Origin of the sequence: Pseudoduganella sp. R-34 (assembly GCF_049904655.1) — a bacterium.
Classification (GTDB): Bacteria; Pseudomonadota; Gammaproteobacteria; order Burkholderiales; family Burkholderiaceae_D; genus Rugamonas.
Window position 1 is genome coordinate 1632268 of record NZ_CP184572.1, and the last position, 56901, is coordinate 1689168.

The 56901-nt window shown below is 62.9% G+C and carries 50 protein-coding genes (2 of these 50 cut by a window edge); 29 read left to right on the plus strand and 21 right to left on the minus strand.

Annotated elements, in window-relative coordinates; all coding sequences use genetic code 11:
- Nucleotides 1-396 carry the 5' end (the start) of a response regulator gene (locus tag ACN9MW_RS07650; protein ID WP_426169356.1) on the minus strand. It extends 540 nt beyond the left edge of the window, so only the first 396 of its 936 coding nucleotides appear in the window; its start codon is at nt 394-396; its stop codon lies off the left edge, out of view.
- Nucleotides 380-3727: a hybrid sensor histidine kinase/response regulator gene (locus ACN9MW_RS07655; protein WP_426169359.1), complete on the minus strand. Its 3348-nt coding sequence runs from the start codon at nt 3725-3727 to the stop codon at nt 380-382. The genes ACN9MW_RS07650 and ACN9MW_RS07655 overlap by 17 nt, the downstream gene beginning before the upstream one ends.
- 97 nt (nt 3728-3824) lie before the next feature.
- Between ACN9MW_RS07655 and ACN9MW_RS07660 the strand changes: the two genes are divergently transcribed.
- The 8 genes from ACN9MW_RS07660 to ureG are packed head-to-tail and all read left to right on the plus strand — an operon-like array spanning nt 3825 to nt 9636.
- A complete protein-coding gene (locus ACN9MW_RS07660; RefSeq protein WP_426169361.1) occupies nt 3825-4658 on the plus strand; it encodes a nickel transporter in 834 nt (277 codons plus the stop codon).
- 11 nt (nt 4659-4669) lie between these two features.
- Complete coding sequence (locus ACN9MW_RS07665) at nt 4670-5512, plus strand: urease accessory protein UreD (protein WP_426169363.1); 843 nt, start codon at nt 4670-4672, stop codon at nt 5510-5512.
- A 1-nt stretch (nt 5513) separates the two neighbouring features.
- The gene (locus ACN9MW_RS07670) at nt 5514-5816 is read left to right on the plus strand and encodes an urease subunit gamma (protein ID WP_426169365.1); all 303 of its coding nucleotides are present in this window, start codon (nt 5514-5516) and stop codon (nt 5814-5816) included.
- Between the two features lie 7 nt (nt 5817-5823).
- A complete protein-coding gene (locus ACN9MW_RS07675) occupies nt 5824-6141 on the plus strand; it encodes an urease subunit beta (protein WP_426169368.1) in 318 nt (105 codons plus the stop codon).
- Entirely contained in the window at nt 6141-7841 is a 1701-nt protein-coding gene (ureC, locus tag ACN9MW_RS07680; protein WP_426169371.1) for an urease subunit alpha, read from the plus strand. Before ACN9MW_RS07675 ends, ureC begins: the two co-directional genes overlap by 1 nt.
- A gap of 13 nt (nt 7842-7854) precedes the next feature.
- Complete coding sequence (ureE, locus tag ACN9MW_RS07685) at nt 7855-8346, plus strand: urease accessory protein UreE (protein ID WP_426169373.1); 492 nt, start codon at nt 7855-7857, stop codon at nt 8344-8346.
- Nucleotides 8347-8348: 2 nt separating this feature from the next.
- Nucleotides 8349-9008 (plus strand): urease accessory protein UreF, encoded by a 660-nt coding sequence (locus ACN9MW_RS07690; RefSeq protein ID WP_426172149.1) that lies wholly within the window; start codon nt 8349-8351, stop codon nt 9006-9008.
- Nucleotides 9009-9018: 10 nt separating this feature from the next.
- On the plus strand, nt 9019-9636 hold the full coding sequence (ureG, locus tag ACN9MW_RS07695) for an urease accessory protein UreG (RefSeq protein WP_426169375.1): 618 nt from the start codon (nt 9019-9021) through the stop codon (nt 9634-9636).
- Here the strand turns inward: ureG and ACN9MW_RS07700 are convergent.
- From ACN9MW_RS07700 to ACN9MW_RS07710, 3 genes are all read right to left on the minus strand, one after another.
- Nucleotides 9633-11609 carry an ATP-binding protein gene (locus ACN9MW_RS07700; RefSeq protein ID WP_426169378.1) on the minus strand — a complete coding sequence of 659 codons (1977 nt, stop codon included), beginning with the start codon at nt 11607-11609 and terminating at the stop codon, nt 9633-9635. The genes ureG and ACN9MW_RS07700 overlap by 4 nt on opposite strands.
- Before the next feature lie 145 nt (nt 11610-11754).
- Nucleotides 11755-12162 (minus strand): hypothetical protein, encoded by a 408-nt coding sequence (locus tag ACN9MW_RS07705; protein ID WP_426169381.1) that lies wholly within the window; start codon nt 12160-12162, stop codon nt 11755-11757.
- Between the two features lie 12 nt (nt 12163-12174).
- Nucleotides 12175-13407 (minus strand): porin, encoded by a 1233-nt coding sequence (locus ACN9MW_RS07710; RefSeq protein ID WP_426169383.1) that lies wholly within the window; start codon nt 13405-13407, stop codon nt 12175-12177.
- 248 nt (nt 13408-13655) lie between these two features.
- Here ACN9MW_RS07710 and argJ point away from each other — a divergent pair, with 248 nt between their 5' ends.
- Genes argJ through mutT form a run of 3 tightly spaced genes read left to right on the plus strand, consistent with a single transcriptional unit; the run spans nt 13656 to nt 16157 of the window.
- Nucleotides 13656-14894 (plus strand): bifunctional glutamate N-acetyltransferase/amino-acid acetyltransferase ArgJ, encoded by a 1239-nt coding sequence (gene argJ, locus ACN9MW_RS07715; protein WP_426169385.1) that lies wholly within the window; start codon nt 13656-13658, stop codon nt 14892-14894.
- Between the two features lie 4 nt (nt 14895-14898).
- Nucleotides 14899-15765 (plus strand): ATP-binding protein, encoded by an 867-nt coding sequence (locus ACN9MW_RS07720; protein ID WP_426169388.1) that lies wholly within the window; start codon nt 14899-14901, stop codon nt 15763-15765.
- Nucleotides 15762-16157 carry an 8-oxo-dGTP diphosphatase MutT gene (gene mutT, locus ACN9MW_RS07725; RefSeq protein ID WP_426169391.1) on the plus strand — a complete coding sequence of 132 codons (396 nt, stop codon included), beginning with the start codon at nt 15762-15764 and terminating at the stop codon, nt 16155-16157. Before ACN9MW_RS07720 ends, mutT begins: the two co-directional genes overlap by 4 nt.
- A gap of 61 nt (nt 16158-16218) precedes the next feature.
- On the opposite strand, the gene yacG is transcribed toward mutT, so the two are convergent.
- The 7 genes from yacG to ACN9MW_RS07760 all read right to left on the minus strand — a co-directional run bounded on the left by yacG (nt 16219) and on the right by ACN9MW_RS07760 (nt 23023).
- A complete protein-coding gene (gene yacG / locus ACN9MW_RS07730) occupies nt 16219-16398 on the minus strand; it encodes a DNA gyrase inhibitor YacG (protein WP_426169393.1) in 180 nt (59 codons plus the stop codon).
- A 5-nt stretch (nt 16399-16403) separates the two neighbouring features.
- Nucleotides 16404-17159 (minus strand): cell division protein ZapD, encoded by a 756-nt coding sequence (gene zapD / locus ACN9MW_RS07735; RefSeq protein WP_426169396.1) that lies wholly within the window; start codon nt 17157-17159, stop codon nt 16404-16406.
- 61 nt (nt 17160-17220) lie between these two features.
- The gene (coaE, locus tag ACN9MW_RS07740; protein ID WP_426169399.1) at nt 17221-17823 is read right to left on the minus strand and encodes a dephospho-CoA kinase; all 603 of its coding nucleotides are present in this window, start codon (nt 17821-17823) and stop codon (nt 17221-17223) included.
- On the minus strand, nt 17820-18692 hold the full coding sequence (locus tag ACN9MW_RS07745) for a prepilin peptidase (RefSeq protein ID WP_426169402.1): 873 nt from the start codon (nt 18690-18692) through the stop codon (nt 17820-17822). The genes coaE and ACN9MW_RS07745 overlap by 4 nt, the downstream gene beginning before the upstream one ends.
- A 5-nt stretch (nt 18693-18697) precedes the next feature.
- Nucleotides 18698-19909, minus strand: a complete 1212-nt coding sequence (locus tag ACN9MW_RS07750; protein ID WP_426169404.1) for a type II secretion system F family protein — start codon at nt 19907-19909, stop codon at nt 18698-18700.
- Between the two features lie 10 nt (nt 19910-19919).
- Nucleotides 19920-21611 (minus strand): type IV-A pilus assembly ATPase PilB, encoded by a 1692-nt coding sequence (pilB, locus tag ACN9MW_RS07755; protein WP_426169406.1) that lies wholly within the window; start codon nt 21609-21611, stop codon nt 19920-19922.
- Nucleotides 21612-21733: 122 nt separating this feature from the next.
- Nucleotides 21734-23023, minus strand: coding sequence for an HlyC/CorC family transporter (locus ACN9MW_RS07760; protein ID WP_426169409.1), 1290 nt, complete (start codon nt 23021-23023; stop codon nt 21734-21736).
- Between the two features lie 99 nt (nt 23024-23122).
- Here ACN9MW_RS07760 and ACN9MW_RS07765 point away from each other — a divergent pair, with 99 nt between their 5' ends.
- The gene (locus ACN9MW_RS07765; protein WP_426169411.1) at nt 23123-24010 is read left to right on the plus strand and encodes a helix-turn-helix domain-containing protein; all 888 of its coding nucleotides are present in this window, start codon (nt 23123-23125) and stop codon (nt 24008-24010) included.
- 81 nt (nt 24011-24091) lie between these two features.
- Nucleotides 24092-24580: a NuoB/complex I 20 kDa subunit family protein gene (locus ACN9MW_RS07770; protein ID WP_426169413.1), complete on the plus strand. Its 489-nt coding sequence runs from the start codon at nt 24092-24094 to the stop codon at nt 24578-24580.
- Between the two features lie 4 nt (nt 24581-24584).
- Here the strand turns inward: ACN9MW_RS07770 and uraH are convergent, their stop codons facing one another.
- Entirely contained in the window at nt 24585-24938 is a 354-nt protein-coding gene (gene uraH, locus ACN9MW_RS07775; RefSeq protein ID WP_426169416.1) for a hydroxyisourate hydrolase, read from the minus strand.
- A 94-nt stretch (nt 24939-25032) separates the two neighbouring features.
- On the opposite strand from uraH, the gene puuE reads away from it, so the two are divergent.
- The 11 genes from puuE to ACN9MW_RS07830 all read left to right on the plus strand — a co-directional run bounded on the left by puuE (nt 25033) and on the right by ACN9MW_RS07830 (nt 42733).
- Nucleotides 25033-25983: an allantoinase PuuE gene (gene puuE / locus ACN9MW_RS07780; protein ID WP_426169419.1), complete on the plus strand. Its 951-nt coding sequence runs from the start codon at nt 25033-25035 to the stop codon at nt 25981-25983.
- A gap of 78 nt (nt 25984-26061) precedes the next feature.
- A complete protein-coding gene (xdhA, locus tag ACN9MW_RS07785; protein WP_426169421.1) occupies nt 26062-27528 on the plus strand; it encodes a xanthine dehydrogenase small subunit in 1467 nt (488 codons plus the stop codon).
- Between the two features lie 24 nt (nt 27529-27552).
- Nucleotides 27553-29895, plus strand: a complete 2343-nt coding sequence (xdhB, locus tag ACN9MW_RS07790; RefSeq protein WP_426169424.1) for a xanthine dehydrogenase molybdopterin binding subunit — start codon at nt 27553-27555, stop codon at nt 29893-29895.
- A gap of 1 nt (nt 29896) precedes the next feature.
- Nucleotides 29897-30829 carry a xanthine dehydrogenase accessory protein XdhC gene (xdhC, locus tag ACN9MW_RS07795; RefSeq protein WP_426169427.1) on the plus strand — a complete coding sequence of 311 codons (933 nt, stop codon included), beginning with the start codon at nt 29897-29899 and terminating at the stop codon, nt 30827-30829.
- Nucleotides 30830-30831: 2 nt separating this feature from the next.
- Nucleotides 30832-32145, plus strand: a complete 1314-nt coding sequence (gene guaD / locus ACN9MW_RS07800; protein WP_426169429.1) for a guanine deaminase — start codon at nt 30832-30834, stop codon at nt 32143-32145.
- Between the two features lie 27 nt (nt 32146-32172).
- Nucleotides 32173-33591 (plus strand): adenosine deaminase family protein, encoded by a 1419-nt coding sequence (locus ACN9MW_RS07805; RefSeq protein WP_426169432.1) that lies wholly within the window; start codon nt 32173-32175, stop codon nt 33589-33591.
- A 424-nt stretch (nt 33592-34015) separates the two neighbouring features.
- On the plus strand, nt 34016-37450 hold the full coding sequence (locus tag ACN9MW_RS07810) for a TonB-dependent receptor domain-containing protein (RefSeq protein ID WP_426169434.1): 3435 nt from the start codon (nt 34016-34018) through the stop codon (nt 37448-37450).
- Nucleotides 37451-37574: 124 nt separating this feature from the next.
- On the plus strand, nt 37575-39233 hold the full coding sequence (locus ACN9MW_RS07815) for a bifunctional metallophosphatase/5'-nucleotidase (RefSeq protein WP_426169436.1): 1659 nt from the start codon (nt 37575-37577) through the stop codon (nt 39231-39233).
- 13 nt (nt 39234-39246) lie between these two features.
- The gene (locus ACN9MW_RS07820; protein WP_426169438.1) at nt 39247-40503 is read left to right on the plus strand and encodes a phospholipase D-like domain-containing protein; all 1257 of its coding nucleotides are present in this window, start codon (nt 39247-39249) and stop codon (nt 40501-40503) included.
- Nucleotides 40500-41525: a S1/P1 nuclease gene (locus tag ACN9MW_RS07825; protein WP_426169440.1), complete on the plus strand. Its 1026-nt coding sequence runs from the start codon at nt 40500-40502 to the stop codon at nt 41523-41525. The genes ACN9MW_RS07820 and ACN9MW_RS07825 overlap by 4 nt, the downstream gene beginning before the upstream one ends.
- An 11-nt stretch (nt 41526-41536) precedes the next feature.
- Nucleotides 41537-42733, plus strand: coding sequence for an MFS transporter (locus ACN9MW_RS07830; RefSeq protein WP_426169443.1), 1197 nt, complete (start codon nt 41537-41539; stop codon nt 42731-42733).
- Here ACN9MW_RS07830 and ACN9MW_RS07835 read toward each other — a convergent pair.
- Complete coding sequence (locus tag ACN9MW_RS07835) at nt 42723-43619, minus strand: hypothetical protein (RefSeq protein ID WP_426169446.1); 897 nt, start codon at nt 43617-43619, stop codon at nt 42723-42725. The two genes, ACN9MW_RS07830 and ACN9MW_RS07835, sit on opposite strands and share 11 nt — an antisense overlap.
- 144 nt (nt 43620-43763) lie before the next feature.
- Here ACN9MW_RS07835 and ACN9MW_RS07840 point away from each other — a divergent pair, with 144 nt between their 5' ends.
- Nucleotides 43764-44324: a hypothetical protein gene (locus ACN9MW_RS07840; RefSeq protein ID WP_426169448.1), complete on the plus strand. Its 561-nt coding sequence runs from the start codon at nt 43764-43766 to the stop codon at nt 44322-44324.
- Here the strand turns inward: ACN9MW_RS07840 and ACN9MW_RS07845 are convergent.
- The 4 genes from ACN9MW_RS07845 to ACN9MW_RS07860 form a co-directional block, all read right to left on the minus strand.
- The gene (locus ACN9MW_RS07845) at nt 44311-45282 is read right to left on the minus strand and encodes an ABC transporter permease (RefSeq protein ID WP_426169451.1); all 972 of its coding nucleotides are present in this window, start codon (nt 45280-45282) and stop codon (nt 44311-44313) included. The two genes, ACN9MW_RS07840 and ACN9MW_RS07845, sit on opposite strands and share 14 nt — an antisense overlap.
- A 4-nt stretch (nt 45283-45286) precedes the next feature.
- Nucleotides 45287-46369: an ABC transporter permease gene (locus ACN9MW_RS07850; RefSeq protein ID WP_426169454.1), complete on the minus strand. Its 1083-nt coding sequence runs from the start codon at nt 46367-46369 to the stop codon at nt 45287-45289.
- Nucleotides 46370-46371: 2 nt separating this feature from the next.
- The gene (locus tag ACN9MW_RS07855) at nt 46372-47901 is read right to left on the minus strand and encodes an ABC transporter ATP-binding protein (RefSeq protein WP_426169457.1); all 1530 of its coding nucleotides are present in this window, start codon (nt 47899-47901) and stop codon (nt 46372-46374) included.
- 81 nt (nt 47902-47982) lie between these two features.
- Nucleotides 47983-48981 carry a BMP family lipoprotein gene (locus tag ACN9MW_RS07860; RefSeq protein WP_426169459.1) on the minus strand — a complete coding sequence of 333 codons (999 nt, stop codon included), beginning with the start codon at nt 48979-48981 and terminating at the stop codon, nt 47983-47985.
- A 392-nt stretch (nt 48982-49373) separates the two neighbouring features.
- Between ACN9MW_RS07860 and ACN9MW_RS07865 the strand changes: the two genes are divergently transcribed.
- The 3 genes from ACN9MW_RS07865 (at nt 49374) to ACN9MW_RS07875 (ending at nt 53383) form a co-directional block, all read left to right on the plus strand.
- Nucleotides 49374-51647: a TonB-dependent receptor gene (locus ACN9MW_RS07865; RefSeq protein ID WP_426169462.1), complete on the plus strand. Its 2274-nt coding sequence runs from the start codon at nt 49374-49376 to the stop codon at nt 51645-51647.
- A 93-nt stretch (nt 51648-51740) separates the two neighbouring features.
- On the plus strand, nt 51741-52436 hold the full coding sequence (locus ACN9MW_RS07870; RefSeq protein ID WP_426169465.1) for a DUF969 domain-containing protein: 696 nt from the start codon (nt 51741-51743) through the stop codon (nt 52434-52436).
- Nucleotides 52433-53383, plus strand: coding sequence for a DUF979 domain-containing protein (locus ACN9MW_RS07875; protein ID WP_426169467.1), 951 nt, complete (start codon nt 52433-52435; stop codon nt 53381-53383). Before ACN9MW_RS07870 ends, ACN9MW_RS07875 begins: the two co-directional genes overlap by 4 nt.
- Before the next feature lie 11 nt (nt 53384-53394).
- Here ACN9MW_RS07875 and ACN9MW_RS07880 read toward each other — a convergent pair whose 3' ends face one another.
- Entirely contained in the window at nt 53395-54480 is a 1086-nt protein-coding gene (locus ACN9MW_RS07880) for an RNA-guided endonuclease InsQ/TnpB family protein (protein ID WP_426169470.1), read from the minus strand.
- A 107-nt stretch (nt 54481-54587) separates the two neighbouring features.
- Between ACN9MW_RS07880 and pcp the strand changes: the two genes are divergently transcribed.
- A complete protein-coding gene (pcp, locus tag ACN9MW_RS07885) occupies nt 54588-55232 on the plus strand; it encodes a pyroglutamyl-peptidase I (protein WP_426169472.1) in 645 nt (214 codons plus the stop codon).
- 73 nt (nt 55233-55305) lie between these two features.
- Here pcp and ACN9MW_RS07890 read toward each other — a convergent pair whose 3' ends face one another.
- Nucleotides 55306-56217 (minus strand): LysR family transcriptional regulator, encoded by a 912-nt coding sequence (locus ACN9MW_RS07890; RefSeq protein ID WP_426169475.1) that lies wholly within the window; start codon nt 56215-56217, stop codon nt 55306-55308.
- A protein-coding gene (locus ACN9MW_RS07895; protein WP_426169478.1) for a pseudouridine-5'-phosphate glycosidase crosses the window boundary here: on the minus strand, nt 56202-56901 show its 3' portion. 227 nt of this gene lie beyond the right edge of the window; 700 of the gene's 927 nt are visible here — the last part of the coding sequence; the start codon falls outside the window, past its right edge; its stop codon occupies nt 56202-56204. Before ACN9MW_RS07895 ends, ACN9MW_RS07890 begins: the two co-directional genes overlap by 16 nt.

Consider the following 56901-nt stretch of genomic DNA (forward strand, 5'->3'; position numbering starts at 1 on the left):
GCGTGCATTCTGCGTGTGGGCGCGGATGCGCGCCAGCATCTCGTTCTGTCGCACCGGCTTGGTGACATAGTCGCTGCCGCCGGCCTGGAATGCCGCCACCACATGTTCGCTCTCCGTCAGCCCCGTCATGAAGATCACCGGGATGGCGCGGGTCTGCAGGTCCGCTTTCAGGCGGCGGCAGACTTCGAAGCCGTCCATGCCGGGCATGACCGCATCCAGCAGCACGACGTCGGGCACCAAGGCATTGGCCTGTTCCAGTGCGGTGGCGCCATTGTTGGCGACTACGACGGAATACCCCGATTCATCCAGCGCGTCGTGCAGCACGGCCAGGTTTTCGGGCATATCGTCAACTACCAGCACCAGTTGGCCTGGTGGGCGCTCAATCGTTTGTGGCATGGGATGCTCCCCGTTCGAGCAAGCGCGCCATCGCTTCCAGTTCGAAGCGCTGCGCGTGGTCTCGCATGATGTCGACAAAATGCCGGTACGGTTCGCCGAGCGCGGCGATGACGTCCAGCTGCTGCTTGATGCCGCGCATGTAGCCGGCCTTGACCTGGGCGCGCAAGGGAGCAAGCTGGGCGGGCGAGGGCAACTGCGGTCGGCCGGACGGCGAGGCGCTGGCGGCTGCCGTTTCCGGCGCCAGCCAGTCCAGCTGCAAGCGGCGCCCGATCCAGTCCAGCAGTTCGGCCAGTTGCACCGGCTTGGTGAAAAAATCGTCGGCGCCAATGCCGGCCGGGTTGGGCAAGCCCTTGTCGTAGGCATTGGCCGAGACGATGCCGATCGGCACCGTACAAGCGTGTTCGGTGCGCAGCAGGTGGCTGGCCTCCCAACCGTCCATGCCAGGCATGGCCAGGTCCATCAGGATCAGGTCGGGAGCGAAGCCGGCGTAACTTTGCAGGCACTCCTGGCCAGAGGCGGCCTGACCGACGATGAAGCCGAGCGGCGTCAATATGTCCGCCAGCAGCTCGCGGTCATTGCGGTCATTGTCGACCACCAGGATGCGGCGGCGAGCTCCGGCGTACCCGTTGCGCTGGAGCGGGGCGGTATCGGGCTCCGGCGCCTCGGCGTGCAAGCGTGGCAGCAGCAGGCGCACGCTGAAGACACTGCCTGTGTCCGGCGCGCTGCGTACTGTCAGTTCGCCGCCCATCAGCTCCGTCAGCAGTTTACTGATCGGCAGGCCGAGACCGGTGCCGCCGCAGTTGGCGGCATCGCCGGCGCTGCCGCGCGCGAAGGGCTCGAAGATGCGTTCCAGCTCGTGCTCCAGGATGCCGGGGCCGCTGTCCTCCACTTCGAAATGCGCCATGTCGCGCTGGTAGCGCAGTCGGAAGACAATACTGCCCTGGCTGGTGAACTTGACCGCATTGCCGAGGATGTTGATCAGGATCTGGCCGAGCCGCTTGCGGTCCGCGCGCACCACCGCCGGCAGGCTGCCCTGCACCTCGTAACGGAAGGCCAGCCCCTTGCTGGCGGCCTGCTGTTCGAACATCTGCACCAGCTGCGCGACGAAGGTGGCGAAATCCAGCGGTCGCAGGTCGACGCTCAGGCGGCCGCCTTCGATGCGGGCGATGTCGAGCGTGCCTTCGATCAGTGACAGCAGGTGCTCGCCGCTGCCGCGGATGACACGGATGGCCTGCTGCCGGTGCGGCGGCATGGCCGGGTCGTTCTGCAGCAGTTGCGCATAGCCGAGGATGCTGTTGAGGGGAGTGCGGATCTCATGGCTGATGCCGGCGATGTAGCGGCTCTTGGCCTGGTTGGCCTGGTCGGCCAGCTTCCGCGCCTGCTGCGCTTCTTCCTGCGCCACGCGGCGCCCTTCGCGGTTCAGTACCAGCCACCAGGCGACGATGGCGCTGACCAGCAGCAGCGCGCCGAAGATCTTGAGGAAGGCCAGGCGCAGTGGCGCCAGCAACTGCGCCTGCCCGGCTTGCACCAGGGCCGCTGCCTCATGCAGGTAGAGCAGTCCTAACAGGCCAGCCAGGAAGAGCAGGGTCAGGGTCATGAGGAGCAGGTAGTAGCCCAGCCCGCTGACCAGGTAAGGCCAGGCCGACCTGGGCAGCAGCCAACGCATCGCTGCCTGCCATTGCACGGCAAGGCGCGCGTGCGGCTTGCATGCATCATCGCAGCGCGCGTCGAGGCAGCAGCAGAGCGAGCAGATCGGCCCCTGGTAGGCTGGGCAATGCGCCATGTCTTCCGCTTCGTAGTCCTTCTCGCAAATGCTGCAGGTATTGCTGTGCGCCGCAGCCGCCTGGCGCGCAAGGTAATAGCGGCCGCCGGTGAGGTAGGCAATGGCCGGCGCGGCGGCGAAGGCCGTGGCGAGCGCGATGAAGGCTGAAAAGGCGCGGGCCGTGGCGCCGAACAGGCCGGTGAAGGCGGCCACTGACAGCAGGGAGGCCAGCAGCATGGCGCCGACGCCGACCGGATTGATATCGTACAGGTAGGCGCGGCGGAATTCGATGCCGGCCGGGCTCAGCCCGAGCGGCTTGTTGATGACCAGGTCGGCCACCACGGCGGCGATCCAGGCGATGGCGATATTGGAGAACAGGCCGAGCACCTGGTCCAGCGCCTGGAACACGTTCAGTTCCATCAGCAGCACGGCAATCAAGGCATTGAAGCAGGCCCACACCACGCGCCCGGGATGGCTGTGGGTCAGGCGCGCGAAGAAATTCGACCAGGCCAGCGAACCGGCATAGGCATTCGTCATATTGATCTTGATCTGCGACACCACCACGAACACCACCGTGGCCAGCAAGGCCAGGACCGGGCCTGCGCCGACCAGGCTGAACCCGGCCAGGTACATGTGGGTCGGGTTGACCGCCTGCGCCAGGCTGGCGCCGCCTTGCAGCGCGAGCAGTGCGAGCAGGGCGCCGGCCAGCATTTTCAGGGCGCCGACCACGGTCCAGCCAGGTCCCGCGGCCAGCACGCCAAGGTGCCAGCGCAAACGCTGCTTTCCGGGCGGCGGCATGAAGCGCAGGAAGTCGACCTGTTCGCCGATCTGCGGGATCAGGGCCACGCCAACGGCGGTGGCGGCGCCAAAGGCCAGGGTGTTGAAATGGGCATTGGCCGGATCGCTGCCGGAGAACTGGAGCAATTGGCCGGGAAGGTCTGGGCGCTTGCAAGCGATGGCGACGAAGGGCAGCGCCATCAGCAGCAGCCAGAGTGGCTGGCTCACCATCTGGATGCGGCTGATCAGGGTCACGCCATGCGTTACCAAGGGGACCACCGCCAGGGCGCTGGCCAGGTAGCCGAGCCACAGGGGCAGGCCGAAATACAGTTCCAGCGCGTAGGCCATGATGGCCGCTTCCAGCGCAAACAGGATGAAGGTAAAGGAAGCGTAGATGAACGATGAAATGGTGGAGCCGATGTAGCCAAAGCCGGCGCCGCGGGTCAGCAAGTCCATGTCCACCCCGTGGCGCGCCGCGTAATAGCTGATCGGCAGGCCGGTCAGGAAGATGATCAGGCTGACAGCCAGGATGGCCCAGAAGGCGTTGATAAAGCCGTAGTGCACGGCCAGCGTGCCGCCGATCGCTTCCAGCACCAGGAAGGCGATCGCACCAAAGGCGGTATTGGCGACGCGAAAAATGGACCATTTGCGAAACGCGCGTGGCGTGAAGCGCAGCGCGTAGTCTTCGATGGTTTCATTGGCAACCCAGGTGTTGTAGTCGCGCCGGATCTTGACGATGCGCTGAACCGTTTTGGTGCGTGGGCTTTCCAGGTTTGGTGCAGGCGTGTTCATGGGTTTGCGGGATTCGTGCTGGCTACTGCATTAATGCAATTACTATGCCCATCTGAACCCCTGTTTCAACTGGTATGCGTCTTGCTTATTGAGGAGCATGGCCGATACCCTTCCCGACAATTTGATTGGACTTTGTTTGCTGGTGCTCAGCCTTGGCTTGAGGCACGGCTTCGACGCTGACCACCTGGCGACGATCGACGGGCTGGCCCGCTGGAACATGGCGGCACGGCCACGCCTGGCGCGCCAGTGTGGCGCCTGGTTTTCCCTGGGCCACGGCGCGGTCGTCATGGCCATCGCGGTGGCGCTCAGCACACTGGCGGGGCACTGGCAGCCGCCGGCCTGGCTTGAGCTGTGCGGCGCCTGGGTCTCGATCGCCTGCCTGATCGGCCTGGGACTGTTGAATGTGCAGGCGCTGCTTGGCGCGCCTCGCGGGCAGATGGTCGCGCCGGCGGGCTTGAAAGGCCGCTTCCTGGGACGGCTGGCCGCCGCATCGGGACCGGGCGGGGTGGCACTGGTGGGCGCCTTGTTCGCCTTGTCGTTCGACACCATCAGCCAGGCCAGCCTGTTTGCCGTGGCAGCCACCGAGTTCGGCGGCTGGCGGCATGCATTGTTGCTGGGCGTGCTGTTTACGCTGGGGATGCTGGTGGCCGATGGCGTGCATGGGGTCTGGATTGCGCGCCTGCTGCGCCGTAGCGGCGAGACGGCAGTGCTGGCCTCGCGCATCATGGGCTGGGTGGTGGCCGGCCTGAGTTTCCTGGTGGCGGGTTTCGGCGTGCTGAAGCTGTCATCGCCGGCCATCGGCACATGGAGCGATGGCAAGCAGCTGGCCCTCGGTGCGGCACTGGTGGCATTGCTGGCCGGCAGCTTCCTGATGGCCGTGGCCATGGCGCGGCTGCGCGCGGCTGCGCGTACCGACGCCTCCCTCGGATAGTGGTGGCCGTCATGCGCATGGACCTTCCCGCTGCCGCCCTTTCTCCCGCGTCGTGGCGCGCCAGCCTGGCGCTGGGCTATGCGCGCGCTGGCGCTGCAACGCGGCTGGTGCAGCGCGCTCACAGCGGTCCCTTGCGCGTGCAAAAAGCCCTCTATCCGGAAGGGGAAGCCGTCTGCCACAACATCTTGCTGCATCCACCGGCTGGCATTGCGGGCGGTGACGAGCTATCCATCGACATCACGGCCAGCGCCGGATCGCATGCCCTGCTGACCACGCCGGGCGCCGCCAAGTGGTACCGCGCCAATGGCAAGCCGGCGAGGCAGCGGGTCAGGATCGTGGCTGGGCCGGATGCGCGCGTGGAATGGCTGCCGCAGGAAACCATCTTCTTCGATGCCACGGATGCGCATCTGGCGCACGAGGTCGACCTTGCCGCCGGCGCGCGCTACCTTGGCTGCGACGTCCTGTGCTTTGGCCGCAGCGCCAGCGGCGAGCGCTATGCGCGCGGCACGGTGCACCAGCACCTCGAGGTGCGCCAGGCCGGACGCCTGCTGTGGTGGGACCAGGGCGTGCTGCACGGCGGCAGCAGCGCCATGCAAAGTCCGCATGTACTGGGTGGCGCGACGGTCTGCGCCACCTTGCTGGCAGCGGGACGTGCCGCCGACGCTGCGCTCCTTGCGCAGTTGCGCGCGCTGGATCCGGCGCTGGGCGCGAGCGCGCTCAAATCCGTGCTGGTGTTGCGCTACCTGGGCCACGATGCCGAACAGGCGCGCAAGCTGATGGCGCTGGCCTGGCAAACCATGCGCCCGTACTGGATGGAGCGCCCTGCAACCGAACTCCGGATATGGAATACCTGATATGGATCTCTCTCCACGCGAAAAAGACAAACTGCTGCTGTTCACCGCCGCGCTGCTGGCCGAACGCCGCCGCGCGCGCGGCCTCAAGCTCAATTACCCGGAAGCCGTGGCCCTGATCAGCGCGGCCATCCTGGAGGGAGCGCGCGACGGCAAGACCGTGGCCCAGCTGATGGCCGAGGGCGCCCAGGTGCTGGCGCGCGACGAGGTGATGGAGGGCGTGCCCGAAATGATCTCCGACATCCAGGTCGAAGCAACCTTTCCCGACGGGACCAAGCTGGTCACCGTCCACCACCCCATCGTCTGAGGACGGCATGATACCTGGCGAATACCTGCTTGAAGAAGGCGACATCACCCTCAACGCCGGCCGCGCCGGCTGCACCTTGGTGGTGGCCAATAGCGGCGACCGGCCGGTGCAGGTCGGGTCGCATTTCCATTTTTTCGAGGTCAACGCGGCCCTGCAGTTCGACCGCACGCAGGCACGCGGCATGCGGCTCGATATCGCCGCCGGCACCGCCGTGCGCTTCGAGCCCGGCCAGCGCCGCACGGTGCAGCTGGTCGCGCTGGCCGGCACGCGCCACGTGTACGGCTTCAACGCCCTGGTGATGGGCGCATTGGACGGGGAGGGATAATGGCCCGGATTTCGCGCCGCGCCTATGCGGAAATGTTCGGGCCGACCACGGCCGACCGCCTCCGCCTGGCCGACACCGAACTGTTTATCGAGATCGAACATGACTACGCCATTCCCGGCGAAGAAGTGAAGTTCGGGGGCGGCAAGGTGATCCGCGACGGCATGGGACAATCCCAGTTGCCGCACCGGGACGTGATGGACACGGTGATTACCAATGCCGTGATCCTCGACCACTGGGGCATCGTGAAAGCCGATATCGGCCTGAAAGACGGCCAGATCGCCGCCATCGGCAAGGCCGGCAACCCGGACATCCAGCCGGGCGTCACCATGGCCATCGGCGGCGCCACCGAGATCATTGCGGGCGAAGGCATGATCGTCACCGCCGGCGGGGTCGACACGCACATCCATTTCATCTGCCCGCAACAAATCGAAGAAGCGCTGGCGTCGGGGGTGACCACCATGATCGGCGGCGGCACCGGGCCAGCCGTCGGCACGGCAGCCACCACCTGCACGCCCGGCCCGTGGCACATCCACGCCATGCTGGCGGCGGCAGACGCCTTCCCCATGAACCTGGGCTTCCTGGGCAAGGGCAATGTAAGCCTGCCGCGCCCGCTGGAAGAGCAGGTCGAGGCGGGCGCCATTGGTTTGAAGCTGCATGAGGACTGGGGCAGCACACCGGCGGCGATCGACAATTGCCTGTCGGTGGCCGACCGCATGGACGTGCAGGTCGCCATCCATACCGACACGCTGAACGAGGGCGGCTTCCTGGAAGCGACGTTGGCGGCGTTCAAGGACCGTACCATCCACACCTTCCATACCGAAGGAGCGGGGGGTGGCCATGCGCCGGACATTATCGCGGCGGTTGGCCAGTCGAATGTGCTGCCCTCGTCCACCAACCCGACCCGCCCATTCACCGTCAACACGCTGGACGAGCACCTGGACATGCTGATGGTGTGCCACCACCTGGACGCCGCCATCGCGGAAGACGTGGCATTTGCGGAATCGCGCATCCGCCGCGAAACCATTGCGGCCGAAGACATCCTGCACGACCTGGGGGCGATCTCGATGATGTCGTCCGACTCGCAGGCCATGGGGCGGGTGGGAGAAGTCATCATGCGCACCTGGCAGACGGCGCACAAGATGAAAGTGCAGCGCGGCCCGCTGCCCGGCGACGACAGACGCAACGACAACACGCGCGTCAAGCGCTACGTGGCCAAGTACACCATCAATCCTGCCATCGCCCATGGCATTTCGCATGTAGTTGGCTCGCTTGAAGTGGGCAAGCTGGCCGACCTGGTGCTGTGGCGGCCGGCCTTCTTCGGCGTCAAGCCGTCCCTGGTGCTGAAAGGCGGCATGATCGCCTGTGCCCAGATGGGCGATCCCAACGCCTCGATTCCCACGCCGCAGCCCGTATACATGCGCCCGATGTTCGGCGCCTTTGGCGGCGGCTTGAAAAAGTCGCTGACTTTCGTGTCGCAGGCGGCGTTCGAGGCGGGCGTGGCGCAACGCCTCGGACTTGCCAAGCGCGTGGTGCCGGTGCGCGCCACCCGCCAGCTGCGCAAAGCCGATATGGTCCACAACGGCGCGACCCCGCACATGGAGGTCGACCCCGAAACCTATGAAGTGCGCGCCGACGGCCAGTTGCTCGTGTGCGAAGCCGCGCCGGTGCTGCCGATGGCGCAGCGCTATTTCCTGTTCTGAGAAAGCGAAGACCATGCAGACCCTGCACACCAAACTGGCCGCCGCCGACCGCGTCGACGGTGAGCTGGTACTGACTTACGACCAGCGCGAGAAGTGCCGTCAGCGCGCGCGCCTGGTGTCGGGCGAAGAGATCGCCCTGTTCACTGCGCGCGGCACGGTGCTGCGCGAGGGCGACCTGCTGACCGGTGAAACCGGCTTCGTGGCGCGCGTGCACGCGGCTGCGGAGCCGGTGTACACCGTGCGCGCCGCCGATGCCCACGGTCTGCTGCGCTGCGCCTTCCACCTTGGCAACCGCCATAGCCAGGTGGAGGTGGGCGACGGCTTCCTGCGCATCCGCGTCGATCCCGTGCTGCGCGATATGCTGGCCGGGCTGGGTGCGATTGTCACTGAAGACCTGGCGGCCTTCGAGCCGGAGGCCGGCGCCTATTCCGGCGGGCATGGGCACGGCCACCCGCTGGCCCCGGTGCCGTTGCGGCAGAAGATCCATCGTCCTGCGGACGCATGAGGATGGAAGCGAAGGCGCTGCTGCATCTGCTGCAATTCGCCAGCCCGGCGCTGCCGGTTGGCGCCTACAGCTATTCGCAAGGCCTGGAGGCGGCGCTGGAGGATGGCAGCGTGCACGATGCGGCCACGGCGCGCGCCTGGATGAGCAGCATGCTGCACGAAGTGCTGGCGCGCTGGGACGCGCCACTGTTCTGGCGTCTGCTGCGCGCCCACGCGGCAGGCGATGCGGCGGCTGCAGCGTGCTGGGCCGAGCGCTGCCTGGCCTCGCGCGACACGGCGGAACTGCGCGCGGAGTCGGTGCAGATGGGCTTTTCGCTGGCGCGCCTGCTGGCCGAACTGGAGCTGGCGCCGGCCGCCGAAGGCGAGGAAGCCTATCTCGCCGCGCTGGCCCGGGCCGTGCATGCGCTGAGCGTGCCGCACGAGGCGGCGCTGCTGGCCATGCTGTTCGGCTGGGCCGAGAACCAGGTGCTGGTGTGCGTCAAATCCATCCCGCTCGGGCAGGTGGCTGGCCAGCGGCTGCTGCTGTCGCTGCGACCCGAGATCGAAGAAGCGGCCCGTATTGCGCAAGCGCTGGACGATGCGGACATGTCCAACTGTGCGCCCGGGCTTTCCCTGCTGTCGATGCGGCACGAAGTGCAGCACGGCAGGCTTTACCGTTCATAAAGGAATTACCATGGCATCCAATCCCCTGCGCGTCGGCATCGGCGGCCCGGTCGGCTCCGGCAAGACCGCCCTGTGCGAAATGCTGTGCAAAGCGATGCGCGACAATTACGACATGGCTGTGATCACCAATGACATCTACACCCGCGAAGACATGGAGATCCTGCTGCGCGCACAGGCGCTGCCGCCGGAGCGCTTGATGGGCGTGGAAACGGGCGGCTGCCCGCACACCGCGATCCGCGAGGACGCTTCGATCAACCTGGAGGCGATTGCACGCTTGCAGGCGGATTTCCCGTCGCTCGACTTGATCCTGGTCGAATCCGGGGGCGACAATCTTGCCGCGACCTTCAGTCCGGAGCTGTCGGACCTGACCTTGTATGTCATCGATGTGGCGGGCGGCGAAAAGATTCCGCGCAAGGGCGGGCCCGGCATCACGCGCTCCGACCTGCTGATCATCAACAAGACGGACCTGGCGCCGCACGTAGGCGCAGACCTGGACATCATGGCGCGTGACGCCGCACGACAGCGGGGCGAACGCCCTTTCGTGTTCACCAATTTGCGCAGCGGGCAGGGCGTGCAGGAAGTGGTTGGCTTCATTCGCGAACAGGGTTTGCTGGGCATGCCGCGCTAGTCCCTTTGCGGTGAGCTGGCCGGCAGCGAGATGCGAACCGTGGCTCCCTCGCCGGGGGCCGACTCGATCCCGATGCGCCCGCCCATCACGCCGGTGACGATGTTGTAGACGATGTTCATGCCAAGGCCGGTGCCGCCACTGCCCATTTTGGTAGTGAAGAATGGATCGAAGACTTTGCGCTGGACTTCTTCCGACATGCCGGCGCCATCGTCGCGAAACACGATTTCGACCTGCCCGTCTTCGACAGTACGGGCGGATAGTCGGAGGTGGCCGCTGGTGCGGCCTTCAAAGGCGTGCATCAGGGCGTTGTTGATCAAGTTGTTGAAGACCTGGTACACGCTGCCCGGATAAGAATCGAGTTCCAGTTCCGGGGGCACGTCGACTTCCATCTGGATTGCACTGCGGCGCAGGCGCGGCATGTAGGTCGCGGCGGTGTCGAGCGCGACTGCCTGCAGGCGGAAGCGGCGGCGCTGGTCGTTGGTCTGGTCCACGGCAATCTGCTTGAAGGAAGCGATCAGGGACGCTGCTTTCTCGAGCGAACTGGAAATCAGGCCGCATGCAAGCTGTACCTCTTCCAGGTGATGATTCAACGTAGAGCGCCGCACCGAGCCGTCAGCCACCGACAGTTTGAATTCCTTCACGCGGTCGTCCAGCGCGGTGGAGGCCAGCAGGCTGTTGCCGATCGGCGTATTCAATTCATGCGCGATGCCCGCCACAAGCGAGCCGAGGGAGGCCATCTTTTCAGCTGCGATCAGGTCGTGCTGGGTGCGCTGCAAGGTCTCCAGCGCATGCGACAGGTCGCGATTTGCCTGCTCCAGCGCGGCTGAGCGTTCGCGCACCCGCGACTCCAGTGCATCGTTCAATTCGCGCAATTGCTGCTTGGCCTTCATCTCCTGCGTCAGGTCCAGCAAAGCCCAGATGATGGCGTGCTTGCCGTCCAGGAGCAGCGAGGACGACCAGATCGCCACCTGTCCCGGCCCGCCGTCAGGCAGCATCACATCGGCCAGCTCGCCGCGCACCACGCCATGCAGGCGGTACTCGTTCCAGATGCGCTGGCGCTCGTTGGGCGAGGCCCAGAACGTCACTTCATCCGAACGCCTGCCAATCAGTTCGTGCAGCGGCGTGCCGAAGGTGCGAGCCAGGGCCTGGTTGGCGGCGATGATGCGGCCTTCCTGGTCCGATACCGACAGCGGCAGCGGGGTCATGTCGAACAGGGTGCGGAAGCGTTCTTCGGATTCGCGCAAGCGACGCTGCGATTCTTCGAGCTGGGCGATGCGTTCGCGCAGCGCGGCGCTCATGAGGTTGAGCGAATGCGTTACCACTTCCAGTTCGTCGCCGCCGCTCTCGGGCAACTGGCTGAACTGTCCTTCCGCCAGATGTTCCGAGTGGCGCGCCAGGGCAGCGAGGCGTTTGCCGACGCCGCGCGTCATGGCGAAGAACAACAGCAGGGCCAGTGCGAAACCGAGCAGGGCGATCAGGCCGCCCTGGCGCAGCACGTCGTCGCGCGCCGTTACAAGGTCGACGGTGGAAAGGCCGAAGTGCAGCATGCCCACCTGGTTATCCTTCAACAGCAGCGGCGCTTGCGCGTGCAGCAGGTTGCCGTCGACGGAGGTGCGCACGCCGCCGCCCAACTGGGCCTGGCGCAGCGCTTCCGGCATGAAGTCTGGCCGCTCGCCCGCTTCCAGCACCGTTTCGCCGGAAGCATCAAGGATCACGATATAGCGCAGGAAGCTGTCGCGCGGGTCGGACAGCATTTCCGACCAGTAGCTGCGCAATTCGCCCAGGCGGCCGCTGCTGGCATAGGGCGTCAGCGTGAGGTTGAGGTTGATGGCATATTCGTGGGCGACGCGGTCGGCGTTGCGGCTGACGGCGTTGGTCATCAGGCGCAAGCTGTTGCCGATCAACAGGGCCACCACTACGGCCTGGACGAAAGCGCTCAGCAGCAGGAATTTCGCGCGCAGCGAAAGCTTCAAGTTATGCCCCCCAGCTTTGTTGATTTTTGATTATCGGGACATTGTATCCCTTCATTAGTGAAAGTTGCCGAAATTTAAAAAAAACGCCGCCCGGCTGTTGCGGGGCGGCGTTGGCGCGTAGCAGGCGCAGTAAAGCTTGTTCGGCTTATGGCAGGGTCAGGATGACCTTGACGCTGTCGTCGACAGCCGATTTGTCGATGTAGCCGATGGCTTTCGGATCGTCCGCCACGGCTTTTTTCACCTCGGCGTTGGACTTGAATTCCTTCGGTGGCGTGGCCTTGCCGGTAAATACCAGCTTGGACCAGATGGCTTTCACCTGGGCAGGGTCCTTTTCGGCGACTTTCTGGTAGAAGTCGGTGCGGATCTTGGAGCCTTCAGCCTGGTCCACCGGGGTGAACATGGCCGATTTGCCGAGGAAGAACTGGGACGCCTGTTCCGAGAACATGCGCGAGGCCGGATTGTCCTTGTTGACGATCACGACGATTTCGGCCGAAGCAGGCAGGGCTGCGGCAGCCAGTGCCGAGGCGAGGAGGGCGCAGAGGATTTTTTTCATGGCCGTAGCTCCTTAGAACACGAAGTCGATGCCGGCGGCATAGACGTTCACGCTGTTGCTGTAAGTTGGCACGCCGGAAGGCAGGATCAGGGAGCCGCCTTTGACTTGTGGCTTGACGTGGTCGATCTGCACTTTCAGGGCCAGCGACTTGGCGAAGTCCCAACGCATGCCGACCAGGTCGGATTTCTGTTCAGGCGACACCAGCAGGCCGCGCACGGCGCCGAAGGTTGCTGCCAGCGGATGGGCGGCAGGCACGGTCGGCACGGTTACGGACGAACCGTGGCCCTTGTAGTAAGCATGGGCGTAGTAAGGCAGCACTTTGCCGAAGCGGTAGCCGGCCATGATGTAGCCCGAGTTGGTCTCAGGGATGTAGACCGGCTCGTGGGCGCGGCGCTGGGCGTATTCGGCTTGCAGCACGATGTTCTTCCAGTCCATCGTCAGGCCGATTTCGGTGAAGCTCATCTTCTTGCCGCCGCGCAGGGTCAGGTCGTCGGCGAGCTGGACTGCGGCAGGCACCTTGGTCGCGGCCAGGCCGTCGGTCAGGGCGTTGATCGGGGCCAGGTTGTTGACTTCGATCTTGGCGCGGGCGTGCGCCAGGCGGGCGGTGAACGGGCCGTATTCGGCCGTCACGGCAGCGCCGAACACCGGCGACTGGTGCTTGGCGACCGAACCGCCGCCGGTCGGGATGTACAGCTTGCCGCGGCTCACGCCGCCGAAGCCTTGCACGGTGACGTTGGTGTCGCCGAAGGCATGCTGCCAGTTGACGTCAGCACCGTCCATGTTTTCAATCGGGGCCTGGCCGTACATTTCGATCGGCGGGCGCATCATGGTATTGGCGTAGCCAACGTTCTGGTAGTCGGAGATCAGGAATGCGGGCAGCACCACGCGGCCCAGGCGCACATTGGTCTCGTCGTTCAGCTTGTACTTCAGGAAGCCCCAGGTCAGGTCGGTGGTGAACTGCTGGCTGGTGTTCTTGCGGGTCAGTACCTGCACGGTGCCCGACAGGCTATCGTTGAAGGTGTAGGTGGCTTGCAGGCCCAGGTTGCTGTCCAGGCCGATGCGCGGCGAGTCGCCGGTGCCTGCAGCCTGGTTGTAGCGTGCGAATTTTGCATCATCGGAGTTGGTCTTGGCCACGCCCAGGGTGCCAAAGCCACTGATGCTCAGGTTGCCGTCGCCCAGGGTACCGGCCTGAGCCATCATGCTGGTAGCAGCCAGCATGGCGGCGGCGAGAAGCTGTTTCTTCATGAAGTGATCCGATCGAATGTTATTTTATTGATAGTGCAGCGCACCAAAGTCATGCCATTTTGTTTATGGCAGTTTCCTAGAATAAACTAAAATTGCACCAAATTGAATTGGAACCTGCACAAATAGAGAGCAGCTTCTAGAAACTGTGGGGTTTTTGAGTTCTTTGATTGGCGTTATTGCACTGCGCACTGAAATGCGCGTGCGTTTAAAATAACAGCTTCGTTCCCTATCAAGATTGAGAAGAAAACATGGCCGTCAATTCCCCTATCCCAGTTGCCGCTGACCTGAAGCCGGTTGCCGGTATCGAGCTTGGCTATGCCGAAGCTGGCATCAAGAAGCCGGGCCGCAAGGACGTGCTGGTCCTGAAGCTGGCCGATGGCGCCACTGTGTCCGGCGTATTCACGCTGAACCGCTTCTGCGCCGCGCCTGTGCAGATTTCCAAGGAAAACCTGGCGGCCGTGAAAGCCGGCGGCAAGCCGATCCGCGCCCTGATGATCAATACCGGCAATGCCAACGCCGGCACCGGCGAATCGGGCCTGGCCAACGCGCGCACCACCTGCGCCGCGCTGGCCAAGGAACTGGGCTGCGATGCGCAGCAGATCCTGCCGTTTTCCACCGGCGTGATCCTGGAGCCGCTGCCAGTCGAAAAAATCGTGGCCGGCCTGCCGAAAGCCATCCAGAACCTCAAGCTGGACAACTGGTTCAACGCCGCCGAAGCGATCATGACCACCGACACCCAGCCCAAGGCCGGTTCGCGCACGGTCGATGTCGCCGGCCACAAGGTCACCATGACCGGCATTTCCAAAGGCGCGGGCATGATCAAGCCGAACATGGCCACCATGCTGGGCTACCTGGCCTTCGACGCCAAGGTATCGCAGCCGGTGCTGGACGTGCTGGTCAAGGAAGCGGCCGACAAGTCCTTCAACTGCATCACCATCGACGGCGACACCTCGACCAATGACTCCTTCATGCTGGTTGCCACCGGCGCCGGCACCCTGGTGGTGGACTCCGTCGATTCGCCTGAATACAAGGCGCTGGCCGCTGCCGTCACCGAACTGTCGGTATTCCTGGCGCAAGCGATCGTGCGCGACGGCGAAGGCGCCACCAAGTTCATGACCATCACCGTGGAAGACGGCAAGGACACCGCCGAATGCCGCAAGATCGCCTACTCGATCGGCCACTCGCCGCTGGTGAAGACAGCCTTCTTCGCGTCCGACCCTAACCTGGGCCGCATCCTGGCCGCCATCGGCTACGCCGGCGTGGACGACCTGGATGTCAGCAAGATCAACCTCTACCTGGATGACGTATGGGTGGCCAAGGACGGCGGCCGCAACCCGGACTACAAGGAAGAAGACGGCCAGCGCGTGATGAAGCAAAGCGAGATCACCGTGCGTGTGAAGCTGGCGCGCGGCACCGCCGCTTCCACGGTCTATACCTGCGACCTGTCACACGACTACGTGTCGATCAACGCCGACTACCGTTCCTGAGCGGATGTCGCACCAACTCGACCAATTCCTCAAGCGCGCCGAGGCATTGCTGGCGCGCGTGGAAGCCATCGTGCCGCCTGCCGCCGCAGCGCCGGACTGGCTGGCCTCCACCGCCTTCCGCTGGCGCAAGCGGGGCCACACCGGCTTTCTCCAGCCTGTGCCGCGCCCTGCGAAAATCGCCTTTGACGACTTGCAGCACATTGGCCGCCAGAAGGCGCAGATCGAACAGAACACGCGCCAGTTCGTGGAGGGCAAGCCCGCCAACAACGTATTGCTGACCGGCGCGCGCGGCACCGGCAAGTCTTCGCTGATCAAGGCTTGCCTGGCGGCGTTCGCGCCGCAAGGCCTGCGCCTGATCGAAGTCGACAAGGCCGACCTGCACGACCTGCCCGACATCATGGACCTGGTAGCAGGCCGCCCGGAGCGCTTCGTGGTGTTCTGCGACGACCTGTCGTTCGAGGAAGGGGAGAGCGGTTACAAGGCGCTGAAGGTGGCGCTGGATGGCTCGGTGTCGGCCGTGATCGACAACGTGCTGATTTACGCCACCTCCAACCGGCGGCACCTGATGCCCGAGCGTATGTCCGACAATGCCACCTACACGCATGACGATGATGGCGACCTGCATCCGGGCGAAACGGTGGAAGAAAAGATTTCGCTGTCCGAGCGCTTCGGCCTCTGGCTGTCCTTCTACCCGTTCAAGCAGGACGACTACCTGGGCATCGTGGCGCACTGGCTGGCCGCCTTCGGCTGCAGCGTGCCGCAGATCGCCGACGCCCGCGCCGAAGCCCTGCAATGGGCGTTGCAGCGCGGTTCGCGCTCGGGCCGCGTGGCCTGGCAGTTTGCACGCGATTACGCAGGGAGATTGAAATGACTGCGCGCCCGATCGATGTCGCAGTCGGCATCCTGATGCAGCCCAATGGCGACGTCCTGCTTGGACAGCGCCCTGAAGGCAAGCCCTACGCCGGCTACTGGGAATTCCCGGGCGGGAAAGTCGACCCGGGCGAGACCATCCTGGAAGCGCTCAAGCGCGAATTTGTTGAGGAGCTGGGCATCCATATCCAGAGTGCGGAAGAATGGTGCGGCGTCGAGCACGTCTACCCGCACGCCCACGTGCGGCTGCATTTCTTCATCAGCCGCGAATGGAGCGGCGAGCCGCAAAGCCTGGAAGGCCAGGCCTTCGCCTGGCAGGGAACGGTAGGCGTCGAACCGCTGCTGCCCGCCACGATTCCATTGCTGGAGTGGTTAGACAAAGTACGGTATTAAAAGTCGGGGTCAGGTCTGGCAATCCGCCATTTTGGCGGATTGCCAGACCTGACCCCGACTTTCATTTTGATTCTTCGTCGAGCGGATCGGTGGGGGCGGCGCCGGGGATGGTGTATTTTTCCTCGGCCCAGGCGCCAAGGTCGATCATCTTGCAGCGTTCGCTGCAGAAGGGGCGGTATTTATTGGCTTCCGTCCACTCTACCTTGGCATGGCAGGTGGGGCATTCAACGACAGTAGGCATGGTGCTTAGAAATTACAGAGGGTGAGCTCGAATGGTACATCTTCTTCCAGCGGCTTGGGTTTCAGGTCGCCGCCTTGGGAAGTAAAGCGCACCCACAGCATGTATTTGTTGGCCGAGATCTCGGGAATCGCGCCCAGTGCTTCGTCGACCGACAGGCGCAGCATCTGGTAGACCTTGCCTTGTAGCATCTGCTGGTAACTGCCGGCATTGGCGATCATTTTCACCGGGGCGCCGGAGTCACGCAGCAGGCGCAGCACCAGGGCCAGGGCGTCGAACAGCGGCGCCAGCGGGTTGAACCAGGTGACGATGTCGTTGAAGCGCTTCTCGGCCGGCTGCTTTTGCCAGGCGAAATAGGAAGGCAGGTCGAATTCGCAGGCGCCGCCCGGGATGATGGTGCGGCCGCGGATGCTCATCAGCCATTCGTTGTCGCGCACGTTCTGGCCGGTCTTGCCTTGCGAGGCGACCAGGGCGCTTGAAACACTGTCGAGTTCGGCGAGGATGGCGTCCAGCATTTCGGCCTGGACGTTCGGGTTGGAGCGGTAGCCCAGCAAGCTCTGGCGCTGGCGCTCGAGTTCTTGCAGCAGATCGGATTTCAGGTCGGCCCGCCCGGCCACTTCGAGCATGTCGAAGATGGTGGCCAAAGCGACGTGGTGCTGCATCGGGTGTTCCTGATGCACGAAGAACTTGAACTTCTCGTATAGATCCTCCAGGCGCAGCAAGGTGCGGATGCGCTCATTGAAAGGATATTCGTAAACGATCAAAGCATCCCTCGTGTCGAAGACCTATTAATAATCTCGTGATTCTGAACTATGCGAAGCAAAATTACAAATATTGCTGATAAAAACCATGCAAACGGTCTACTTGAGGGGTTAAAGCTTCGATCCTGCCGCCATTGTCTATGACATCGTCGGCCGCTGCCAGCCGTACCGCGCGCGGTACCTGGGTGGCCATGATGGCCCGCACCTGGTCTTCGGCCAGGCCATTGCGCGCCATCACGCGCGCCACCTGGACTTCTTCCGGGCAGTCGATTACCAGCACGCGGTCGACGCGCTGCTTCCAGGCGCCGGATTCGACCAGCAGGGGAATGGCCAGCATCACGTAGTCGCCGCTGGCATCGGCAGTCGCGGCCAGGGTGGCGTCGCGGATCATGGGGTGGAGGATGGCTTCCAGCCGGCGCTTGGCTGGCGGTTCGCGGAACACGAGCTCGCGCATTTTTGCGCGGTCCATGGCGCCGCGGCTGTCGGCCATGTGGGAGCCGAATTCGGCCAGGATGTCGGGCATGGCGGCGCCATTGGGCCCGGTCAGGGTGTGGGCAATCTGGTCGGTGTCGACGATGCTGGCGCCGCGGTCGGCAAACATATTGGCAACCAGGCTTTTTCCGCTGCCTATGCCGCCTGTCAGGCCGACCACGAAGCGCGCCGTCATGTCAGGGCGGGGCCGTACAGGATGGGGGTGATCTGCTGGCCGAAGAACAATGCCGCCAGGCCGGCGCCGGCCAGGTAGGGGCCGAACGGGATCTTGTGGTCGAAGCCCATGCGCGAGGCGATGATGATGCCGATGCCGACCAGTGCGCCGACCACCGAGGACAGCAGGATAATCGCCGGCAGCATCTGCCAGCCCATCCAGGCACCCAGCGCGGCCAGCAGCTTGAAGTCGCCGTAGCCCATGCCTTCCTTGCCGCGCACCAGCTTGAACAGCCAGTACACGGACCACAGCGCCATATAACCGGCGGCTGCGCCCAGCACGGCATCCTGCAGGGGCACGAACATGCCCTTCACATTGACCAGCAGGCCAAGCCACAGCAGCGGATAGGTCAGGTCGTCCGGCAGCAGCTGGGTGTCGAAGTCGATGAAGGTCATCGCGATCAGCAGCCAGCCGAAGACCAGGGTGGCCATGCCGGTCCAGCCGAAGCCGAAGTGCCACACCAGGCCGGCCGACAGCAGGGCGCTCAGGGCCTCGATCGCTGGATAGCGCGCCGAAATCGGCGCCTTGCAGGAGCTGCATTGACCGCGCAGCACCAGCCAGCTGATGATCGGGATGTTTTCCAGCGCCGTGATCTGGTGGCCGCAATGCGGGCAGGCCGAACGCGGCACCACCAGGTTGTAGCGTTCCGGATGCGGCTCCGGTTCATTGCGCTCGCTGGCGCAGAACTTGTCGGCCTCGCGCTGCATCATGACCGGCACGCGGTGGATCACCACGTTCAGGAAACTACCGACCAGCAGGCCAAGGATGCCGGCCACCAGGGCGGCGGCCAGCGTTGCTGGCGGCGAGAACAGCATGAATACGTCTTGCATGCTGCTTACACCACCGAGCCGAGTTTGAAGATTGGCATGTACATCGCAACCACCAGGCCGCCGATCACCACGCCCAGGACCACCATGATCATCGGCTCCATCAGGCTCGACAGCTGGGCGACCGCCTCGTCCACTTCATCTTCGTAGAAGTCGGCCACCTTGCCCAGCATCGCATCGAGCGCACCGGATTCTTCACCGATGGCCACCATCTGGGTCACCATGGTCGGGAACACGTCGGCATTTTGCATGGCCACGGTCAGGCTGGTACCGGTGCTGACTTCGGTCTGGATCTTCTTGGTCGCTTCCAGGTAGACGTTGTTGCCGGCAGCGCCGCCCACCGAATCCAGCGATTCCACCAGCGGCACGCCGGCGGCGAACATGGTCGACAGGGTGCGGGTCCAGCGCGCAACGGTTGCCTTGCGGATCACTTCGCCGAACACGGGAACCTTCAGCAGCAGGCGGTCCATCGTGGCCTGCATCTTTGCCGAACGGCGCCAGCTCTGGAAGAAGAAATACAGCCCGGCAAACAGGCTGCCGAAGATGAGGTACCAGTACTTGACGAAGTAATCCGAGATCGTCATCACGAACAGGGTCGGCGCCGGCAGGTCGGCGCCGAAGCTGCTGAACACTTCCTTGAAGGCCGGCACCACCCAGATCATGATCACGGAGGTCACGATGAAGGCCACTGCCAGCACGGCGATCGGATAGGTCAGGGCCGACTTGATCTTGGCCTTGATGGCCAGCGTCTTTTCCTTGTAGATGGCCAGGCGGGTCAGCAGGTCTTCCAGGATACCTGCCTGTTCGCCGGCTGCCACCAGGTTGCAGAACAGCGGATCGAAGTACAGTGGGTACTTGCGGAACGCCATGTTCAAGCTGGTACCGGTCTCGATGTCGGCACGCAGATCCAGCACCAGTTTCGATACCGAAGGATTGGAGTGTCCCTTGCCGACGATGTCGAAGGCCTGCAGCAGCGGCACGCCGGCCTTCATCATGGTCGCAAGCTGGCGCGTAAACAGGGTCAGGTCCTTTTCGGTGACCTTCTTGCCTGTCCGGTAGACCTTTTTCTTGATCTTGGTGGCCATGATGCCCTGGCGGCGCAGGGTCACGTTGACCACGGCTTCGCCACCGGCGCGCATTTCTCCGCGCACGGTCTTGCCGGTCTTGTCCTTGCCTTCCCAGGTGAATATCTGTTCTTTCGCGGTGCCCGCAGTAGCCATATCCTATTTCCTATTCGTTGGTGCAGCCCAGCACTTCTTCCAGGCTGGTCAGTCCGTTCTTGACCTTGACCAGGCCCGATTGACGCAGGGACTTGACGCCTTCTGATTCCGATTGCGCCGCGATCTGCATCGCGTTGCCGTGTGCCAGGATCAATGCTTCGATCGCGGGCGTGATCGGCATGATCTGGTAGATACCGACCCGGCCTTTATAGCCCGAGCCGTTGCAGCGCTCACAGCCCACCGGGCCGTAAGGTTTCCAGCTGCCATCCAGGTCCTCATCCTTGAAGCCTGCTTTCAGCAGCAGCTCCGGAGCGATGTCGATCGGCTTCTTGCAGGTGCACAGGCGGCGCGCCAGGCGCTGCGCCGTGATCAGGATGACCGAGGAGGCAATATTGAAGGGCGCGACGCCCATGTTCATCAAGCGCGTCAGGGTCGACGGCGCGTCATTGGTGTGCAGGGTGGAGAACACCATGTGGCCGGTCTGCGCAGCCTTGATCGCGATGTCCGCCGTTTCCAGGTCACGGATCTCGCCGACCATGATGATGTCAGGATCCTGGCGCAGGAAAGCTTTCAGCGCCACCGGGAAGGTCAGGCCGGCCCGGTCGTTGACGTTGACCTGGTTGACGCCGGGCAGGTTGATCTCGGCCGGGTCTTCGGCGGTCGAGATATTGATGCCGGGCTTGTTCAGGATGTTCAGGCAGGTGTACAGCGACACCGTCTTGCCCGAGCCGGTCGGGCCGGTCACCAGCACCATGCCGTAAGGGCGGTGCACGGCGTCCAGCAGGATCTCCTTCTGGTCCGGGTCGTAGCCGAGCGAATCGATGCCCATCTGGGCCTGGGTGGCATCCAGGATACGCATCACGGTCTTTTCGCCGAACAGGGTCGGCAAGGTCGACACGCGCAGGTCGATGGTCTTGGTGGACGACACGATCAGGCGCATGCGGCCATCCTGCGGCACGCGCTTTTCCGAGATGTCGAGCTTGGACAGCACCTTGATGCGGGACACCAGCTTGTCCTTGATCGAGGTCGGCGGCTGGGCGTGTTCGATCAGGTTGCCATCGACCCGGAAACGGATGCGGTAAAACTTCTCATAAGGCTCGAAGTGCAAGTCGGACGCGCCCATATTGACCGCATCCATCAGCATCTTGTTCAGGAAACGCACGATCGGCGCGTCTTCCACCTCGGCGTCGGCACCAGCGCCCTGCGCCTGGGACGCGCTTTCCTCTTCGGCGAACTCGATTTCGGCGTCGTCGCCCGTCATCTCGAGGACGGTCTGGGTCGAGCTCTTGGTCAGGGTTTCCAGCAGCTTGAGCAGCACGTCGTGCTGCACAATGACCGGTTCCACGGTCGATTCGGCCTGGAACTTGATCTGGTCCAGGGCCTGGATATTGGTCGGGTCGGACAGCGCCACCGACATCTTGTTGCCGCGCTTGGCCAGCGGAATCACGCGCTGGGTTGCCATCAGGCGGGTATCGATGGCCTTGGGCGGCAGGATTTCGGGGTTGATGGCGCTCAGGTCGAGCAGCGGGTAGGCAAACGTTTCGGCACAGAAGGCGGCCAAGTCGCGCGCGTTGATGGTACCGCCAGCCAGCAGTACATCAATAAACGTTGACTTTTCGGCAATAGCCTTCTTGTTCAGCGCGTCCGCTTGCGGCGGGGTAAGACGCCCCGCTTGCATCAGGGCCCGGGCCAGTCCCGACATAGGGGAACCAGACGCCGAGGTGGGTTGGACTGCTGCCATAGGAGCGCACTATCAGAATATTAATAAAGAGTGAGTCTCCGGATGATGCCTGTAGGCATCATTTTTGTAAAGGTCCGCACGGTTCACTCTGCCTGGCGGAACTCCGGACGTCGCAATTTCACTACTTTAATGGCCTGGTCTTGTGCTTGCACCACTTCCACGATGCAATCGACCACTTTGATGGAAATGGGGGCATCGGGAATGTCTTGCAATACTTCTAACAGCATGCCGTTCAACGTCTTGGGCCCATCAAGCGGAAAGTTTAAACCCAGACGCTTGTTAATGTCACGTAATGCCGTGCTGCCCTCCAGCAGGCATTCGCCGTGCTCGTCCCAGCCGAAGCTGTCGGCCCGCGCTGCGCTTGGGGTGGAGGTGGTGAATTCGCCGATCATTTCCTCGATGATGTCGTCCAGCGTGACCAGGCCCTGCACCTCGCCGTACTCGTCGACCACGATGGCCAGGCGCTCCTTGTTCTCCTGGAAGTTCTGCAGGGCGGCGAAGGCCGGCGTGTCCTGCGGGACGAAGAAGGGTTCGGATAGCAGCTTGCGGAAATGTTCGACCGTCAGTTCGTCCTGCTCGTTCAGCAGGGCGATGGCCTTGCGCACGTGCAGGATGCCGACGATCCGGTTGATCTCGCCGTCATAGACCGGCAGCTTGTTGTGGAAACAGGTGGTGAGCTGGGACTTGATGTCGTCCACCGGCATGGCCAGGTCCAGCGCCTCGATGTGGGCGCGCGGGGTCATGATGTCCTCCACTGAGATGGTGTCGAGGTCGAACAGGTTGAGCAGGATGCTCTTGTGCTTTTTCGGGATGAAGCTGCCGTTTTCCAGCAGCACCGAACGCAACTCGTCCGGTGACAGATTGCCTTCCTGGATCTGGCCAGTGGGCTTGATGCGGAACAGGCGCAGCCAGGTATTGACGAACAGGTGCACGAACCACAGCAATGGCTTGGAGACCGACAGCAGCGGGCGCAGCACCAGCGAAGCAGGCAGCACGATCTGGTCGGCATAGCGGGCGCCGACGATCTTGGGCGAGATTTCGGCCAGCACGATCAGGATGAACACCACGATCACGGTCGACAGCAGGATCACGTGCTGCTCCAGCCCGAACTGGGTAATGGCGATGGCCGTGGCGAGGGCAATGGCCATGGCGTTGATCAGGGTGTTGGCGACCAGGACCAGCGACAGCAATTGTTCGGTGCGTTCGAGCAGCCACAGGGTAGCGATGGCGCGGCGGCTGCCGCGTTTGGCCTGGTGGCGCAGGCGGAAGCGATTGGCCGCCATCAGGGCAGTTTCGGCCATGGCAAAGAAGGCCGAGGCGAGGATCAGGAAGGCGAGGACGGCAAATTGCGCCCACAAGGGAACGGTATCCAAGGGTCGTAATGACGAGTCAGTAAGGGGACGATTCTAACATGGCGCTGGCCCCGGCCGCGTCGTCGCCGCGGCCAGCACGCCTGGGCGAAGCCCCCTATAATGCTGGCCATGCGTGACGTGGATGCAATTCTGGCGCCGATGCGCCTGGCCCTGGTTCCGCCGCCGCAGCTGGCGGGGGTGGTGCGCTATTTTCATGTCGAAAGAAACAGCCCGGGCGCGGTGCTGGTGCCGGCCTCTCCCTGCCCCATGATTACCTTCTTCGTCCGCGGCGGCTCGCGCTTCAGCGGCGTGGACGGGCGCGAGCGGCTGCAGACCGCCCCCTTCATCACCGGGCCGATGTCTGCGCATACGCCGGCGGTCTGGGAGCCCGGCACCACCTTCATCAGCGCGGTGATCGACGTGGGCCAGCTGGGCCGCCTGCTGGACGTGCCTCCCGGCGAACTGCGCGACGCCGTGGTGCTGCTGGCCGATGCCGCGCCCGACTGGAGCGGCACTTGCGCGCTGGAGGAGGGGCTGCGCGCCGGCGGCGACAGCGCCGGCTGGGTTGCCCTGATGGCTGATTGGCTGACGCGGCGGCTGGCAGTGCGCGAAGCCGGCTTCAGGCGCGGCGCGCAACCATTCACCTTGCCGCCGCTGCTGATGGCCCTGCCTGCCGACGAAATCGCCACCCGTGTCGGCATCAGCGTGCGCCAGCTGGAGCGTCGCGTGATGGCCAGCTACGGCCAGAGCCTGCGCGATGGCAAGCGCATGCTGCGCTATATCCGTGCCTTGTCGAGCATGATCGCCGCGCCGCCGCGGCACGGCGGCCTGACCCGGCTCGCCGTCGACTGCGGTTATCATGACCAGGCCCATATGGTGCGTGATTTCATCCAGTACACCGGCATGGCGCCCAAGGCGCTGCTGGAAGCGGCTGCCGACGCCAGCGGGACCATGCGCCTGATGCGTTATGACGAGGCTTCGCGCGCCATCGTCACGCGCGGGGACTGACAGCCGCGGCGCATGTCGCCTCCGTACAATATTTTTCCCTCCTTCCCCGGTACCGTGGCGACGCTACGAAAGGGGAATGAAATGGAACTGGAAGCTACTCTGGAGCGCGACGGTTACGTGCTCACTTCGCTGGACGCGCTGATGGAAACGGTCCGCACCAACAGCCTGTGGTACCTGAGCTTCGGCCTGGCCTGCTGTGCGGTGGAAATGATGGAAGCCGCGTCAGCGCGCTACGACATGGACCGTTTCGGCATGTGCCCGCGGCCTTCGCCGCGCCAGGCCGACCTGATGATCGTCGCTGGCACCCTGACCAACAAGATGGCGCGCGCCATGCGCAAGGTATACGATCAGATGGCCGAACCGCGCTATGTGGTGTCGATGGGTTCCTGCGCCAATGGCGGCGGCTATTACCACTATTCGTATTCCGTGGTGCGCGGCTGCGACCGTATCGTGCCGGTCGACGTCTACGTGCCCGGCTGCCCGCCGACGCCGGAAGCCTTGCTGTACGGCCTGGTGCAGCTGCAGCGGAAAGCGCGGCGCGGCGAGCGCGCCGTCATGCTGCGCGGATAGTGGACTAGCTGCCGCGGTAGGTCGAATAGGCCCACGGCGACACCACCAGCGGAACGTGGTAGTTCTGGTCCGCATGGGCGATGCCGAAGGCGATCGTCACCTGGTCGATGAAGCGCGGCGCAGGCAAGTCCACGCCGAGCGCCGCGAAATAGTCTCCCGCGCCGAACACCAGCTCATACCGGCCAGGCTGCATGGTGTCGCCCTCCAGCAGCGGCGCGCCGCAGCGGCCATCGGCATTGGTCACATCCTCCTTCAATAGCGTGCGGGCGCTGCCGGCCAGCGCATACAGCGCCACATGCACGCCGGCGGCGGGACGTCCGTTGGCGGTATCGAGGACGTGAGTGCTCAGTTTTCCCATTTTGCATTCCTTATTTTGCTTATCCGGCAGATCATATACCGGTGCCATAACGCCAATATATTATTGCGCATATACCTTTAATCCCGGACCTGTCATGAGCAATTACCCGCGCGACCTCGTCGGCTACGGCCGCAATCCACCCCATCCACAATGGCCAGGCCAGGCCCGCGTGGCCCTGCAATTCGTGCTGAACTACGAAGAGGGCGGCGAGAATAGCGTTCTGCACGGCGACCCCGCCTCGGAGACCTTCCTGTCTGAGATCATCGGCGCGGCCGCTTTCCCGAACCGCCATATGAGCATGGAATCGATCTATGAGTACGGTTCGCGCGCCGGCCTGTGGCGGCTCCTGCGCATGTTTGAGGAGCGCAAGCTGCCGCTGACCATCTTCGGCGTGTCGATGGCGCTGCAGCGCCACCCTGAAGCGGTGGCCGCCTTCCAGGAGCTGGGCCATGAGATTGCCTGCCACGGCCTGCGCTGGATCACTTACCAGAACATGGACGAGGAGACCGAGCGCGCCCATATGAAGGAAGCGGTGCAGATCATCAAGGAGCTGACCGGCAGCGCCCCGCTGGGCTGGTACACAGGCCGCGATTCGCCGAATACGCGCCGGCTGGTGGTCGAGCATGGCGGCTTCCGCTATGACGCCGACTATTACGGCGACGACCTGCCGTTCTGGCAGGAAGTGGCGCACACCGGTGCCGACGGCAAGCCGGCCGTGACGCCGCAACTGATCGTGCCGTACACCCTGGATACCAACGATATGCGCTTTGCCGCCATGCAAGGCTTTAACAGCGGCACGCAATTCTTCGATTACCTCAAGGACGCATTCGACGTACTCTATAAGGAAGGGGACCCGGATGGCCTGAACCAGCCGAAAATGCTGTCGATCGGCCTGCATTGCCGCCTGGTGGGCCGTCCGGCGCGCGCTGCCGCCCTGGCGCGCTTCCTCGACTACGTGCAAAGCCATGACAAGGTGTGGATCACGCGCCGCATCGACATTGCCGAGCACTGGCACAAGCACCATCCTTATATGCGAAACGCCTGATATTCAAAATCAGGGATTTCATATATGGATGGGGTGCGGTAATGTTATCTTGCAAGCTAGGAGACCTGCGAGGACAAGATGTCAGAACCGATCCGCTTTTACTACCGCGGCGCCGTGCATGAAGTACGAGACGCTGCCCCAACGCAGACTGTGCTGCAGCACCTGCGCGAAGACTTGCACTGCACCGGCACCAAGGAAGGCTGCGCCGAAGGCGATTGCGGCGCCTGCACCGTGGTGCTGGGCAGCGTGGTCGACGGCAAGCTGGAGCTGAAAGCGGTCAATTCCTGCATCCAGCTCACCCCTACGCTGGACGGCAAGGCTCTGTTTACCGTGGAAGACCTGCAGCAGGCCAACGGCGCCCTGCATCCGGTGCAGCAGGCGCTGGTCGAATGCCATGGCTCGCAATGCGGCTTCTGTACGCCGGGCTTTGCCATGTCGCTGTGGGGCCTGTACCTGAAAAAAGAAGGCCAATGTGCCTCGCGCAAGGAAATCGACGACTGCCTGTCCGGCAACCTGTGCCGCTGCACCGGCTACCGCCCGATCATCGACGCTGCCCAGCGCATGGTCGAATTGCCGAACGTTGAATTCGACGCGGCTCGCGTGGCGGAGCAGCTCGAAGCACTCAAGCGCGATGCGCTGGCTGTCTACAGCGCACATGGCCAGACTTTCCTGGCCCCGCGCACCCTCGATGAGCTGATCCAGCTGCGTGCGGCCAATCCGTCCGCCGTGCTGCTGGCCGGTTCCACCGACGTCGGCCTGTGGGTCACCAAGCAGATGCGCGACCTGGGCGACATCATTTACCTCGGCCACGTCGATGCATTGAAGGTGCTGCGGGTGGACGAAGGTTCCATCGAAATCGGTGCCGGCGTTTCGCTGGAAGACGCCTACGACGCCCTGTGCCAGCACTACCCGAACGAACTGGGCGAGCTGCGCCAGCGCTTTGCCTCCCTGCCGATCCGCAATGCAGGTACCTTGGGCGGCAACGTCGCCAACGGCTCGCCGATTGGCGATTCCATGCCATGGCTGATCGCCCTCGGCGCGCAAGTGGTGCTGTGCGGCGCGGCCGGCGAGCGCGTGCTGGCGCTGGAAGACTTCTACCTCGATTACATGAAGAAGGACTTGCAGCCTGGCGAATTCGTGCAGGCAGTACGCGTGCCCCTGCCGAGCGAGGACGTGCGCTTCCGCACGTACAAGCTGGCCAAGCGCTTCGACCAGGACATTTCCGCCGTCTGCGCGGCCTTCGCCTTGCGCATGGACGGCGAGGCGGTTGCCGAGGCGCGCATCGCCTTTGGCGGCATGGCCGCCACCCCTAGGCGGGCGGCGCAGGCGGAAGCGGCGCTGAACGGGCGCGCCTGGAACGAGGCCGCGCTCGCCGACGCCATGGGCGCACTGGCGCGCGACTATGCGCCTTTGTGCGATATGCGTGCCAGCAGTGAATACCGGATGAAGACCGCGCAGAACCTGCTGCGCCGCTTCTGGCTCGAGACGCGCAATGATGCGCCGCTGGCGGCCGATGCCGTCAACGCCTTCGCTGTCAGTGCGTAATGGAGAAAGAATGAAGGAGCCAGCATGAACCATCCCGTCACTCCTGAACTGAAGGCCGCCACCTGGACCGGCGTCGGCATTCCGCGCAAGCATGAATCGGCCGAGCTGCATGTGCTGGGCCAGGCGACCTATACCGACGATATTCCCGAAGTTCGCGGTACCCTGCATGCAGCGCTCGGCCTGTCGTCCAAGGCCCATGCCCGCATTACTTCGCTGGACCTGGACGCCGTGCGCGCCGCACCTGGCGTGGTCGCGGTGTACACAGCCTCCGACATCCCGGGCACCAATGACTGCGGTCCGATCATCCACGACGACCCGATCCTGGCCGATGGCCTGGTGCAGTATGTCGGCCAGCCGATCTTCATCGTGGTCGCCGACTCGCATGCCAACGCCCGCCGTGCCGCCAAGCGCGGCGTGGTCGGCTACGAAGAGCTGCCGGCCATCCTGACGCCGCAGCAGGCCAAGGCTGCCGCCTCCTACGTGCTGCCGCCAATGAAGCTGCTGCGCGGCGATGCGCAGGCTGCGTTCGAGAAGGCGCCACACACGGTCAAGGGCCAGCTGTACGTCGGCGGCCAGGAACAGTTCTACCTTGAAGGCCAGATCGCCTATGCCATCCCGAAAGAGGGCAAGGGCATGCTGGTGCAATGCTCGACCCAGCACCCGAGCGAAATGCAGCACGTGGTGGCGCATGCGCTCGGCCTGCATTCGCACCATGTGACGGTGGAATGCCGCCGCATGGGAGGCGGATTTGGCGGCAAGGAATCGCAGTCCGCGCTGTGGGCCGCCGCGGCGGCGATCGCGGCGACGCGCACCGGCAAGCCGGTCAAGCTACGCGCCGACCGCGATGACGACATGATGGTCACCGGCAAGCGCCACTGCTTCTACTACGAGTACGAAGTGGGCTACGACGACGCGGGCCGCATCGTGGCTGCCAGGGTCGACATGACTTCGCGCGCAGGCTACTCGGCCGACCTGTCAGGGCCTGTTGCCACGCGCGCCGTCTGCCACTTCGACAATACCTACTACCTGTCTGACGTTGAAATCCATGCCGCCTGCGGCAAGACCAATACCCAGTCGAACACCGCTTTCCGCGGCTTCGGCGGCCCGCAGGGCGCCATCGCCATCGAATACGTGATCGACGAAATCGCGCGCAACCTGGGACAGGACCCGCTGGATATCCGCCGTCTCAACTTCTACGGCAAGACCGAGCGCAACGAAACGCCTTATGGCCAGGTGATCGTCGATAACGTCATCCACGAGCTGGTGGCGGAGCTGGAGCAAAGCAGCGAATACCGCGCACGCCGCGCTGCGGTGGCCGCGTACAACGCAAGCAGCCCGGTGCTGAAGCGCGGCGTGGCGCTGACGCCGGTCAAATTCGGCATCGCCTTCAATGTCACTCACCTGAACCAGGCGGGCGCGCTGGTGCACGTCTATGTCGACGGCTCGGTGCTGGTCAACCATGGCGGCACCGAGATGGGGCAGGGCATCAACACCAAGGTGCTGCAGGTGGTCGCGCACGAACTGGGCCTCGACCTGGAACGCGTGCGCATCACGGCAACCGATACCAGCAAGGTGGCGAATACCTCGGCCACGGCGGCGTCCACCGGCGCGGACCTGAACGGCAAGGCGGCGCAGGATGCGGCGCGCCAGATCCGCGAGCGGCTGGCGGCGTTTGCCGCGAAAACGCTGGGCGGCGAGGCGGCCGATGTGCGCTTCTTCGCCAACGAAATCCACGTGAACGGCCAGAGCGTGCCGTTCGAAGCGCTGGTGCAGAAGGCTTACCTGGCCCGCGTGCAGCTCTGGTCCGACGGCTACTATGCGACGCCGAACCTGCACTGGGACCCGAAGACCATGAGCGGCCACCCATTCTCCTACTACGCTTACGGCGCCGCCGTGTCGGAAGTGGTGGTCGACACGCTGACCGGCGAGTGGAAGCTGCTGCGCGCCGACGCGCTGTACGATGCCGGCCAGTCGCTGAACCCGGCCATCGATATCGGCCAGGTGGAAGGCGCCTTCATCCAGGGCATGGGCTGGCTGACTACCGAGCAGCTGTGGTGGAACGGTGCCGGCAAGCTGATGACGCATGCGCCGTCCACTTACAAGATTCCCGGCATTTCCGATTGCCCGGAAGACTTCCGCGTCAAGCTGTTCCAGAACCGCAATGTGGAGGATTCGATCCATCGCTCGAAAGCGGTGGGCGAACCGCCGCTGCTGCTGCCGTTCTCGGTATTCTTTGCCATCCGCGATGCGATTTCCGCAGTTGGCGGGCATCGCGTCAATCCTCCGCTGAACGCCCCTGCGACCAGCGAAGAAATCCTGCGCGCCATCGCGGCAGTCGAAGGCGAATCACCTTCTGCGGCAGGCTGAAATGGCTGACTGGTTGACGCCAGCCGGGGAACCGGCGGTACTCGTCACGGTCGCGCGCGCCGAAGGTTCGGTGCCGCGCGAGGCGGGAACGCACATGCTGGTCACCGCCAGCGGACAGTTCGACACTATCGGCGGCGGCCACCTGGAACACAAGGCCTTCGCCATCGCGCGCGAAATGATCGCCGCCCGCCGCGCCGGACGCGCGGTGGCGCCGCACCTAGAGCGCTTCCCGCTGGGACCAAGCCTGGGCCAATGCTGCGGCGGCGTGGTCTGGCTGCTCTTCGAGACGGTCAGCGGCGGCCTGGAAGAGGCCATGGCGCAGCTGCGCCAACGCCGCCGCCAGGACAGCTGCCGCATCAGCGCCATCGACGGCGAAGCGGAATGCCGGCTGGTGGACGAGCAGCACAAGGAAACGCATATCCATACCGACGCCGGTGGCCGCCGCTGGCTGGTCGATCCTGTCAAGCCGCCGCGCGCGCACCTGGTCCTGTTCGGCGCCGGCCACGTCGGCGCCGCGATCGTGCGCGCACTGGCCGAGCTGCCGTGCAGCGTGACATGGGTCGACGAGCGCGACGCCATGTTCCCGGCCGAAGTGCCAGGCAACGTCACGATCGAAGCCACCGACGCGCCGGAAGCCTGCGTGGACGAGGCGCCCGACCATGCCAGCTACCTGGTGCTGACCCACAGCCACGCACTGGACTTGCAACTGAGCGAGGCGATCCTGCGCCGCCCCAAGGTCGGCTGGTTCGGCCTGATCGGCTCCAAAACCAAGCGCGCCCAATTCACCTCGCGTCTTGAGGCGAAGGGACTGAGCACGCAAGACATGGTATGCCCGATCGGCCTACCGGGTATCATCGACAAGGCGCCGGCGGTGATTGCCGCCTCGGTCGCCGCCCAATTACTGATGGTCTGGGAATCCCAGGCGAAAGACTAGCAATGAGCAAAAACACCAGCGTGCAAGCCTACCGAGCAGGCTTGCTGCATTTTCACGCCGATCCGGCCTTCATCGAACACGCCCACGCCTGGCATGAGGACGGCCTGCTGATCGTGGCCGATGGCAAGGTACAGGCTGCGGGCGACTACGCCACGCTGGCGCCAACCCTGCCGCCCGGCACCGAAGTGAAGGACTGCCGCGGCAAGATCATCATGCCCGGTTTCATCGACAGCCACGTGCACTACCCGCAGACCGACATGATCGCCTCGCCGGCGCCCGGCCTGCTGCCGTGGCTCGAGCAATACACCTTCCCCACCGAGCGCCAGTTCGAAGACCCGGCGCATGGCGCCCAGGTGGCCGAGTTCTTCCTCGATGAGTTGCTGCGCAATGGCACCACGACTGCCATGGTCTACGGCACCGTGCACCCGCAATCGGTGGACGCCTTCTTCACCGCCAGCGAAAAGCGCGGGCTGCGCATGATCGCCGGCAAAGTCATGATGGACCGCCATTGCCCGGACTTCCTGTGCGACACCGCCGAACGCGGCGCCGAGGAAAGTGAAGCCCTGATCCAGCGCTGGCATAAGAAGGGGCGCTCGCTTTACGCCATCACGCCGCGCTTCGCCCCGACGTCGACGGAAACCCAGCTGCAACTGGCAGGCGAGCTGGCGCAGAAGTACCCCGACACCTTCCTGCAAACCCACGTCTCGGAGAACAAGGAAGAATGCGCCTGGGTCAAGACACTGTTCCCGCAGGCGCGCAGCTATCTCGACGTATACGACCGCTACGGCATGATGCGCCCGCGCGCCGTCTACGGTCACTGCATCTGGCTGGACGAAACCGATCGCGCGCGCATGGCCGAAGCGAAGGCCGCGGCCGCCGTGTGCCCGACCTCCAACCTGTTCCTTGGCTCCGGCCTGTTCGACTTCGAGCAGGCCGACAAGGCGGGCATGCTGCTGTCGCTGGCCACCGACGTCGGCGCGGGCACTTCGTTCAGCATGTTGCAAACGATGAATGAAGCCTATAAAGTAGCGCGCTTGAAGGGCAGCTACCTGCCTGCCATGCGCATGTTCTACCTGGCGACGCTGGGTGCCGCGCGCAGCCTGCACCTGGAAGACACGATCGGCAGTTTTGCCGCCGGCCGCGAAGCGGACTTTATCGTGATCGACCCGCAGGCCACGCCGCTGCTGGCACGCCGCAGCGCCAACACCGACAGCCTGGAAGAACAGCTGTTCGCCCTGGCGCTGCTGGGGGATGACCGCGCCGTAGCGGCGACCTATTCGGGCGGCCGCCTGGTGCATGCGCGCGGGCAGGGCTGACCGCCTCCACCACGCCTAGGAAAGAATATGCATAAGCCATTCAGCAGCCTCCTGCTTGCCGCCGCGGTATCCGCCGCCTTTGCCGCGCCGACGGCCGGCGCGGCATCGAACGCCGACATCACCGCGCGCCATTTCGCCTCGCTGGTCTCCGGCCCGGCGCCGAAGACGGCGGAACTGGCCATGTTCTTCAACAATATGCCGAAGGGCGGCGACCTGCATCACCATTATTCCGGCTCCATCTACGCCGAGCAGTACCTGGAATGGGTCGACAAGCTTGGCTACTGCGTCGACAAGACCAGCTGGAGCGTGCAGGCCGACAAGGCTGCCGACCGCAAGAACTGCGCGACCGTGGCCCAACTCGAGCAGGACCCGGTAGCTTACCGCGCCCTCCTGCACAAGTGGTCCACCATGGACTTCTACAACCACAGCGAAGACCAGCTGGCGCCCGACCTGGCTTTCTTTACCACATTCCCGCGCTTTAACGACGTGGCCTCAACCAATGGCAATGACGGCCAGAAACGCCTGAAAGAGCGCGCGATCGCGGAAAACGTGGGCTATATCGAAACCGTGTTCGAGATCGCCCCCATCACTTTCGACGCCGAATTCGACGGCAAGCTGAACGATGAAGCGGCCTTCGCTGCCTACCTGGCCAAGCTGGAAGCCAGCCCGGCCTTCAACAAGGGCATCGCCGACTACAGCGCCTACGTCGATAGCAGCAGCGCCGGCATCGACGATGAAAACTTCACCATGCGCTACCAGCCTTTCGTGTTGCGCTTCCTGTCGCCGTCGATCGTGTTCTCGCAGATGGCTGCCGGCTTCAAGATCGCTAGCCAGAATCCTAAAGTGGTGTCGGTGAACATTGTGGGCGCGGAGCATTACCCGGTCTCGATGCGCGACTACCACCTGCACATGCGCATGTATAAATTCCTGAGCGCCAAATACCCGAACGTGAAGCTGTCGCTGCACGCGGGCGAGCTGGCCCTGGGCCAGGTGCCGCCGGAAGGCCTGAAGTTCCACATCGCCGAAGCGATCGAGATCGCCGGCGCCCGCCGCATCGGCCATGGCATGGACATTGCTTACGAGCGCCAGCCGCTGGCCCTGTTGAAGAAGATGCGCGAGAAGAATATTCCGGTGGAAGTGAACCTGACTTCAAACGAATTCATCCTCGGTGTGAAAGGGGAGGCGCATCCGGTTAACATTTACCGCAAGTACGGCGTGCCGTTCGTGCTGTCGAGCGATGATACCGGCGTCAGCCGTAACACACTGTCGAACGAATACCTGTTGTTCGCCAGCCGCTACAAGACCAGCTACGCCGAGGTCAAAAAGCTGTCATATGACAGCATTCGCTATGGTTTCCTGTCCGACGCCGATAAACAACGGTTGTTGAAACAACTCGACGGCCGTTTCGCCAAGTTCGAAGCCGACGTGGCAACTTCGCTGAAGTAAGCTCCTCTTTAGCCGTACTTGTGGCCCTTTCGCCACAAGTGCGCGCCTCCCTTACGCCGCCTGCAACCTTATAAAATTCTCCAGAGGCGTGCATTTCTTTATAATTCCGCCTTAACAGCCCCGGTAATTGCAGGAAAGCGTATAACGAACGGCAATTTATTTTCCCTACGTATAAATACGCAAGGGAAAATGAATTTGTGTTCAAACGCGGCTTTCAGGCATAGTTGACGGAAAGATACGTCTACTGCACTTGGGAAGTCCCGGTCGTCACACAAATGTCATATAGCTGTCGCACCCTTGTCATCAACGGTGCCTAAAATCGCTGGGCGGCTACTATTTTTGCAACATTAGTAAAAAGCGCAAATGCGGCAAGCAGCATGTTGCCGACATTTACCAATATTTTGTTCTCTTTTGGGGTATATCAATGATGAATCATAAACGGCTCCGGCTGACGCAAATCGCGTTTAGCCTGTCTCTCGTGTTTGCCGCTCCGGCATTCGCGCAGAACACGACTTCCGCCATCGGCGGTCGTATTTCTGCTGCTGACGGCAAGCCAGCAGCTGGCGCAACCGTTACCGTGCTGCACGTAGAGTCTGGCTCGGCAAGCAATGTCGTCACCGACAGCGAAGGCCGCTACATCGCACGCGGCCTGCGCGCCGGCGGTCCGTACACGATCACCATTACCAAGAACGGCGTTTCCGAAAAGCGTGAAAACGTCTACGTTGAAGTTGCTGAAACCGCTGCCGTGGACGCCACCATCGGCCAGGCCATGCAGACCGTGACCATCGCCGGCGCCAACGCCGCACGTGCCGAGAAGTTCTCGCGCACCAATATGGGCACGCAGACCTCGATCAGCGCTTCCGAACTGGCCATCCAGGGTTCGATCAACCGCAACTTGCAAGACTACGCCCGTGCCGACCCACGCGTTTCCCAGACCGACAAGGAACGTGGCGAAATGTCGATCGCCGGCCAGAACTCGCGCTTCAACTCGATGACCATCGACGGCGTGGCTGTGAACGACACATTCGGCCTGGAAGCCAACGGTTCCCCAACCGCCAAGCAGCCGATCTCGATCGAAGCGATCCAGTCGGTGCAGGTGAACGTCGCCAACTACGACGTCACCCAGAAGGGCTACACCGGCGGCAACATCAACGCCGTGACCAAGTCCGGCACCAACAAGGTGAAGGGCTCGGTCTACTACGTGTTCCGTAACGACACCCTGGCAGGCGACCGCTACAACCTGTCGACCGATACCTACACCGCACCGGCGCCGTTCAAGGAGACCACCAAGGGCGCGACCGTAGGCCTGCCGCTGATCAAGGACAAGCTGTTCCTGTTCGCCGGCTACGAGAAACTGGAATCGTCGCGCGCTGCGCCGCAGTTCGGCCCACTGGGTTCGAGCATGACCAACGTCGGCATCACCCCGGACGCGATTGCCCAGGCACAAGACATTTCCAGGACCAAGTATGGCTTTGACGCCGGCACTTCGCAGATCCCTGAAGGCCTGGCAATGGATGTCACCGACAAGCTGGTCAAGCTGGACTGGAACATCAACGACGACCACCGGCTGATGGTGCGCTGGTCCAAGACCGCGCAGTCCGAGCCGCAGTTCCCGGGCCTGAGCAATACCGGCCTGTCGCTGAACTCCTACTGGTACGCGCAACAGAAGACGATCGAGACCAAGGTAGCCCAGCTGTACTCCGACTGGACCCCGAACTTCTCGACCGAATTCAAGCTGTCTACCCGCGACTATGATTCCGTGCCAGCGGTGAACTCGACCCTGCCGTCGATCGGCCTGCAATTCTCCGGTCCTAACCCAGCCGGTACGCCATCGACCGTGTCAACCGGCAACCGCTTCCTGAACTTCGGTACCGAGTTCTCGCGCCAGCGTAACGTGCTGGGCACCAAGACCCTGGACGCTTACCTGGGCGGCAACCTGGCGATGGGCGACCACCAGCTCAAGTTCGGCGGCGACCTGAACAAGAACGAAGTCACCAACGCCTTCTTGCAGGGCGTGTACGGTTCCTACACCTTCGCTTGCCTGAACAATGTGAACTACGCGTTCAATGGCAACAAGCCGATCAGCTGCGGTACCGCGACCAACGCGCAAATCACCGCTGCCGTGCTGGAGAACTACGCCAACGGCCGTCCATCGAGCTTCTCGGTGCAGGTGCCGCAAGCTGGCCGCAGCTTCAACGACGCCATCGCGCACTTCACCCTGAAGTCCTATGGCCTGTTCCTGCAGGACACCTGGACTGTGAACGATCGCCTGAGCCTGATGGCCGGCGTGCGTGTCGACTACGCCGACCTGCCTGAGTCGCCAACCCAGAACGCTGCCGTGGCTGCTGCTCCAGTGGCAGGCACCGCTGCCACCCAGGGCCGCCAGACCGGTGGTTTCGGCCTCGACAACACCAACACGATCGACGGCCAGAAGCTGTTCCAGCCGCGCGTTGGCTTCAACTACAAACTGGGCACCGAGCGTCCAACCCAGATCCGCGGTGGCGCCGGTCTGTTCCAGGGCGCGGCCATGTCGGTATGGCTGGGCAACCCATACCAGAACAACGGCGTGGCAACCATGACCATCCAGTGCGGCAGCTCCTCGGTGACCTGCCCGACCGGCATCTTTACCCCGGACGTGACCAAGCAGCCGACCCTGGCCGGTGGTTCGCCGCCAGTTGCCAACGTCGATGTGCTGGCCAAGGGCCTGCGTCAGCCTTCCGTCTGGAAAGCTAACATTGCCTTCGATACCGAACTGCCTTGGTACAACGTCGTATTCGGCGCAGAACTGCTGAAGCTGAAAACCAAGGACTCGATCTACTACCAGAACCTGAACCTGGGTGCTCCACAGAAGATCGGTACCGACGGCCGCCCCCTGTACTACACCGACAAGGCGCTGCAGCCAGGTTGCTGGACCGCAACCGGCAGCCTGACCACCACCAACGGCACCGCTCCAGGCAGCCCACAGTGCTCTGGCGCCCGCAGCAAGGCAAACAGCAACGCCAACTACGGCAACGTACTGGTCGCCACCAACACCAAGGAAGGCGACAGCACCCTGGCGACCGTGTCCCTGAGCCGTCCGCTGCTGGGTGGCTTCGGCTGGTCGATGGCTTACACCTACACCGACGCCAAGGAAGTTTCGCCGCTGACTTCGTCGACCTCCGGCTCGAACTACGGTTCCCGTCCGGCCTTCAACCCGAACGAAGAAGTTGCTTCCAACTCCTCGTACCTGGTGAAGGATCGCTTCAACGCGATGGTCAACTTCCGCAAGGCCTTCTTCGGTAACTACAACACCACCTTCGGCCTGTTCTATGAAGGCAAAACCGGCAAGCCATACAGCTGGACCTTCAACAACGACATGAACGGCGACGGCACCAACTCGAATGACCTGATGTACATTCCTTCGGCGCCGCGTTCGGGTGAAGTCATCTTCGCTGGCGACACTGCAACCAACCACGCCAACGAAGACCGCTTCTGGGCCACTGTTGACCAGTACCGTTCCCTGCGCAACGCCAAGGGCGGCGTCGTGAAGCGGAACGATTCGTTCGCTCCATGGACCCACTCCTTCGACGTGCGCGTGAAGCAGGAAATCCCTGGCCTGTTCGCTGGCAACAAGGCTTCCTTTACCCTGGACATCTTCAACGTCGGCAACTTGCTGAACAAGAAGTGGGGTCGTATCAACGAAGTCGGCTTCAACTCCGCCGGCGGCCACGCTCGTTCCTTCGTGGACTTCGCAGGTGTTGATCCAGCTACCGGCAAGTACGTGTACCGCGTGCGTGACTCGGTGGAAGACTACGAAGTTCGCCAGGTCAAGGGCGAGTCGCAGTGGGCCATCCAGGCAACCCTGCGCTACGAGTTCTAAGCTTGAGTGCATGAAGCAGAAACGGGCCGCAAGGCCCGTTTTTTTTGTGCGTAACATATCGTTTCCCGATATGCGCCGTGAGCAGCGGGACCTGTACAATCTCCTTTTATCCAGAACGTTTCCGATGAAGACTTTCCTGCGTCCACTGGCCTTGGCGGCCTTGCTGGCTGGCTGCGCAACGCAGCGTCCCGATAACCAGGTCGAGTTGACCCTTGTCGGCCTGAATGACCTGCACGGCCACCTGGAAGCTTCGCGCTTCGATGACGCCGCCAAGGCTGGCGGCATCGATGCGGTGGCCGCCACGGTACAGGCTTGGCGCAAGGAAGATCCGGACCTGGTGGTGGTCGGTGCCGGCGACATGATCGGCGCCAGCCCGGCCATGTCGGCGATGTTTGCCGACGAGCCGACCATCCAGGCCCTGAACCTGCTCGGCATGCGCGCCACTTCGGTCGGTAACCATGAATTCGACGCCGGCCGCGTGGAGCTGCTGCGCCAGGCCAAGGGCGGCTGCGCAAATTCGCCTCGTCCCGAGAAAGCGTGCAAATTCAACCCATCCTGGGATGGCGCCAGGTTCAGCTACCTGGCCGCCAACGTGATCGACACCCGCACCAACCAGACCTTGCTGCCTGCCTACCGCATCGATGAGGTGAAAGGCGTGAAGGTTGCCTTCATCGGCACCGTGCTGAAAGACACACCGGAACTGGTGGCCGCGGGCGGCATCAGCGGCCTGCAATTCATCGACGAGGCGCAGGCGGTCAATCGCCTGCTGCCGGAACTGCGCGCGCAAGGCGCGACGGTCTTCGTGGTGCTGATCCACCAGGGCGGCCATTCCAAGGCTCGCTACGACCAGCAGTACTGCAGCGACCTCGATGGCGACATCGCCGACGTGGTCAAGCGCCTCGACCCCGCCATACGGCTGGTGGTGAGCGGGCATTCGCACACTGGCTACCTGTGCCGGGTGGACGGCAAGCTGGTGACGCAGGCTGAAAAGTTCGGCCATATGCTGTCGCGTATCTCGCTGGTGGTGGACCGCCGGACCGGCGCCGTGGTCGACGCCAGTGCACGCAATATCGTGGTGGAGCCGGGTAAATATGCCGGCATGCCGGAAGTGGATGCGCTGCTCGCTTCAGTGCGCGCACGCAGCAGCGATGAGCTGAACAAGCCTGTGGCGAAGATCGCCGTGCCTTCGATCAGCAAGCAGTTGATGCCGAATGCAGACGAATCGCCGCTGGGCCAGGTGGTTGCGGACGCCATCCTCGCGTCGGCCCGCAAATGGGGCGCGCAGATTGCATTCACCAATACCGGCGGCATCCGCACCACCCTCGAAGCCGGTGCCGACAAGGTGGTGAGCGTGGCGCAAACCCAGGTTGTGCTGCCGTTCGGGAATGAGATCGTGGTGATGAACCTGACTGGCGCGCAAATCCTGGCGCTGCTGGAAGGGCAATGGAACGGCAGCGAGCCCGACAAACGGGGCCTGCTGCAGGTTTCGGAAGGCTTTACCTATTCCTGGGATACCCGCAAGCCGAAGGGCCAGCGCATCGTGCGCGACAGCGTCAAGCTGAATGGCGCGACGATCGATGAAGGCGCCAGCTACCGCGTGGCGGTATATAACTTCCTGGCCGAAGGCAACGACGGCTTCGTAACTTTCCGCCAGGGCAGCAACCAGGCGGCGACCGGCGTGCGCGATGTCGATTCGCTGCGCGGCTACCTGGTGCGCCTGGAGCAGGACAACAAGCCGGCCGGCACTTACGGAGCCGTTCCGCGCATCATTCGCATCAAGTAAGGAAAGGAAGGCTATGCGCCGCTATCTCCTCGCAGCCGCACTAGCTGCATGTTTCACCAGCGCCCATGCGGCTTTCCAGATCCCGGGCTTTGAGCTGGTGCAGACCGCGCCGGTTGAAACCACGCTGAAGAGCGACGACCTGCGCGGTCCCGCCGAGGTCTGGACCGAGTTGTTCGACAACGCGAAATCGGAAATCTGCATCGGCCAGTTCTACATCGCAAGCGTGCCGGGCGCGCCGTTCGAGAAGGTGATCGAGCGGCTGGAAGCGGCCGGCAAGCGCGGCGTGAAAATCCGCTTCCTGATCGACAAGAAGGGCGTGACGGGCCTGTCCGACAAGGCCACCGTGGAACGCGTGCACGCCATCCCGAACCTCGAGATGCGCGTACTGGACGTCAGCCAGCTCACAGGCAACGGCATCATTCATGCCAAATACCTGACCGTGGACCGCAAGCAGGCCTTTATCGGCAGCCAGAATTTCGACTGGCGTGCGTTCACGCACATCCACGAAACCGGCTTGCGCATCAGCGATGCCCGGATCGTCGGCCAGGTGCAGGCGATCTTCGAGCAGGACTGGTCCGCGCAAGCGGCCCTGGCCGCCGGCAAGACGGTCGCGCCGCTGCAAGCCAAGGCCCCCATCCTGGCCAGCGCGCCCGCGGCCGCCACCCTGGCGTCGACGCTGCCGGCTGAGGCCAATTTCCTGGTCGCGAGCCCGGCCGGCTTCAACCCGGCCGGCGTGCCCGATTCGGAAGTCGTGTTGCCGGCGCTGTTGGCCGACGCGAAACAGGAAATCCGCGTTTCGATGCTGGACTACGCGCCATTGAGCTACGGCCCGAACGGCACGCGCCCGTTCTACGCGGTCGTCGACAATGCGCTGCGCGCCGCCGCCACGCGCGGGGTCAAGGTCAAGCTGCTGGTGTCCAACTGGAACCTCGAGGCGCCTGCCATCCAGCACCTGAAATCTCTGGCCATGCTGCCGAACGTGGAAGCGCGCATCGTAACGATTCCGAAAGCCTCCACCGGCTTCATTCCATTTGCCCGCGTATGGCATAGCAAGACCCTGGTCATCGACGGCAAGCTGGCATGGGTCGGCACCAGCAACTGGGCCGGCGGCTATTTCGACCTGTCGCGCAATATGGAAGTGGTGATGCGCAACGAAGCCATGGCCAAGCGCCTGTATGCGCTGCAGGAGCAGGCCTGGATCTCGCAGTATGCAGAGCCGCTGGACGTCAGCAAGAACTACCCGAAACCGAACAAAGGCAAAGAAGAATGAAGAAACTCGCATTGATCGCGGCGCTGTCCGGCGCCTTCCTGTCCCCCAACGCCATGGCCTGGGGTAACGCAGGCCACCGCATCGTTGGCGCGATCGCGGATAATCTGATCAAGGGCTCCAACGCGGAGAAGCAGGTCAAGGCCCTGCTGCAACCGGGAGAAGACCTGGAAAAGATCGCCAACTGGGCTGACTGCGTGAAGGGCACTTTCTGCGGCCCGCAGACGCAGGAAATGAACGATTACGTGGCGGCGCATCCCAAGCACAGCGAATACCACTACACCGACGTGCCGTTCCAGCTGACCGAATACCACCTGCACGGCGCGGGCACGTCTGAACATGACGTGGTGCAGGTACTGCAGCAATGCATCGCCACCTTGCAGGGCAAGGGCGACGGCAAGTTCACGCCGCGCCAGGCGCTGCTGATCCTGACCCACCTGGCCGGCGATATCCACCAGCCGCTGCATGTTGGCGCGGCCTTCGTCGACAAGGAAGGCAAGTTCGTGGTGCCGAAGTCCGACAAGGAAATCGACTCCCTGAACATCTTCGATTCGCGCGGCGGCAACAACCTGCAGATGGATGAAGCGGCACTGGCCGCGGCCAGCGCCAAGAGCGGCATCCCCGCTGGCGACGAGGCTCCATCCAAGTACCCGACCAAGCCGTTCCACTCCTATTGGGACACCACGGTAGTCGACTACGCCATGCGCCGCAGCAGCATGCGCACGGTGGACAAGTTCAGCCAATGGGCGATCGACGGCAAACCGGTCGTCACGCTGCCGAAGGGCGAGGCGATCACCTGGCCCGCGCAATGGGCCAACGATTCGCTGGTGGCCGCCAAGCAGGCTTACGCCGACGTCAAAGTGGGCGTGGCCAGCAAGCAGACCAGCCGCAACGGCGAGAGCTACACCGTGTGGGCGATGACCGTGCCGGACAGCTATCCAGTGCCATCGTCCGCCCTCGCGCGCGAGCAGTTGATCAAGGGCGGCTACAACCTGGCCGGCCTGCTGCAAAAGATCTGGCCATAAAGCCGTAGACGATGGCCTCCCAGCTCCCACCGAATACCCGGCTTCCTGCCAGTATCTGGGTGCTGGGGCTGGTAAGCATGCTGATGGACATTTCATCGGAAATGATCCACAGCCTGCTTCCCCTGTTCATGGTCGGAACGCTCGGCGCTAGCGGCCTGGCAGTGGGCATCCTGGAAGGCCTGGCGGAAGCCACAGCGCTGTGCGTGAAAGTATTTTCTGGCGCATTGAGCGACTACCTTGGCAAGCGCAAACTGCTGGTCGCTTGCGGCTACGGCCTGGCCGCCCTGTCGAAGCCCTTGTTTGCCATCGCAGGTTCGATGCCGGTGGTTGCCACGGCCCGCCTGCTGGACCGGATGGGAAAGGGCATTCGCGGCGCGCCGCGCGACGCCATGCTTGCCGACCTGGCGCCTCAGTCCATGCGCGGAGCGGCATTTGGTTTGCGCCAAGCCCTGGACACCGTGGGCGCCTGTGCCGGCCCCTTGCTTGCATCGGGCTTGATGCTGTTGTGGGCGAATGACTTCAGAAAAGTGTTCTGGATCGCGGCGATTCCAGCTTCGCTTTCCGTGTTGCTGCTGTTCGTGGGGGTACGTGAACCGGGTGCAAAGCATGGCCGGGAGCGCGTCAATCCTCTGCGCCGCGACCAGTTGCGCCAGTTGGACCGGCAATTCTGGTGGCTGGCAGCCCTGGGCGTATTGTTCATGCTGGCCCGCTTCAGCGAAGCGTTCCTGGTCTTGCGCGCACAGGAGCGCGGCATGGCCCTGCAACAGGTCCCGCTGGTGATGGGGGCGATGAGTTTCGTCTACGCTCTGAGCGCCTATCCGTTCGGTCAATTGGCGGATCGACTGAGCGGCTCGCGCCTGCTTGCGATCGGGCTGCTGGTATTGGTTGCCGCCGATGCCGTGCTGGCGTCGGCCAAAGGCTGGCAGGGTGTGATCGCAGGCGTATTGCTGTGGGGGCTGCACATGGGCATGACGCAAGGATTGCTGTCGGCGATGGTGGCCAATGCTGCGCCGGCGCATTTGCGCGGTACGGCTTTCGGCCTGTTCAACCTGGCCAGCGGTGCGGCATTGCTGGCGTCGAGTGCGTTCGCAGGCTGGCTGTGGGATTGCTTTGGCCCTGCCGTCACTTTCGGCGCAGGCGCGGTGTTTGCCTTGCTGGCGCTTGCGGTGCTGCCCTTCTTGCCGCGCCGCCCCCAGTCTAGGGCTTGAACCACAATTCGCTGCGCTGGAGCGGGGTGTCCGGCGGCAGTGCCGGGTTTGGCAGCTCAATGATGCGCCGCGATGCGATCCGGGCCCGCTCGACCAGCGGGCCTTTGTGTTTGTTGAACAGCGCTATGAGCGAGCCGTCTTTAACCATCATCTCCATGCCGGTCCTGATCCGCTCGGCGAGCCTGTCGCCGGCCGCATCGCGCCGGACGAAGAAGTAGCGGGGCAGGGGGTAACGCAGCATCAGGGTGGGTTCGATCACGATGTCCGTGTGCTGCTTGCGGATCGCGTCATATTCGTTCGGCGCCTCGTCCAGTGCGCGAGGGAAAAAATCGAAACGTCCCGCCTCCAGCATGCCAAACAGGCTGCCGGGGCGGGGGGATTCCACCACGACGATGCCGGCCGCCGACAGCACGGCAGAATCGATCCAGCCCTGGCCCTGGCCGGCGCTCAGGTGCCGCAAGTCTTCCAGCGTGCGGATCGTCGCGAAGCGCGGCAAGTCGGCTTTGCGTACCAACAGCAAGCGCATGCCCATCAGGCCCCGGTCGATCGGGATGCGCACCGGCTGGAACTGCGTTTCCAGGTCGCGCTGGGTGGCGCGGGCAATGATGTTGATGGAACCGTTGCTGCGGCCCAGCTCCTGGAGCATGCGCGGCACGGATACCGGCTCATTCGATGGCGCCAGGGTAAAGGGACCGTATTTTCCGGACGTCTTTTCCAGGGCTGCGCGCAAGACGACCCAGTCGAAACCCTTGCTGGTGTCGAGTATGGAGAAATAGCGGGGATATACCACCTGCATAGGCGGGCTGTCGTGCGCCCGTGCCGGCAATCCCAGTGAGCAAATTGCCGCAGGCAATAATTTGAGCAAGAGCCAGTTGCGCCGGTTCATCAGAAACTCCTTGGTCTATGCAATATAGACCTCCGGCATCCTCGGCACAACAGTGATCCGTGTTGCGCACGGCATACCGGCTGGGCTCGCTCCATGCCAGCCTGCTGTTAGCATCAAAGCTCGGTTTTCACGAGGGAGGGCATCATGGCACGCAAACTTGGTTTGGCGCTGGCTCTTGCTTGCGCCGCTGGCAGCGCTTGGGCTGACGAATGGCGATTCAGTTACACGGGTTTTAACGAGAATGGCGTGTTCCAGCAAGACGCGCGGGTCGATGGCGGCTTTCGGGGCACGGACATGGATCTCGATGGCGTCATTTCCCTGCCGGAGCTGACCTCGTTGTCTATCGCGGGGCGCGATTACCTGGATGGATGCCTGAGCCTGAGCGACCCGTACTTCCGCTGTGAGATTGGGGCATTCAGTTATAAGTTGACCGGGCAATTGACGATCGATGCCAATTGGTGGGGCAATGACGAGGCGTTCTCCGGCTGGGGCGGGGGCTTTCGCACGGGAGATCAATACTCGCAATGGAGCTATGGATGGGAAGACTGGAGCCGCACCTGGTACTGGAGCAGCCAGACTGTTTTCGACATCACGCCAGCCCCGATTCCGGAACCTGCGGCGGGACTGATGCTGCTGGCGGGGTTGGCGACCCTGGCCGGCCTGGGCCGGCGCAGGGTAGAGGAGGGTGCGCTTAGCGCGACTTGACGAACGGTACGCCGATGGCTTTCGGCGCCACCGACTTGGCCATCAGGCCGGCCAGCACAATCACGGTGACAACGTAAGGCACCATCTGGATCAGTGCGCCCGGAATGCGGCCGATCACCGGCAGGTCCACGCCTTCGAGCTGGATCTGCACGGCGCCGAAGAAGCCGAACATCAGGCAGCCCAGGAAGGTGTACACCGGACGCCAGTTGCCGAACACCATGGCGGTCAGCGCCACGTAGCCGGCACCGGCCGACATATCACGCAGGAAGAAGCCCGATTGCACGATGGCCAGGTAGGCGCCAGAGAAGGAGCACAGTATGCCGGCGATCAGCATGGCGGCGTAACGGGTGCGCTCAACGGACACGCCGGCCGCGTCGGCTGCGTGCGGGTTCTCGCCGCAAGCGCGCAGGCGCAGGCCGAAGCGCGAGTGATACAGGAACCAGTGCACCAGCGGCACCAGGATGAAGGCCAGGTAGACCAGCACGGAATGGCCGCCAATCAGCTTGGTGTAGAACCAGCCAAGGAAAGGCACGTCAGCCACGGCGGCGCTGCCAGGCAGCACCACGTCGAACAGGCGCGCGTCGCCCAGGTCAGGGGTGCGGCCGCCTTGCTGGAAGAAATACTGCGCGACCACGAAGGTCAGGCCGCTCATGGCGATATTGATCGCGATGCCGCCCACGAGCTGGTTGCCCTTCTGGGTGACGGCGACAAAACCTTGCAGCATGGCCAGGACGACGGATACACCCATGCCGGCGAGGATGCCAAGCCATGGGCTGCGTGTTGTGAAAGCGACGGCAGCCGATACGAAGGCAGAGGCCAGGATTTTGCCTTCCAGGCCGATGTCGATCACGCCGGAACGTTCCGCAAACAGGCCGGCCATGGCGGCGAAAATCAGCACCGGCGCATTGCGCACGGTGGAGACGAGAATGGAGCCCAGGTGGAGATCTTCGAAAGTCATGGTCTTAACCTTTGCGTGCTTTGAGCAGCTTGATGATGGCCGGGGCGTACAGGTATTCCATCGCACCGCAGAACAGGATGATCAGGCCCTGGATGAAAATGAAGGTTTCGGTCGGAATGTTCGGTTTTTCCAGCGACAGGTCGAAACCACCCTGGGTCAAGGCGCCAAACAGGATGGACGACAGGAGGATGCCTACCGGGTGCTGGCGGCCCATCAGGGCAATAGCGATGCCGACGAAGCCCGCGCCGCCAACAAAGTTAAGCGACAGGTAGTGGGTCGAGCCCATGATGGAGTTGACTGCGCCCAGTCCGGCCAGTGCGCCCGAGATCAGCATGACGAGGATGATCATGGCGCTGATCTTGACGCCGGCGTAGTGGGCCGCATGCTGGTTCAGGCCCAGCGCGCGGATCTTGTAACCCCAGGCCGAGCGCCACATGACAACGCCGTAGATGACCAGCGCGATAATGGCGAAGAAGAAGCCGATGTTGAGCGGGGTCTCGCCCAGGATCGGGAACCAGGCGTTCAGGCGCGGCATTTCGGCAGCGGCAGAGAACACGCGCGAGGCGGTATTCTGCTCGCCGGCCGGGATCAGGTACTTGACGATGATGAAGTTCATCAGCGAGGCGCAGATGAAGTTGAACATGATCGTGGTCACGACGATGTGCGAGCCGCGCTTGGCTTGCAGGTAGCCGGGAATGAAGGCCCACAGGGCGCCGAACAGTGCGGCGCCGATGATGCCTGCCGGGATCAGCAGGTACCATGGCAGGGATGCGTCAAAAGCCAGCATGGCCAGCGTCACGCCAAGGCCGCCGAAATACATCTGGCCTTCGGCGCCGATGTTGAACAGGCCGGCCTGCATGGCGATCGACACGGCCAGGCCGGTGAACACCAGGGTGGAGGCGTAGAACAGCGTGTAGCTCAGGCCTTCCGGGTTAATGATGGCGCTGTTGATCAGGATCTGCATCGACTCCAGCGGATCTTCGCCCATCAGGTGGATCGCCAGGGCGGCCACCAGCAAGGCGGACAGCAGGTTCAGGATGGGCAGGACAAGGCCGGTTGCCCAGCGTGGCATATCGTTCGTGGTCATGATCAGTGCTTATGCATGCCACCCATCAGCAAGCCGATGCGGGTGGTGTCGAATTCGTCGATTTTCAGTTCGCCGGTGATTTTGCCGCCGCACATCACGAGGATGCGGTCGGCCAGGGCGCGTACTTCTTCCAGTTCCACCGATACCAGCAGGATCGCCACGCCCTGGTCGCGCAGGGCCAGCAGCTGGGTGTGGATGGATTCGATGGTGCCGATGTCCACGCCGCGGGTCGGCTGGCCGACCAGCATCAGCTTCGGCTTGGCCAGCACTTCGCGCGCGATCACCACCTTCTGCTGGTTACCGCCGGAGAGCAAGCCAATGCGCAGGTCCGGATTGGCCGGGCGCACGTCGAACTCTTTCATCAGGCCGGCGCAGCGTTGTGCGATGCCTTTGAAGTCGATCAGGCCCCATTTGTTCTTGACCTTGTCCTGGTAGCCGAAGAAGGTGTTCTGCATGACCGAGAAAGCCTTGATCACGCCGTCGCGCAGGCGGTCTTCCGGCACATGGCCGATGCCCAGTTCACGGAATTTGGTCGGCAGGCCGTCGGCATCCCCGCGTTTCGGGAAGGGCAGGGCCTTGCCTTCGAAGTCCACTTCCCCGGAGGTCGGCAGCTTCATGCCGGAGAGGATTTCCATCAGCTCGGACTGGCCGTTGCCGGACACGCCAGCAATCGCCACGATCTCGCCGGCGCGCAGGGTGAAGTTGATATCCTGCAGCAGCTTGACGCCGTTGTCGTCGGACAGCTGCAGGTTCTTCACTTCCAGCACGGCCTTGCCTGGATTGTATTCACCGCGCGGCAGGTTGTTCTCGATCGGACGGCCCACCATCATCTGGGCCAGTTCTTCCTTGGTGGTATCGGCAGTCTGCACCGCACCCACTACACGGCCGCCGCGCATCACGGTAACCGTGTCGGTGATGTCCTTGATCTCCTGCAGTTTGTGGGTGATCAGGATGATGGTCTTGCCCTGTTCCTTGAACAGCTTCAAGATCTCGAACAGCGATTCGGTCTCCTGGGCGGTCAGCACGGCGGTCGGCTCGTCCAGGATCAGGATGTTGGCCGAACGGTAGATCTGCTTCAGGATCTCGACGCGCTGCTGGGCGCCCACCGACAGGTCGTGGATGGTGGCCAGCGGGTCGACGTCCAGGCGATAGCGGTCGCAGATTTCGCGCAGCTTTTTCTCGACGGCGGCGCGGTGCTCGCGCAGGCGGAAGCCGCCTTCGCTGCCCAGCATCACGTTATCGAGCACGGTCATGTTCTCGACCAGCATGAAGTGCTGGTGCACCATGCCGATGCCAAGGCGGATCGCTTCGTGGGAATTGTGGATGTGCTGCACCTTACCGTCCAGCAGGATCTCACCGCCATCTGCGCGGTAATAGCCGTAAAGGATGCTCATCAAGGTCGACTTGCCGGCGCCGTTCTCACCCACCAGGCCATGGATGGCCCCTTTGGCGATGGAGAAACTGACGTCCGTATTCGCCTTCACCGCCCCAAAGTGCTTGGATATATTGCGGAATTCAACTGCTGGCGTCATAAGGATTTTCGGGTCTTATTTACTGAAAAACGCGCCGGACGGGATTCCCCGTCGGCGCGTTCTTTTTATTGGAACTGCTGGTTAGGCCGGGCAGGCGGCGTTGGTGGCGCGGATGTCGATGACCTTGATCTTGCCATCGATGATGTCCTTGCGCGCGCCCATGACCTTTTTCTCGATCTCAGGCGTGATCACCTTGCGGTTGTTCTCGTCCAGCGCCCAGTCCACACCGCCTTCCTTCAGGCCTTTGGCGGTCACGCCGGCCTTCCAGGTGCCGTTCTTCATTTGCATGAAGGAATCGTACACGGCATTGTCCACGCGCTTGACCATGGAGGTCAGCACGGAGCCTGGGTACAGGTGGTTCTGGTTGGAATCCACACCGATCGACAGCTTGCCTTTTTCCTTGGCAGTCTGCAGGGTGCCCATGCCGGAACCGCCGGCCACGGCGAACACTACGTCCACGCCGCGGTCAAACTGGGCACGCGCCAGCTCGCCGCCCTTGGCAGGGTCGTTCCAGGCGGCGGAGGTGGTGCCGACCATGTTCGAGATCACTTCGGTTTTCTTGTCCGTAGCCTTGGCGCCCTGGGCATAACCGCAGGCGAAGGTGCGGATCAGCGGAATGTCGATGCCGCCAATGAAGCCCAGCTTTTTGGTCTTGGAGGCCATGGCAGCGGCCACGCCGACCAGGTAAGAACCTTCTTCTTCCTTGAACGTCACAGAATTGACGTTATTGCCCTGTGCAACGCCGTCGATCAGGACGAAGCGGACTTTCGGGAATTCCTTGGCGACTTTTTGCACCGCCTGGGTCTGGGCGAAGCCGATCGAAGCGATCAGGTCCAGGTTCTTGCGGGCCAGGCCGCGCAGCACCTGCTCAGCCTGGGTATCGCTGCTGGCTTGAACTTCAATGAATTTGATGCCGGTTTCTTTCTGGAAGCGCGAAGCGCCTTCAAAAGCGGACTGGTTGAACGACTTGTCGAACTTGCCGCCAGCGTCGTACACGATGCCCAGCTTCGGATCAGCCGCGTTTGCGCTGGCTGCTACCGCAACTGCGGCGATCATCATGCTAAGTTGTTTGATTTTCATGTAAGGGCTCCGTCGAAGATCGTTATTGTATATTTTTATGGAGTGCCTAGTTCCGCTTTTTCGCGCCAATCCACGCCACGGCACCTTGTAGCTTGCCAACAACGCACAAATGCAAATTTTGTACATGTACCCTTGATTAATTCTTGGGCACGTAATCAAACTGCAAACACATCTTCCTGCAGTCGAATCCGCTTCTCACGGCATGGATTCGTGCGTCACTACTATGCAGTAGGCGCTATATGTATGGCAAATACGTTTTTGCTTACTTATTTATATGCAAGTCAACTAAATGTAGGGTTTCTCGTAAGTAAGAGAAGGCAATTGCTTTCGTGTTAGCATTCGCGCCATTGCAACATTACGTTACTTTTCTTTTAAAGATTGGAACAACGGGTATGGATAAACGCCTCAAGCACTCCCTGATCGCCCTGGCCGTGGCCAGCGCGTTTCCCCTTCATGGCGCGATTGCGCAAGAAGCTACGACCACCACCGAAGAAGTGAAGAAGCCGGGCCAGCTGGAGACAGTGATTGTTACGGCACAGCGCCGCGCTGAAAACATCAAGGATGTGCCGATGGCGATCGCCACCCTGAAGGGCGAGAAGCTGGACGTGCTGACTTCCGGCGGCCAGGACATCCGTTTCCTGAACGGCCGTTCGCCATCCGTTTCCGTGGAGTCCGACTATGGCCGTACTTTCCCGCGTTTCTATATCCGCGGCCTGGGCAATACCGACTTCGACCTGAACGCCTCCCAGCCGGTTGGCCTGGTGATGGACGACATCGTGCAGGAAAACCCGATGCTGAAGGGCTTCCCCGTGTTCGACGTGGACCAGGTGGAAGTGCTGCGCGGCCCGCAAGGCACCCTGTTCGGCCGTAACTCCCCGGCCGGCGTGATCAAGTTCGATTCCGCCAAGCCGGTGTTCCGCCAGGAAGGCTATGTCAACGTCGGCATCGGCAAGGATCGCGTGCGCAACTATGAAGGCGCATACAACTTCCCGATCAACGACGTGCTGGCCACCCGCATCTCGCTGCAATCGCAGCACCGCGGCAACCGCGTTCATAACGACCGTCCGGGCGCGCCGACCACCGATTTTGAAGGCTACAAGGACAATGCCGGTCGTATCCAGTTCCTGCTGAAGCCTAATAAAGACTTCAGCGCGCTGTTGAACGTGCACGGCCGCGACATGGACGGCAATGCCACCCTGTTCCGCGCCAATATCCTGAAGAAGGGCACCAATGAGCTGGTCGACAACTTCGACTACAAGTCCTACCCGACCGATGGCGGCAACGAGCAGCACCTGAAGAACAAAGGCGCCAACCTGCGCCTGCGCTGGGATACCCCGGGGCTGACCTTCCACTCGATCACCGGCTACGAAAAGCTGGAATTCTTCAGCCGCGGCGACGTGGACGGCGGCTACGGCGCTTCCTTCCACCCTCCGATGGGTCCAGGCTTCATTCCATTCCCGGTCGAAACCGCCGACCTGATTCCTGACCATAAGCAGTTGTCGCAGGAATTCCGCGTCGAGTCCAATTACAAAGGCCCACTGCAGTGGATCGCCGGCGTATTCTACTTCGACGAGCATATCCAGATCGATTCGATCTCCTTCGATTCCTTCACCGCAGGTAACCCGCAAAACGCCGCGTACGCGACCCAGCAGCAGGATGCCAAGTCGTACGCCGCCTTCGGTACCATCAACTACACCGTGAACGAGGCTTTCAAGCTGCGTGCCGGCTTGCGCTACACCAAGGACAAGAAGGACTTCGTGGCGCGCCGGATCGAACCGGGCACCGGTGAAAGCAACTGGCCATTGCACGACACTTCGAGCAACGTGAGCTGGGACCTGAGCGGTACCTACACGCTGAACAAGGACACCAACCTGTTCGGCCGCGTCGCTACCGGCTACCGAGCGCCATCCATGCAGGGACGTCTGTTCGACCTGACCTCCCAGCCAACCCAGGCTGATGCCGAAAAAGCTGTTTCGGTGGAGTTCGGCGTGAAGCAGGACCTGTTCGACCGCCGTGCGCGCATGTCGGCCACCGTGTTCAACTACCGCATGAAAGACAAGCAGCTGACCGCCGGTTCCGGTTCCATCAACATGAACCGCCTGGTCAACGCGGACAAGGTGACTGGCCGTGGCATCGAACTGGATCTGCAGGCGAATCTGAGCGACGCGTGGGCGGTGACCTTCGGCACCAGCTACAACGATACCGAGATCAAGGACCCGAACCTGTTCGTCCAGCCTTGCGGCAACTTCGCCAACAATCCGGCAAGCGGCTGCACCGTGACCGATCCGCAAACGACGGTGGGTGGCGGCACCGTAGCCCTGATCAACGGCAATCCGCTGCCACGTGCACCGAAGTGGCAGCATAACTTCACCCTGCGCTACAGCCAGCCGCTGGGCAACGGCGAAATCTACGCTTATACCGACTGGGCGTACCGCACCTCGTACAACTTCTTCCTGTATGAAGCGGTCGAGTACAAGGCCAAGGAACTGCTGGAAGGCGGCCTGCGCGTGGGTTATCGCTGGAACGACGGCAAGTACGAACTGGCTGCATATGGCCGCAACATCACCAACCGTATTCAGTCCCTGGGCGCTATCGACTTCGACAACCTGACCGGCATCGTCAACGAACCGCGCACCTACGGGGTGCAGTTCAAGGCGAACTTCTGATCGTTCTGTAGTCCCCCCAAGAACGCGCACCCAGGTGCGCGTTTTTTTTCGCCCGTGCTGGGGTAAGATGTGGCCTTCCTTGGGGGAGGAGAGATGCAAACTGCTGTCAATATGTGGCCGCTGCTTGGCGTGGCTGTGATTGTGCTTGGATTCCTGCTGCGGCTGCATCCGGTGCTGGTAGTGGTCGCGGCTTGCTTCACCACCGGCTTCGCGGCCTTCATGCCGGTCGAAGCGCTGCTTGCCTCGCTTGGCACGGCCTTCGTCAAGACGCGCAACCTGCCGATGATCTACCTGCTGCCATTGGCGGCAATCGGCTTGCTGGAGCGCTTTGGTTTGCGCGAGCATGCGCAGTCGGCCGTAGCGCGCATGCGCTCGGCGACGGCTGGGCGGCTGCTGATTGTTTATCTCGGGGTTCGCGAGCTTTCCGCTGCAATGGGACTGACTTCCCTGGGAGGCCATCCGAACATGGTGCGGCCGGTCGTTGCGCCGATGGCGGAAGGAGCAGCGCAGCTTCGCAACCCCGAACTCAGCGACGATCAACGCCAGCGGGTTCGCGCCATGGCTGCCGCCACCGACAACGTAGGGCTGTTCTTCGGCGAAGATATATTTGTCGCTTTCGGCGCCATCGTTCTGATGCAGACCGTGCTGCGCGCTGAAGGTATCGAGGTCGATCCTTTGCATATGGCACTGTGGGGCATCCCGACTGCCATCAGCACCTTCATCATCCACGCCTGGCGGCTGCGCCGGCTGGACCGCTACCTGGCGCCAACAGGCGGGGGCGCTGCATGATCATCCGCGTCGAATACTTCTATTTCCTGCTGGGCGTCATGCTGGCGCTGGTTGCCCTGATGTCCTTCCGCGACCGCACGAACCCGCGCCGCTGGACCACGGGCCTGTTCTGGACCTTTTATGCGACGGTCTACCTGGTTGGCGAGCGCTTGCCGCCGGCCATGGTGGGCCTGGCGATGATCGTGATGGCGTTGCTGGCTGGCTTCGGCGGCGTCAGGAGCGGGAAGCCGGACGTGTTGCCGGACGGCGCGCGCCAGGCTAGCGCCGCGCGGCTCGGGCACAGGCTGTTCGTGCCTGCGCTGGTGATACCGGCCGTGACGATGGCCGGTTCCACCCTGCTCAAGGACGTGCACATTGGTGAGTTGTTTGTACTGGATCCGAAACACCTCACGCTGGTCAGCCTTGGCTGCGCGGCCGTGATCGCGGTCGGCGTGGCCTGCTGGCTGACGCGCTCCACGCCGCTACAGGCCGGCCGCGAATCTCGCCGCCTGATCGATGCCATGAGCTGGATGATCGTGCTGCCGCACATGTTGGCAGTGCTTGGCCTGTTGTTCAGCGAGGCAGGCGTTGGCAAGGCAGTGGCACAGGTGACGACGACTTATATTGGCCTCGATTCGAAACTGGTGGCCGTGGCGGTGTACTGTGTCGGCATGGCGTTGTTCACTATCGTGATGGGCAATGGTTTTGCCGCTTTCCCGGTCATGGCGGGCGGTGTCGGCGTGCCGGTATTGGTGGCGAAGTTTGGCGGCAATCCTGCGGTGGTGGCGGCGATCGGCATGTTCAGCGCCTATTGCGGTACGCTGATGACGCCAATGGCGGCCAACTTCAATATCATCCCGACAGCGCTGCTGGACCTGGCCGACCGCAATGCCGTGATCAAGGCGCAGGTGCCGACGGCCTTGCCGCTGCTGGGCGCTAATATCATTCTGCTTTACTTCCTGTTTTGACGTCCCCCGCCCTAAAGAACGCGGATTCCTGCTTCCAGCGTCGCACGTCCGCGACGGAGAATGTTTAACGCAGCATTACGATCACGATCATGTACCACACCGCATTCGCTGCATTCCCACTCTCTTATTCCAAGGCCTGCGATACCCTTCGGCCTCGAATCGGGCAGTGCGCCGCAATTCGAGCAGGTCTGGGTGGTGAAGCGTTCGTCCACTTCCACGTACCGTGCGCCATGCCTCATGGCCTTGTACGCCAGCATCTTGCGGAAGGACGACCAGCCTGCATCAAGCACGGACTTCGCCAGGCTGGTTTGGGCGAGTCCACTGGCATTCACATTGCCAACAGCGATATGGTCGAAAGCGCGGGCAAGCTCCACCGACCTGTTATGCAAGAAGTCCAGCCGTCGCCGCGCCGTGCGCGCCTGGATGGCTTTGATGCTGCGCCGCTTGTGGGCTCGCTGCGCTACCGCCAGCGCAGCTTCAGCCTCACGATAAAAGCCCGGCGCCGGAATCTTTTCTCCCTCGGACGGTGTAGCGAGATCCTTCAAGCCAAGATCGATACCGACACCGTGGTCAAGTGGACGAACCGGCGGCTCGGCCACCTCGATCACGATATTGAGGAACCAGTTGCCGCGGCTGGCAAAGCTTTTCACGGGGCCCGAATTGCTGCGCAATTCGTCTTGCGCAAAGCAACTGCCGTCCTTGATCTTCCCTTCAGGAAGGGGGCGAGAGTAAAACACGCGGAAAGTATTACCTGCAAAGCGAAACGCGTTGCCTTCCCGGTGCAGGTCACGTCCTTTGAGCGGAACCCAGCCCAAGGACCTTCGGCCGCGGTAACGCAAATACGGCCGGCGGTGTTGGGCACGCGATTTGGCAAATTGTTCGCATACAGCATTGATCACACCAGAATGCAGCTCCAATTCTTTGCTGCTGCCGGTAGTCAGCTTGTTCAAGTCGAAGCCGGTCAGCCAAGGGCGCTCAAATCGCAAGGCATCTTTCTGCCGATCATTGCAGTAGTTCCAGACAAAATTCACCTTACGGGCTTGCAGATCAAGCAGCCCGTTTTTCGATTTCACACGGAAACGGTAGACGAGAATCATACTGTAATTTTATACAGTATTTCACTAATCTCAAGGAGAACAGCCGCGTTGCGGTCGGCTCCTTTCACTCCCCGCCCTGAAGGACGGGGTTTCTCGGAACAAACCTGATGAAAACTGTTCTGCTGACGGGCTTCGAGCCTTTTAATAAAGAGCCGATCAATCCGGCATGGGAAACCGTGCGGGCTCTGGATGGCTGGGGTGAGGGCGATTTCCGTGTCGTGGCGCGCCAGCTGCCTTGCGTGTTTGGCGATGCGAATACGGCCATGGCGGCGCTGATCGATGAGTTGCGGCCGGCGCTGGTGATTGCCGTCGGCCAGGCTGGCGGGCGCGTCGATCTTTCGGTGGAGCGGGTGGCGATCAACGTCGACGATGCGCCGATCAAGGACAACGCGGAGCGGCAGCTGGTGGACGAGCCGATTGTGCAGGGAGGACCGGCGGCGTATTTTTCCACGTTGCCAATCAAGGCGATTGTGGCGGCTTTGCGGGCGGCTGGTTTGCCGGCGTCGGTGTCGCAGACTGCCGGAACTTTCGTGTGCAACCACGTGTTCTATGGGTTGATGCACGCGGTTGCGGGCCGCGGCGATGTGAAAGCTGGGTTTATCCACATTCCTTATTTGCCGGAACAGGCGGCGCGCCATCCTGGCGCGGCAAGCATGTCGCTGGAGCAGATGATTGAAGGAATGCGTGTTGCTATCCGTACCGCGCTTGCTACGGATGGCGATGCTGTTGCGGCTGGTGGAGCTACGCACTAAAACCGGTAAACCAGTGTCAGACCCAAGGGTCTGACACTGTCTGTGCGGCGGCTGGCGGCCCTAAGACCCTGGCTTACCGGTTTTCAGCGGGAGGGGGGCGCAGGATGTTGAGGAAGGCGCGCACGACCGGTGCGTCATCCAGCGTCGTGTAGGTGATGTACAGGTTCGCCGATGGCGGGTTGGTGCGGATCGGCAGGAACACCACGCCCGGCCAGCCGATACGTGCCGTGGTCTCCGGCATCAGCGTCACGCCCAGGCCCGCGCCCACCATGGCCAGCAAGGTTTGCGGCTCGTGCGCTTCCTGGAAAATCTCCGGCTGGAAGCCCGCGTTCACACAGCACTGGATCAGGTAGCGCGGGAATGCCGACTTGTCCAGAGCCAGCGTCAGCATCGGATCGTCCGCGATATCGGACAATTCGATGGCGTCCATCTTCGCCAAGGGATGGTGCTCGTTGACTGCCACGCAAACGTTCTCGCGGAAGCATAGTTCCTGCTTCAAGTTGTCGCGCCGCAGTTCGTCGTCGTCCAGCTTCGGCTCGCGCCAGAAGCCGACGTCGATCTGCTTGGCGCGCAAGGCGTCGTACTGCACGGTAGGGCCGGACTCGTGGATGGTCCAGGTCACGCGCGGGTACTTGCTCTGGAATTCTTCCAGCATGGATGGAATCGGTCCCCACATCGCCGAACCCACGATGCCCACGCGCAGCCGGCCCACTTCGCCGCGGTCGATCTGGCGCACGGTGTCGATGGTCATGCGCATCTTCGCCAGCAGGTCGGAGGCCTCTTGCATCAGCGCCTTGCCGGCCACTGTCAGCTCGAAGGTACGCGTGGTGCGGGCGAACAGCTTCACGCCAAGCTCCGCTTCCAGCTTCATGATCTGCTGGGAAAGCGGCGGCTGGGAGATATGCAGGCGTTCGGCCGCGCGGCTGAAGCTTTTCTCTTCGGCGACTGCGAGGAAGTACTTTAACTGTTTCAGGTCGATGGACATGGATGCTCCTGCAGCGCGCGTGCCAGGGCAGCGCCGACACGCGCGTTGTTTTTCACAAGTGCGATATTTGTCTTCAAGCTGCGACCCTCGGTCAGGGTCTTGATGCGGGCCAGCAGGAAGGGGGTAACCTTCTTGCCGGTGACGCCATTCTCTTCAGCTTCCTGCAGGGCGCGCAGGGTGATGGCGTCGATTTCGTCTTTCGGCATGGCTTCTGCCACCGGCACCGGTGCCGAGACCACCACGCCGCCGTTCAGGCCCAAGGCCCACTTGGTCGTGATGAAGGAAGCCTGTTCGGCGGCGGTGTCGAGCTGGAAGTCGGCATTGAAGCCGCTTTCGCGCGTGAAGAAGGCCGGGAAGCCTGGCTGGCCGACGGATACTACCGGCACGCCGTGCGTTTCCAGGTATTCCAGCGTCAGGCCGATGTCAAGGATGGACTTCACGCCCGCGCACACCACGGCGACATTTGTCTGCGCCAGTTCCTGCAGGTCGGCCGAAATGTCCATGCTGGTTTCGGCGCCGCGGTGTACGCCGCCGATGCCGCCAGTGACAAAGACCTTGATGCCTGCCAGTTGCGCGCAGATCATGGTTGCCGCCACGGTGGTGGCGCCCAGCTTGCCTTGCGAGAGCACATAGGCCAGGTCGCGGCGCGAGACCTTGATCGCGTCCGGCGAGTTGCCCAGTCCT

What these genes read in the sequence shown, in the direction of transcription:
- ACN9MW_RS07655 (WP_426169359.1), bottom strand. Translation starts at nt 3,727, where the DNA reads ATGAACACGCCTGCACCAAACCTGGAAAGCCCACGCACCAAAACGGTT.
- ACN9MW_RS07660 (WP_426169361.1), top strand. Translation starts at nt 3,825, where the DNA reads ATGGCCGATACCCTTCCCGACAATTTGATTGGACTTTGTTTGCTGGTG.
- ACN9MW_RS07665 (WP_426169363.1), top strand. Translation starts at nt 4,670, where the DNA reads ATGCGCATGGACCTTCCCGCTGCCGCCCTTTCTCCCGCGTCGTGGCGC.
- ACN9MW_RS07670 (WP_426169365.1), top strand. Translation starts at nt 5,514, where the DNA reads ATGGATCTCTCTCCACGCGAAAAAGACAAACTGCTGCTGTTCACCGCC.
- ACN9MW_RS07675 (WP_426169368.1), top strand. Translation starts at nt 5,824, where the DNA reads ATGATACCTGGCGAATACCTGCTTGAAGAAGGCGACATCACCCTCAAC.
- ureC (WP_426169371.1), top strand. Translation starts at nt 6,141, where the DNA reads ATGGCCCGGATTTCGCGCCGCGCCTATGCGGAAATGTTCGGGCCGACC.
- ureE (WP_426169373.1), top strand. Translation starts at nt 7,855, where the DNA reads ATGCAGACCCTGCACACCAAACTGGCCGCCGCCGACCGCGTCGACGGT.
- ACN9MW_RS07690 (WP_426172149.1), top strand. Translation starts at nt 8,349, where the DNA reads ATGGAAGCGAAGGCGCTGCTGCATCTGCTGCAATTCGCCAGCCCGGCG.
- ureG (WP_426169375.1), top strand. Translation starts at nt 9,019, where the DNA reads ATGGCATCCAATCCCCTGCGCGTCGGCATCGGCGGCCCGGTCGGCTCC.
- ACN9MW_RS07705 (WP_426169381.1), bottom strand. Translation starts at nt 12,162, where the DNA reads ATGAAAAAAATCCTCTGCGCCCTCCTCGCCTCGGCACTGGCTGCCGCA.
- ACN9MW_RS07710 (WP_426169383.1), bottom strand. Translation starts at nt 13,407, where the DNA reads ATGAAGAAACAGCTTCTCGCCGCCGCCATGCTGGCTGCTACCAGCATG.
- argJ (WP_426169385.1), top strand. Translation starts at nt 13,656, where the DNA reads ATGGCCGTCAATTCCCCTATCCCAGTTGCCGCTGACCTGAAGCCGGTT.
- ACN9MW_RS07720 (WP_426169388.1), top strand. Translation starts at nt 14,899, where the DNA reads ATGTCGCACCAACTCGACCAATTCCTCAAGCGCGCCGAGGCATTGCTG.
- mutT (WP_426169391.1), top strand. Translation starts at nt 15,762, where the DNA reads ATGACTGCGCGCCCGATCGATGTCGCAGTCGGCATCCTGATGCAGCCC.
- yacG (WP_426169393.1), bottom strand. Translation starts at nt 16,398, where the DNA reads ATGCCTACTGTCGTTGAATGCCCCACCTGCCATGCCAAGGTAGAGTGG.
- coaE (WP_426169399.1), bottom strand. Translation starts at nt 17,823, where the DNA reads ATGACGGCGCGCTTCGTGGTCGGCCTGACAGGCGGCATAGGCAGCGGA.
- ACN9MW_RS07745 (WP_426169402.1), bottom strand. Translation starts at nt 18,692, where the DNA reads ATGCAAGACGTATTCATGCTGTTCTCGCCGCCAGCAACGCTGGCCGCC.
- ACN9MW_RS07750 (WP_426169404.1), bottom strand. Translation starts at nt 19,909, where the DNA reads ATGGCTACTGCGGGCACCGCGAAAGAACAGATATTCACCTGGGAAGGC.
- pilB (WP_426169406.1), bottom strand. Translation starts at nt 21,611, where the DNA reads ATGTCGGGACTGGCCCGGGCCCTGATGCAAGCGGGGCGTCTTACCCCG.
- ACN9MW_RS07765 (WP_426169411.1), top strand. Translation starts at nt 23,123, where the DNA reads ATGCTGGCCATGCGTGACGTGGATGCAATTCTGGCGCCGATGCGCCTG.
- ACN9MW_RS07770 (WP_426169413.1), top strand. Translation starts at nt 24,092, where the DNA reads ATGGAACTGGAAGCTACTCTGGAGCGCGACGGTTACGTGCTCACTTCG.
- uraH (WP_426169416.1), bottom strand. Translation starts at nt 24,938, where the DNA reads ATGGGAAAACTGAGCACTCACGTCCTCGATACCGCCAACGGACGTCCC.
- puuE (WP_426169419.1), top strand. Translation starts at nt 25,033, where the DNA reads ATGAGCAATTACCCGCGCGACCTCGTCGGCTACGGCCGCAATCCACCC.
- xdhA (WP_426169421.1), top strand. Translation starts at nt 26,062, where the DNA reads ATGTCAGAACCGATCCGCTTTTACTACCGCGGCGCCGTGCATGAAGTA.
- xdhB (WP_426169424.1), top strand. Translation starts at nt 27,553, where the DNA reads ATGAACCATCCCGTCACTCCTGAACTGAAGGCCGCCACCTGGACCGGC.
- xdhC (WP_426169427.1), top strand. Translation starts at nt 29,897, where the DNA reads ATGGCTGACTGGTTGACGCCAGCCGGGGAACCGGCGGTACTCGTCACG.
- guaD (WP_426169429.1), top strand. Translation starts at nt 30,832, where the DNA reads ATGAGCAAAAACACCAGCGTGCAAGCCTACCGAGCAGGCTTGCTGCAT.
- ACN9MW_RS07805 (WP_426169432.1), top strand. Translation starts at nt 32,173, where the DNA reads ATGCATAAGCCATTCAGCAGCCTCCTGCTTGCCGCCGCGGTATCCGCC.
- ACN9MW_RS07810 (WP_426169434.1), top strand. Translation starts at nt 34,016, where the DNA reads ATGATGAATCATAAACGGCTCCGGCTGACGCAAATCGCGTTTAGCCTG.
- ACN9MW_RS07815 (WP_426169436.1), top strand. Translation starts at nt 37,575, where the DNA reads ATGAAGACTTTCCTGCGTCCACTGGCCTTGGCGGCCTTGCTGGCTGGC.
- ACN9MW_RS07820 (WP_426169438.1), top strand. Translation starts at nt 39,247, where the DNA reads ATGCGCCGCTATCTCCTCGCAGCCGCACTAGCTGCATGTTTCACCAGC.
- ACN9MW_RS07825 (WP_426169440.1), top strand. Translation starts at nt 40,500, where the DNA reads ATGAAGAAACTCGCATTGATCGCGGCGCTGTCCGGCGCCTTCCTGTCC.
- ACN9MW_RS07830 (WP_426169443.1), top strand. Translation starts at nt 41,537, where the DNA reads ATGGCCTCCCAGCTCCCACCGAATACCCGGCTTCCTGCCAGTATCTGG.
- ACN9MW_RS07835 (WP_426169446.1), bottom strand. Translation starts at nt 43,619, where the DNA reads ATGAACCGGCGCAACTGGCTCTTGCTCAAATTATTGCCTGCGGCAATT.
- ACN9MW_RS07840 (WP_426169448.1), top strand. Translation starts at nt 43,764, where the DNA reads ATGGCACGCAAACTTGGTTTGGCGCTGGCTCTTGCTTGCGCCGCTGGC.
- ACN9MW_RS07845 (WP_426169451.1), bottom strand. Translation starts at nt 45,282, where the DNA reads ATGACTTTCGAAGATCTCCACCTGGGCTCCATTCTCGTCTCCACCGTG.
- ACN9MW_RS07850 (WP_426169454.1), bottom strand. Translation starts at nt 46,369, where the DNA reads ATGACCACGAACGATATGCCACGCTGGGCAACCGGCCTTGTCCTGCCC.
- ACN9MW_RS07855 (WP_426169457.1), bottom strand. Translation starts at nt 47,901, where the DNA reads ATGACGCCAGCAGTTGAATTCCGCAATATATCCAAGCACTTTGGGGCG.
- ACN9MW_RS07860 (WP_426169459.1), bottom strand. Translation starts at nt 48,981, where the DNA reads ATGAAAATCAAACAACTTAGCATGATGATCGCCGCAGTTGCGGTAGCA.
- ACN9MW_RS07865 (WP_426169462.1), top strand. Translation starts at nt 49,374, where the DNA reads ATGGATAAACGCCTCAAGCACTCCCTGATCGCCCTGGCCGTGGCCAGC.
- ACN9MW_RS07870 (WP_426169465.1), top strand. Translation starts at nt 51,741, where the DNA reads ATGCAAACTGCTGTCAATATGTGGCCGCTGCTTGGCGTGGCTGTGATT.
- ACN9MW_RS07875 (WP_426169467.1), top strand. Translation starts at nt 52,433, where the DNA reads ATGATCATCCGCGTCGAATACTTCTATTTCCTGCTGGGCGTCATGCTG.
- ACN9MW_RS07880 (WP_426169470.1), bottom strand. Translation starts at nt 54,480, where the DNA reads ATGATTCTCGTCTACCGTTTCCGTGTGAAATCGAAAAACGGGCTGCTT.
- pcp (WP_426169472.1), top strand. Translation starts at nt 54,588, where the DNA reads ATGAAAACTGTTCTGCTGACGGGCTTCGAGCCTTTTAATAAAGAGCCG.
- ACN9MW_RS07890 (WP_426169475.1), bottom strand. Translation starts at nt 56,217, where the DNA reads ATGTCCATCGACCTGAAACAGTTAAAGTACTTCCTCGCAGTCGCCGAA.